Here is a 56336-nt window from a genome sequence, read left to right as displayed (position 1 = left end):
TCGGGCTGCGGCACGCCCGGGAGATGGTGGAGAAGGCGGCGGCCGAGCTGGGCGTGGGGCCGCTGCCGGACACGGCCGGAGGCGGGCCGGGGGCCGGGGAGCCGGTGTTGCCGGCGGGCGGGGCCGAGGCGCTGCGGGCGGCCGATGTGGAGGGACTGCGGTGAGTTCCTTCCTGACGTCGTCGTCACCGGTGTACTCCCCCACCTGCTCACAGGACGCGGCGGCCACTTCCGCGATGGGTGAGTCCCCCGGTCACCGCGCCGCGGTGGCCGGGGTCCTGGCGCGCTCTCGTGAGCTGGTGCGGCCCGCGCTGGTGGAGGCGGTGGGGCGGCTGCATCCCTGGACCGGTGAGATGGCGGCGTACGCGCTGGGCTGGAGCGACACGTCCGGGACGCCCGATCCGGGCGGCTCCGAGGGCAAGGGAGTGCGGCAGGCGCTCGCCGTGCTGGGGGCCGAGGCGGTGGGGGCGGACGGCGGCGTCGCTGTCGCGGGTGCGGTGGCCGTGGAACTGGTGCACACGTTCTCCCTGCTGCACGACGACATCATGGACGGCGACGCCCTGCGGCGGCAGCGTCCGGCGGTGTGGAAGGCCTACGGGACGGGTCCGGCCGTCCTGGCCGGGGACGCGCTCCACGCCCTGGCCGTGCAGAGTCTGGCCGAGGCTCCGAGCCCCTGGTCGGCGGCCGCGGTCCGGCACCTGTGCGGGACGCTGAACGCGCTGGTGCGCGGGCAGGCGGAGGACCTGCGGTTCGAAGAGCGCCCGTGGAGCGGACCCGGAGCGGTGGGGCCGGAGCAGTACCGGTCGATGGCGGAGCACAAGACGGGGGCTTTGCTGGGCTGTGCGATCGCGCTCGGTGCGGTGCTCGGCGGGGCTCCCGCCGGAACGGTGTCGGTACTGGAGCGGGCCGGGCGTCATCTGGGCGTCGCCTTCCAGGCGGTGGACGACCTGCTCGGTATCTGGGGTGACACAGCGGTGACCGGCAAGCCCGTCCACGGCGACCTGCGGCAGCGCAAGAAGACCTACCCGGTGCTCGCCGCGCTGGCCGGGGGCGGGCCGGCCGCGCGGGAGCTGGCGGTGCTGCTGGAGTCCCCCGGGCAGCTGGACGGCGCGGCGGCGGCACGTGCCGCCGCGCTCGTGGAGGAGGCGGGCGGGCGGGCCGCGACCCGTGGGGAGGCCCGCCGGCATCTGGACACCGCCCGTCGCGGTCTGCGGGAGGCGTCGCTCACGCCAGGAGCGGCCGGGGATCTGGACGCGTTGTTCACGTACCTGCTGGACCGCAGCTGGTAGCGCGCCGGCAGTACGTGCGCCGGGGGTGTGCCGCGCGTCCACGGTGACAGGCCCGTCGCCGAAGCGACCAGCTGGGCATGGGCGGTGGTGACCGGCTCTCCCCCGGCGTCCGGTGCCGGCGGTGTGTGCGGCCCGGTCGGCCCGCGATCAGACGCGCGGGCCGAGGAACAGGCCACCGCTTGCGTCGATGACCTGTCCGGTGATCCAGCGCGCGGCGTCCGAGGCGAGGAACGCGACGACGTCGGCGACGTCGTCGGGCCCGCCCAGGCGATCGAGCGCCGTCGTTCCGGCGATGAGTTCGGCCAGGCCCGGCGCTTCGAAGGACGGTCCGTTGGCCGGCGTCCGGGTGGCGCCGGGCGCGACCGCGTTCACCGTGATTCCCCGGACCCCGAGCTCGTTGGCCAAGGTCATGCTCATCGTCTCGACCGCGCCCTTCGTCATGGCGAAGGACGTCTGGGTGGGGTTGGCCATCCGGGTCGCCACGGACGAGATCGTGACGATGCGGCCACCGTCGCGGAGCAGGGGCAGCGCACGCTGGATGATGAAGTACGGCGCCCGTACGTTCACCGCGAAGAGGTGGTCGAACTCCTCCCGCGTCGTGACTCCGATCGGACCGGCGGGCGCGGCCGCCGCGTTGTTGACGAGCACGTCGAGTGGCTGTCCGGCCAGAGCGGCCTCCACTCCCGCGAAGAGCGTGTCGACGTCGCCGTCCACCCCCAGCTCCGCCCCGACGGCGAGCGCGGTTCCGCCGGTACGTCCGATCTCTTCGACCGTCGCCGCCGCACCGCGCTCGTCCGTGCCGAAGTGCACGATGACCGCCGCCCCCTGCGCCGCCAACCGGACGGCGATGGCCCGCCCTATGCCGCGCGATGCCCCGGTCACAAGAGCCGTCCTGCCGGTCGGACCAGTCATCCCGCTCCCCCCTTGAATTGTCAGCGACTACCAATCTGGTAGTCACTATCACTCCGGTAGGGTCTACCACATGCCCAACCAGCACTCAACGCTGCGAGCACAGCGGCGAGCCGAGACGCAGCGCACGATCCAGGCGTACGCGGTGCGGCTGTTCACCGAGCGGGGATACGACGCCACGACCGTGACCGACGTCGCCGAAGCCGCAGGCGTGTCGCCCATGACCGTGTACCGGCACTTCCCCACGAAGGAAGACCTCGTCCTCATCGACCAGCGCGCTCAGCTCGTCACCGAGCGGATCGTCGCGTCGTCCGCCACACAGCCCCTGGTCCGTCGCATCGGCGGCGCGCTCATCGACTCGGCCGCGGCGTTGACCAGCGGGGGCTCCAGAGACGACCTGACGGCGAGTAAGCAGTTCCTGCTCGCCCGGGTCCGGCTCATGATCTCCACGCCGGCCTTGCGAGCCAGGCATCTGGACAACAACTACGCCCTCCAGCAGGCGATCGTCGACGCCCTCGGGGGCGATGCGACCGGTGCCGACGCGGCGTTCCACGCCCACGCGGCGGCCGGCGCCTGCCTGGCCGCCCTGCACACGGCGTTGGTGCGCTGGGCCGAGGACGAGGGACGGACCGAGCTGCCCGACGTGGTCACGAAGGCGCTTGCCGCCGCCTTCGGCGATGACATCGTCGGCACCGGCCGGGTGTCAGAGGCGTCCGCGGATCGTCCCTGACCCGCGAAGCCGCCGATCGCGCCACACCGGTCGCGCCCGCCGCGGACGGCGTGACCGCCTCCCCGGCGCCCCCATGCCCGACCCATGGGGTGCTCGGTCACATCGGGGGTGTCGAGCCAGTGATCGTGGCGAGGGCGTGGCGGAGGGTGGAATCGCTCGGTGGGCGGTCGCGCCAGCGGGCGCCGATGTGGCCGTCGGGCCGGATGAGCAGTGCGCCGCGCGGGAGGAGGCCGCAGATGCCGGCGTGCTCGTCGGTGAGCGGCTCGATGCGCAGCGGCCATGGAGCGGTGGTTTGCCGCTCCCACCGGGCGGGGTCCGGGGTGAGCAGGGTGAACCATTCGCCGAAGGCGTCGAGCGTGGAGCGGTCGTGTGCGAGCCAGAGGTGTGGCATGCGGTGGCCCGGCTGGGCGGTGGGAACGTAGTCCGTGCCCGCGTCGGGCGGCTCGGGCGGGGTGATGCCGTCGGTGAGGACGGCGTCGGAGTGGTAGCTGACGCCGAGCACCAGACCGAGTTGGGCGAAGTACCGCTCCGACCAGGGCAGTTCGATCCGGTCTCCCGCCGCTTCGCCGGTTCGGCGGCGCTGCTCACGGCGTCGGTTTTGCACCTGAAGCGCGAGTTGGGTGTTGGCCACCGCCTGGCGGAGAGTCAGATCGGCAACGGGGTGTCGTTCCGTCTCGTAGGTCTTCAGCATGCCGGGTCCGGCCCACCCCTGGAGAACGCCCGCCAGTTTCCAGCACAGGTTGTGCACATCGGCGATGCCGGCGTTCATGCCCATGCCGCCGAAGACGGGGATCGCGTGCGCGGCATCGCCGGCCAGCAGGATCCGGCCGTGGCGGAAGCGCTCGGCGACGAACGCGTTCATCACCCAGTGCTGAACCCTCAGCACCTCGGCCTGGACACCGGCCGTGGGACCGAGGGCGTGAGAGACGAGGTCGGACCAGTCGACGCGCGCGGCGTCTTCGGGGGTGGGAGCGAACCAGGCCCAGCCTCCTTCGGGGTAGAGCGGGGCGAAGGAGCCATGCATGGTGAAGTAGACCCCGGCGGGCTGCCGGGCGCACCAGCTGTTGAGGTCGGCGTCGAACACGACGGTGGTGAAGCGGGCCATCTCGCCGGGGCCCGCGGTGTCGATTCCCAGCCGTTGCCGGACGGTGGAGTTCGCACCGTCGGCAGCGAGTACGTAACGGGCACGGACGCGGGTCTCCCCACCGCGCCGGTGGTCGACGAGCAAGGCCACGACACACTCGGGTTCTTCGGCCAGGTCGATGAGCTCGACCCCGAACAGCACCTGCGCGTCCGCCGCGGCGAGCAGGGTGGGTTCCAACCGGTCCTGCGAGGTGACCACGCCGATCACAGGGCTCTCGGGGATCGGCGCGTCGACCCCCACCATCGCCGCGGTGGCGAAGTCGCCGTCGTGCAGGGTGTCGCGGAATCGGATGCGACCGAACTCCGGTGCGAACGCACGGGCAGTGATCCCGGCAGCGAGACCGAGCTGGCGGTAGATCTCCATGGAGCGCGCGTTGACCAGCCGGGACCGGGGAAACGGCGACAGCTCGCGGTGCTTCTCGACGAGCAGTGTCCGCACTCCCCAGCGTTCCAGCAGCGCTCGTGCGGTGAGCCCGACCGGCCCACCGCCGACGACCAATACGTCCACCTCGGCGTTTGCTGCGGGCATGTCGGTCATGCGCTCAATCTTCCCCGCCCGGTGGCCGGCCGCAACGTCTGCGCGGGCCTTTCCCAAGCCTGACGTCTTCCGGGGCGCGCCACGCCCGGCGGCTTGCGGCGAGGCCTGTCCGGCCGCTGCCCACATGGCGGCGCAGCTCGATTGTCAGTGCGACCGGGCACGATGGCATCCATGACAACGACTCCGGTCCTTGCCGATGCTGTCGCGTACGCGCAGGCGGTCGAGGATGCCAAGAAGGCGGCTGCCGCGTACTACACGGGCGGCGACAGCGACCTCGACGACGCCGCGTACGACGAGCTGATACACGCGATCACGCACTGGGAGGCGGAGCACCCCGACGGCGTACTGCGGGATTCACCGACAGGGAAGGTCGCCGCCGGAGCCGTCGACGGGGACGTCCCGCACACCACGCCGATGCTGTCGCTGGACAACGTCTTCTCCGCGGAGCAGTTCACCGCCTGGGCGGCCTCCCTCGAACGGCGGATCGGGCGGCCCGTCGCCCGGTGGAGCGTGGAACCGAAGCTCGACGGCCTCGCGATCGCCGCCCGCTACGAGGACGGACGCCTGACCCGGCTGATCACCCGGGGAGACGGGACCGCCGGGGAGGACGTCTCGCACGCCATCGGCACCATCCTCGGCCTGCCCGGCCGGCTCACGGAGCCGGTCGGCCTGGAGCTGCGCGGTGAGGTGCTGATGACCACCGAGCAGTTCGAGGCCGCGAACGCCACCCGTGTCCGGCACGGCGGAGAGCCGTTCGCGAATCCGCGCAACGCCGCGGCCGGCACCCTGCGGGCGAAGGAGCGCGCCTACACGCTGGAGATGACCTTCTTCGCCTACGGCCTGCTGCCGCTCCCGCACACCGGCACGGCGCTCGCCGAGCGGCTGGAGCACTCCCCCCATGGCGAGCTGATCGCGTACGCGACCACGCTGGGCGTGCACACCGCTGCCGCGACCGCGGTCTGCGGCCTGACGGTGACCACCGCCGAGGAGGTCCTCGCCCGTGTCGAGGAGATCGCCGCCCTGCGCGCCGAGCTGCCGTTCGGGATCGACGGGATCGTGATCAAGGCCGACCTGGCGGCCGATCAGCAGGATGCCGGTTCGGGTTCGCGGGCGCCCCGGTGGGCGATCGCGTACAAGCTGCCGGCGGTCGAGAAGATCACCCGGCTGCTGGACGTGGAGTGGGCGGTGGGCCGCACCGGGATCATCGCACCGCGCGCGGTGCTGGAACCGGTCGAGATCGACGGCTCCACCGTCACCTACGCCACCCTCCACAACCCGGCCGACATCACCCGTCGCGACCTGCGCATCGGCGACCACGTCATGGTCTACAAGGCGGGCGACATCATCCCGCGCATCGAGGCCCCCGTCGCCCACCTGCGCGCCGGCACCGAACTGCCCGTCCGCTTCCCCGAGGCCTGTCCGCAGTGCGGCTCCGGGATCGACACCAGCGAGCAGCGGTGGCGGTGCGAACGGGGCCGCAACTGCCACCTCGTGGCCTCCCTGTCCTACGCGGCCGGCCGGGACCAGTTGGACATCGAGGGCCTCGGCGCCACCCGTGTCGTACAGCTGGCCGACGCCGGCCTCGTCACCGACATCGCCGACCTGTTCGGCCTCACCCGCGACCAGCTGCTGCGACTGGACCGCATGGGTGCGACCAGCACCGACAACCTGCTGGCCGCGATCGAGCAGGCCAAGGCCCGCCCGCTGAACCGGGTGCTCTGCGCACTCGGTATCCGCGGCACCGGCCGCTCCATGTCCCGCCGCATCGCCCGCCACTTCGGCACCATGGACGCGATCCGGTCGGCCGATGCCGAAGCGATGCAGCAGGTGGAGGGCATCGGCGTCGAGAAGGCCCCCGTGATCGTCACCGAACTCGCCGAGGTCGGACCCGTCATCGACAAGCTCATCGCCGCCGGGGTGAACATGACCGAAACCGGCGCCGCCCCCGCCCCCTACGCTGCCGGTGCGAGCGCGGCCCCGGCCGAGCCGGACGCTCCCGCGGGGCCGCTGGCCGGGATGACCGTGGTGGTCACCGGCGCGATGACCGGCCCGCTCGAGAACCTCACCCGCAACCAGATGAACGAGCTCATCGAACGCGCGGGCGGCAAGTCGTCCTCCAGCGTCTCGAAGCGGACCAGCCTGGTCGTCGCGGGAGAGGGCGCCGGGTCCAAGCGCGCCAAGGCCGAACAGCTCGCTCTCGACATCGTCACCCCGGACGCCTTCGCCACGCAGGTCGCCGACTTCCTCCCCGGCCTCACAGAGAACGGCGGCATGGCGTGAGCCGGTCGTGGAGATCGCCTCATGGCGTGTTCCGGGTGAGCCCGCCGTCGGGGCTGTACGCGGTGAACACGGGTGCGCCGTCTTCCGGGGCCGGGTCGCCGCCGGTGATCCACAGGCGAGGCGGCTCCCCGGCCGGATGCCAGACCGCGGAGTAGCCGTCCGGGCCGGTGACGGACACGTCCGACTGCACGGCCCAAGCGTCCTCGCCCGACTTCCAGAGCTGGAAGGCGGCCGGGCTGCCGAAGCCGGGGGGAACGGGGATCACGTAGGTGTCGCGGGCGCCCGATTCGAAATCGTTGTGGCCGCTCGTGTCCAGAACGGTCCACGAGGAGGTACGGCCCGCCTCGTCGGTCAGCCGTGCCTGAACGTCGCTGTCCGTGCCGGTCCCTGCGACATCGGCCGTCACCACGGTGACCTGATAGCCGACCGGGCCGGTCGGCTGCGGCGCGGGCACACTCGGGGTCGGCGATGCGGAGCCGGGAGGCGGAGCCGCTGCGGCGGATTCCGCGGGGCCGGGAGGCGGATCCCCGGCGGTGGGTTCGGCCGACCCCGCCGTCATGGCTCCGACCGCGAGGCCGCCCGCCGTACAGGCCGCCAGTACGGCTCCCGCCCACACGCCCCGGGGCACTCGCCCGCGCCGGAGCCCGGCGGGCCCGCCGGAGGGGTACGGCGACTGCACGGTTCCGTCGATCCTGGGCAACGGCCGTGTCGAGGTCAGGTCCCGGCCCGGATCGCGCGGCAGGACCTCCGTCGCGTCCGGATCCCACACCGGGTTCCGCTCCCCGTTTGCCGGGCCGCCCCAGTTCACCGCCGCCGCTCCCCTCTGTTCGCTTGCAGAGCTCTGTTCGCTTGCAGAGCGCGGGGAACGTTAGGCCATCGCCGCCCGTCGTGATCTTGACGACCACGGCGTGGACACCGGTCCGCGCACGCCCGCACGCGGCCGGTGCCCCACCGGACGCCGGGAACAGCTCAGTGGTTCCAGGGACCCGTCACGGCGAACGTCGTCCCCGGCGTGTAGCAGTTGACGTACATCGTCCGGAGGTCGGGGGCGAAGGTGACGCCCGCGAACTCGCCCCACTCCGGCTTGTCCGGCGTGCCGATGTTCTTGCGGCCCCGGGCCATGGCGTACACCTCGCCCCTCCGGGTGAGGCCGTAGACGTGCTGGGCACCGTCGCCGTCCTCGCAGACCATCAGGCCGCCGCTGGGCGCGAGGCAGATGTTGTCGGGGGACTCACCGGGGAGCTGGATGTCGGTGTCGGGGCCGAAGACCACGACCAGGGCGAGCCGGCGCCGCTTCGGGTCGTACTTCCATACCTGGCCGTAGTGGTCGGCCGTCGAGCCGTCGCCGCGGCGGGCGAAGCTGGAGACGAAGTAGACGCAGGAGCCGCCCCAGTAGCAGCCCTCCAGCTTCTGCGCATGGGTGATGCCCCCGGGGCCGAAGTCCTGGAAGCGGATCGGGGTCCGGCGCGCGAGCGGGTCGGGCACGTCCACCCAGGTGACGCGGTCGAAGGTGGTGCCGGGCTGCTGGACGGAGGAGAGGTCGGGCACGCCGGGGACACGTAGCGCCTGAAGACGGCCGCCCGCGCGCAGCGAGCCGCGGCCGCCCATCGGCTTGTCGGGGAGGAAGCGGTAGAAGAGGCCGAACGGCTTGTCGAAGGCGTCCTCGGTCTCGTAGACCGTGCCGGTACCGGGATCCACGGCGACGGCCTCGTGCTGGAAGCGGCCCATCGCCGTCAGCGGCACGGCTCCGGTGCGCCGCGGGTCGTACGGATCGACCTCGAAGATGAACCCATGGTCCTTGGTGTAGTTCCCCTCCCCGGCGAGGCCCTCGGTCTCCTCGCAGGTCAGCCAGGTGTTCCAAGGGGTGGGGCCGCCCGCGCAGTTGGTGGAGGTGCCGGCGATGGCGACCCGCTCGGAGCGCACGTTGTTGTTCCCGTCCAGTTCGAGCGTCGTACAGCCGCCCTCGCCGCCGGGGTCGTAGGTCAGGTCGGGGACGCGGGGCACGGCCGAGCGGGAGTTCGTACGGTTCTCGTGGTTACGGACGAGGAAGGTGCCGCCGCGGCGGCCGGGGAACGCCTCCATGCCGTCGAAGTTGCTGGGAACCTTGCCCTCGCCGGAGAGCAGCGGGTCGCCCTCGCGGGAGAGGACCCGGTAGCGGAATCCCCGGGGGAGGTCGAGCAGGCCGTCGGGGTCGGGGACCAGCGGTCCGTACCCGCTCCTGCCCATGCTCCGGGCGGTCGCGGTCCCTGCGAAGATCTCCGAGAGGCTTCCGGCAAAGGCGATGGACGCCCCCAACGCGCCCGTTCTGGCCAGGATCTGACGTCGTGTCGCGGACATGAGCAACTCCCTGCTGGCGGACAGGTGATGTGATCCGGTCGTGTGTACCACGCGCTCCCGCCGCCGGGAACCAGGCGGACCAGCGTTCCCTCGGATGCCCGTGGGGCCGGAGGGGCTCAGCGGCCCTCGTCCGCCCCCGTCCGCGCGCTAGTGTGCGCAGGTGAGCAGCCTTCATGTCGTCATAGGATTCGGGCCCGCCGGGGCCGCCACCGCTCGGCTGCTGGCCGAGAAGGGACACTCGGTACGGGTCGTCACGAGGTCGGGCCGGAGCCCTGAGCCCGGCATCGAGCACGTCGCGCTGGACGCGGCGGACAGCGAGCGGCTGACCGAGGCGGTGCGGGGCGCCGCCGCGATCTACAGCTGCGCCGCACCGCCCTACCATCGATGGGCGAGTGAATGGCCGCCGCTGGCCTCGTCCCTCTGCGCGGCGGCCGAGGCGACCGGGGCCGTCCTGGTCATGCTGGGAAACCTGTACGGCTACGGTCCGGTGGACGGTCCCATGACCGAGCAGCTGCCGCTCGCGGCGACCGGCTCCAAGGGGCGGGTGCGTGCGGCCGTTTGGGAGCAGGCGCGGGAACGGCATGAGCAGGGGCGTATCAGGGCGGTCGAGTTGCGGGCCTCGGACTTCTTCGGACCCGGTGTGACCGATGGCGGGCATCTGGCCGCTCGGGTCGTCCCACGGCTGCTGCGCGGCAAGCCGGTCTCCACGCTCGGGGATCCGGACGCCCCGCACAGCTGGAGCTATCTCCCTGATGTGGCCAGGGCCCTGGCCGAGGTCGCGGGCGAGGAGCGGGCCTGGGGACGGGCCTGGCACGTCCCGACGGAGCCCGCGCTGTCCACCCGGGAGATGGTCGACCGGCTCGCCGCCCGGTCGGGAACGGGTCCGGTCGCGGTACGCAGGCTTTCGCCGGCCGTGCTGGGTGTCGCATCGGTGTTCTCCCCGCTGATCCGCGAACTGAAGGAGATCCGCTATCAGTTCGACCGTCCGTTCATAGCCGACTCAGGTGCCTACGAAGCCGAGTTCGCGGTGCGGGCCACCCCCGTCGATGAGCAGGTCAAGGCGACGCTGGAATGGTGGCGTGAACGGCCGGCGACCAGGGGATGACATCCGCGGCGGCGAAGGATCCGGTCCCGAATCGCGTCCGTGACGCACTCTCACCCGGGGAAACCAACGGGACAGGCCGAGCCGGTACGACTTCTCACTGACGTGGGTGATCATGGCGTCTGCTCGTGGATCAAGCGTGGAAAGCTGCGGGAGCACCTACCGCTCACCGCACTTTGGGGACGCCCGCATGCGCCTGTACGCCGCTGCCCTCCTGACTGCCTTCGCCTTCAACGCCGTCGCACCGGCCACTGCGACGGCCGAGCCCGCCCGTACCCTGCCCGTGATCTCATCGGCCCTGCCGGGGCACGTCTGCTTCTGGCCCGAGCCGGAGGAGATGGGTCCGGGCGGCGGCTGGTGCTACAACGGTACGGGCTATTCCGAGGCCGCACCCCATGTGAAGCGGCACGCGAAGTCGTTCAGCAACCAGAGCCAGGACACCTTCTACGCCATCCACTTTCCCCGTGAAGGCGGCTGCCTGTACCGGACGATCTACGGCGGCGACTACGCGCCGCACTGGGAGTGGTGGGAGAAGCTGGACGGGGTCCAGCGCACCCGCCCCTCCGACTGCTCACCCGGCTGAGGCCCGCCCGCCGTGCCCACGGCTCCCATCCCGCGCCGCCCGCAGCGGCCCGGGCGGGCGGCGCTCGGACCGCTGATCTTCGCGAGCCTGCTGCTGGCCGGGTGCGCCGCCCCCGCCCAGCGGATCGAACTCAGCCCCGAGCAGACGGTCAAAGCCGCCCAGCGGCTGCTCACCGACCGCTGCCTGATCCGACAAGGCCTCACCCCGCCCCGGCCCGGCTCCCCCACCCCGCGGCCCGACGACGCCCGCCGGGTCGCCGACGCACTCTTCGGTACCGGCCCGGCCGAACTCTCCCTCACCCTGCCCAGCGGCCATGTCATCCGCCAGCACACAGACGGCTGCCTGGCCGCCGCCCAACGGCAGCTCTACGGCGACCAGCAGCGCTGGTTCCGGGCCTCGACCACCGTCGGCAACCTGCACTCCGCGGCGCCCGCGGCCCAGCACGCCGACTACCGGCGGCTGCACGCCCTGGCCCTGGACCGCTCCCGAACCCTGCTCACGCACACCGCATCCACCCCTCAACGGAAGAGCACCCACCCATGAAGCACCTCCTCGCTCTCGTCTCCGCCGTCCTGGTCACCGCCGGCGCCGCCCTCGCCGTACCGGCCACCGCGAACGCCGCGCCCTGCCCCAGTGGATCGTTCTGCGTCTGGCGCGACGTCAACTTCACCGACCCCGAGGGCAAGGTGTTCGCCTCGTCCGGGGACGACGAATGGTGGGAGAGCTGGGTCGCCGACGCGGACTCGTCGTGGGCCAACCACGGCATCTCGGGGCCGGGCATCAAGGACCACGTGATCGTCTACGAGGAAGCCATCCAGTGGCCGTCCACCGGCGGCGACCGGACGATCTGCCTGGCCCCGGGCCAGGAGGTCGGCCACAACGCCAACGCCAACGACCGCGGCGACGCGCATGTGTGGGCGATGCAGTGCTGACCGGCCACCGGCGCGCACGCACGTCGGGTCCGACGGCGGCCCCTTAGGCCACGGGCTCCTTCGCTGTCCGGGCCGTGCGGTTCCGCGCGGCCCGGACGGCATGCGGCCCGAGCATGAAGGCCGTTCATTCCATGGGCCGGCTGGTGACGTAGACGGTACGGAGGACGATGGCGGCGGAGAGCACCAGGATGTTGCAGCCCATCAGTCCGTACAGCCCGAGGTTCTCGCTCACGCGCGGTCCGCCGTCCATCCCCAGGAGTTGCAGGCCCGCGAATCCGAGGAAGATCCCGACGAGGGCGTGCACCACCCGCCCGACGAGCTCGCCGACGACCCGCCGGTCGCGGGGATCGGCGAGGAGCCGCACATTCACCCCGAGCCGTCCCTCCTCGAGCGCACCGCCGAGGCGGTCGAGGCGGCGCGGCAGCCGTCGCAGGACAGGCAGCAGCGCGATCAGCTCGTCGCGGGCCGTGTCCCTGGCACTCTGCGGTCCCAGCCGGTCGGTGAGCCGGGCCGAGGCGTACGTACGGGACGCCTCCAGCATGTTGAAGCCCGGGGAGAGGCGGACCAGCGTGCCCTCCAGGGTGGCCAGGGCCCGGAAGACGGCGGCGATCTCCGGCGGAACCGCCAGCCGGAAGCCGGCGACCAGCCGGAACAGGTCGCTGAACATCTCCGCGTCGGGCGCGGACCCGTGCCCCAGATGGCGGGCGCTGAACTGCCCGAGCGCGCGCAGCAGCCGCTGTTCGTCGACATCCTCGGGACGGTCGGTGATCTCCAGGAGGGCCTCGCGCAGGGCGAGCGGATCGCCGCGGTCGACGGCGAGGAAGAGTCCGCCCATCGCCTCGCGGAGCCCGGCGTCGATCCGGCCGACGGATCCGAAGTCGAGCAGGGCGGCCGTGCCGTCGGGCTGGAGCAGGATGTTGCCGGGGTGTGGATCGGCGTGGAAGACGCCGTCCAGCATGATCTGGTTGAGCAGCGTGGTGAGCAGGGTCTCGGCCAGCTCGGTGCCGTGGCGCTCGTCGTCGGGGACCGCCTTGCCGAGCGAGATGCCCTCGACCCGGCTCATGACGAGGACGCGCTCGGTGCTGAACTGCCCGTGCAGGACGGGAACGGCGACGCTGGAGTCGCCGCGCGCCTCGGCGGCCCGGCGTACCGCGGTCATGTTGCGGGCCTCGACGCGGAAGTCCAGCTCCTCGCGCAGCGCGACGGCGAAGCCCCGCGCCAGCTCGTTCAGCCCGAGACCGCGCCCCCAGGCGGTGCGGTCGCTCAGGGCGGCGGCCAGGCGGCCGACGATGTCCAGGTCGCGTTCCACGAGTTCCGGTATTCCGGGCCGCTGCACCTTGACGATGACCTCGGTGCCGTCATGCAGGACAGCCGCGTGCACCTGCGCGATGGAGGCCGCGGCCAGGGGGACCCGCTCGAACGTGGCGAACAGGTCCCGCACGGGTGCTCCCAGGCTCTCCTGGAGCTGTGTCTCGACCTCGCTCCAGGGTGCGGGCGGCACTTGGTCCTGCAGCAGGCTGAGCTCCTCGACGTACACCTCGGGCAGCAGGTCCCGCCGGGTCGACATCAGCTGTCCCAGTTTCACGAAGGTGGTCCCGCCGGCCTGCAAGGCCTGTCGCAGCTCCCGCGCCGGCAACTCGTGACGCACCCCCGACGGCCGCCGCCGCCCTCGCAGATACGGCCCGAGCCCGTGCCGGGTGGCGATGCGCACCACCCCGGAGTACCGCCGCGCCCGCGCGATCCGTCCCCGCACCGACTGCGCCCACCCGAGCGGCCGTACGGCCCCCACGGGCACCACGATGTCCAGCGCGACGAGCACGACCATCGAGGCGAGCATCCCCACCCCGACCATCAGGGACAGCAGCGGCGCGAGCTCCCCCGACTCCTCCAGCCGGGGTCCGAACAGCCCTCCGGACACGGCGAGTCCGCACATCCCGGCAATCCCGACCCGCACCACCCCTGCCCGCACCCCGAGCAACCGCCGCCCCACCATCGCGGGCGCCACCACCACGAGCAAGAAGACGAGCGTCCCGATCAACGCACCGGTGATCCACATGGCGCCATTCAACAGCACGCGTGTGCGATGAGCCGCGCCAGGCCTCTACGTCAAGTCGCGGAGCGCGTACGGGAGTTGCCGGGTCCGCCCAGGCGGGCGGCCAGGCGTTCCTTGGCCGCGGGCCACTCCTGGGCAAGGATCGAGAAGTACACCGTGTCGCGCCAGGTACCGTCCGGCCGTCGGCGATGACGGCGCAGGACCCCTTCGCGGCGCGCACCGAGACGCTCGATGGCCGTCTGCGAGCGGTGATTGAGATGATCGGTCTTCAACTGCACGCGTCCCATGCCCAGGTCTTCGAAGGCATGGGTGAGGAGAAGCAGTTTCGACTCCGTGTTGACCATGGTGCGCCAGTACGCGCGCCCGTACCACGTCCAGCCGATCTCCAGCCGTTCGTCGGCCACGTCGATGTCCATGTACGTGGTCCAGCCGACGGCCTGGCCGCTCGCCCGGTGGATGACCGCGAAGGGAACGTACTCATGACGCCCGGCGGCCTCCAGCAGCGTGGCGAGCTTGGCGCCGAGCTCCTCCTGAGTGCGTGGCGCCGGGCCGCCCTGCCACCTCCACACCTCCTCGTCGTGACCTCCCGCCGCGAACAAGTCGTCGAGATGCTCAACCGCCAACGGCTCCAGGCGTACATAACTGCCGGTGAGTGTGACGGGCGATGGACATGAGGTTGGCATGACAGGGAGGGTAACGGGACACCGCACTGCGTGGCGCGTCGCCGTCTCACGAAGGGCTCGCCCGTCCACAGCGGGCGATGAAAAGCGGGCGACAAAAGACGAAGGCAAGGAGCCCCGCTCCTTGCCACTCTCAACTTATAGCGCACCGGGGGGCTTGCGGCAAGGCCCCGGTCGTGCCGCAGAATCACGGTCCGAGGCCAGAACCTGCGAAATGGGAGATTCACTAAGTGCGTGTGCTTTTGCCGGTCTACGAATCGTGCCGTGACGTCGTCCCGGTGGTGGGACTCGCGCCGCGGTCGCGGGCACTCGGCGCGGCGGTGCGGGTCTGCGGACTGCCGCACTTCGCGGGCTCGACCACAGATCGGAGCTGCTGACATGAACCCCCTGACCACCAGCGCGTTCGACCTTCCCGACCACCTCTCCCCCAAGGCCGACCCGACGCTGATCGATGGCGACGAGCAGCACTTCGCGGCCATCGCGGAGAGCCTTGAGCAGGCGATCGCCGAACTGTCCGACCGCCTTGACGCCGAGCGCATGGCGCCCGGCGGGATCGGCCGGGGAGCGATGGACCGCGACATCGAGATCCACCGGCTGACCGGCCGCCTGCGCACGCTGCGTCGCTTCGGTGTGGACCTGTGCCTGGGACACATCGTCAGCGCGGACGACCCCGAGCCCGTGTACATCGGACGCCTCGGCCTCACCGACAGTACGGGCCGCCGGCTGCTGCTCGACTGGCGCTCCCCCGCGGCCGAGCCGTTCTTCGCGGCGACCCACGCCAACCCGATGGGTCTGACGAGCCGCCGCAGGTACCGCTGGACCCGCGGCCGGATCAGCGACTACTGGGACGAGGTGTTCACCGCCGACGGGCTCGAAGGGCACGCCGCGCTCGACGACCAGTCCGCCTTCATCGCCAGCCTGGGCAGCAACCGGTCGGCCCGGATGCGCGACGTACTCGGCACCATCCAGGCCGACCAGGACGCCATCATCCGGGCGGGTTCGCGTGGCGCTCTCGTCGTCGACGGCGGCCCGGGTACGGGAAAGACCGTCGTCGCTCTGCACCGCACGGCCCACCTCCTGTACTCCGACCCCCGGCTCGGTCACCGTCGGGGCGGTGTGCTGTTCGTCGGTCCGCACCGGCCCTACCTGGACTACGTCGCCGATGTCCTGCCCAGCCTCGGTGAGGAGGGCGTGCAGACCTGCACCGTGCGGGACCTCGTCGCCGAGGGAGCCGGCGCAGCGGTCGAATCCGACCCGGACGTGGCCCGTCTGAAGGCGTCCGCGGACATGGTGAAGGCGATCGAGCCGGCCGTCGGTATCTACGAGGAGCCGCCCACCAAGGGGATGACGGTCCAGACCCACTGGTCGGACATCTGGCTGAGCGCCGACGACTGGGCCGCGGCGTTCGAAGCCCCGGAAGCGGGTACTCCGCACAACGAGGCGCGCGACCAGATCTGGGAGGAGCTGGTCACGATCCTGCTGGACAAGCACGACGGCGAAGACGTCCCGCCCGAGCTGTTCCGCAAGTCGCTGGCGCAGAACCGGGAACTGGTCACGACCCTCAACCGCGCGTGGCCGATGCTCGAAGCGACCGACCTCGTCGGAGACCTGTGGGAGGTGCCCGCCTACCTGCGCAAGTGCGCTCCCTGGCTCGGCGCCGACGACGTTCGCAAGCTGCAGCGCGAGGACGCCCGGGCCTGGACGGTGTCCGACCTGCCCCTCCTGGACGCGGCCCGGCGGCGGCTCGGCGACCCGGAGACGTCCCGGCGCAAGCGTCGGCACAAGGCCGCTGTCGCCGCCGAGCGCGCGCGCATGGCCAACGTCATCGACAGCATGATCGAGGCCGACGCCGATGGCGAAGGCGCCGTGACGATGCTGCGCGGAAAGGACCTGCAGGACAGCCTGATCGACGAGACCGCGCTGCCCGGCACCGACCGGGACCTGCTCGCCGGCCCGTTCGCGCACATCGTCGTGGACGAGGCCCAGGAACTGACCGACGCGGAGTGGCAGATGCTGCTGCAGCGCTGCCCGTCCCGCAGCTTCACCATCGTCGGGGACCGTGCGCAGGCCGGGCACGGGTTCACGGAGTCGTGGCGGGAACGACTGGAGCGGGTCGGCCTCAACCGGGTCGACCTGGCTTCGCTGACCGTCAACTACCGCACACCGGAAGAGGTGATGGCCGAAGCCGAACCGGTCATCCGGGCCGCGCTCCCGGACGCCAATGTGCCGACCTCCATCCGCAGCAGCGGCATTCCCGTCGCCCACGGATCCGTCGCGGAGCTGGACTCGGTCCTCGGCACCTGGCTCTCCGCGCACGCCGACGGGATCGCCTGCGTCATCGGCGATCCCACGTTCCGGGCGACGTCCCGCGTCCGGTCGCTGACCCCGGAGCTCTCGAAGGGTCTCGAGTTCGACCTGGTCGTCCTCGTCGACCCGGAGAAGTTCGGCACGGGCGTCGAAGGGGCGGTCGACCGCTACGTCGCGATGACCCGGGCGACCCGGCAACTCGTCATCCTCACGAGCTCCTGACCTCGTCCGGGACCCTCGTGATCGCCGCCCGACGATCACGAGGGCGCCCGTCGGGCGGGAGTCCCGGCGCCGCACCTCGCGGGCTCGCACTGAGCTTGCGGGACGGGATGCCGCCCGCGCCCGGTCAGGGGGCGGCTGCGAGACGCGTGCGGAGGGTGCCGGCGAAGTCCTCGGCGCGCTCCAGCTGGGCGCGCAGGTCCGCGATCTTCCGCGAGGCGGCCTGTTCGTAGCGCCGCACGCGCTCGAGCAGCGCTTCCCGTTCCTCCGTGCCGCCCGATTCCTCGGCGTCGAGGCGGTCGGTGGCCTCCAGCAGATCGCGCATCTCGTCCAGGGTGAAGCCGAGCGGCTTCATGCGGCGGATGACCATCAGACGGGCGACGTCGGTCTCGGTGTAGAGCCGGAAGCCGCCCTGGGAGCGGGCGGAGGGCGTGACGAGGCCGGTGTCCTCGTAGTGGCGGATGGTGCGCAGGGACAGCTCGGTCCGCGCGGCGACCTCGCCGATCTGCATGTGCTTGCCGTCCACGGCCGTGCCCCTCCGACCTGCTCGCTCCTGTCGGCAGCGGCCCGGACGACCTCCGCCGATCTCTACCCTAACGTTAAGGTAGGGTTGTTGACGGCGAGGGCGGCGAACCGCTGCCTCGCCTTTGCTGTCTTCCGCGCACCCCGGCCTGCCGAACAGGGTGTGCCCGAGCACGACTGGTTCCCGTTCCCTTGTCCTCCGCTGCTCCCGCCGCGTCCCGGGTCGCTCGCCTGCGCGGCCTGAAGCCCGACTGGCTGTCCGATCCGAAGGTCTGGCGCACCGAAATCCTGGCCGGCCTGGTCGTCGGCCTGGCCCTGGTCCCCGAAGCGATCTCGTTCTCGATCATCGCCGGGGTCGACCCCGCGCTCGGCCTGTTCGCCTCGTTCACCATGGCCGTGACCATCGCGATCGTCGGCGGCCGCCGCGCGATGATCTCCGCCGCGACGGGCGCGGTCGCCCTGGTCATCGCGCCGCTCAACCGTGAGCACGGGCTCGGCCATCTGATCGCCGCCGTCATTCTCGGTGGCGTCTTCCAGGTGCTCCTCGGCGCGCTCGGGGTGGCGAAGCTGATCCGGTTCATCCCGCGCTCGGTGATGGTCGGCTTCGTCAACTCCCTCTCCATCCTGGTCTTCATGGCCCAGATCCCCGAGATGACCGACGTCCCCTGGGCCGTCTACCCGCTCATCGCGGCCGGGCTGGCGCTGATGGTGTTCTTCCCGAAGATCACCACCGTGGTCCCGGCCCCGCTGGTGTCCATCGTGATCCTCACCGTGATCACCGTGGGCGCGGGCATCGCCGTGCCCACCGTCGGCGACAGGGGCGCCCTGCCCTCCGCCCTGCCCATGCCGGGCCTGCCCGACGTGCCGTTCACGCTGGACACCCTGACGACGATCGCCCCGTACGCGTTCGCGATGGCGCTGGTCGGCCTGATGGAGTCACTGATGACCGCCAAGCTGGTCGACGACATCACCGACACCCGCTCCGACAAGACCCGCGAGTCCATCGGCCAGGGCATCGCCAACATCGTGACCGGCTTCTTCGGCGGTATCGGCGGCTGCGCCATGATCGGCCAGACCATGATCAACGTGAAGGTCTCCGGCGCCCGCACCCGCCTCTCGACCTTCCTCGCCGGCGTGTTCCTGATGGTGCTGTGCATCGTCTTCGGCCCGGTCGTCTCCGACATCCCCATGGCCGCCCTGGTCGCCGTCATGATCATGGTGTGCTTCGCGACCTTCGACTGGCACTCCATAGCCCCGAGGACCCTCAAGCGGCTGCCCACCGGGGAGATCGCCGTCATGGTGATCACCGTCGCCTGCGTCGTGGTCAGCCACAATCTCGCCGTCGGCGTCGTCGTCGGCTCGGTCACCGCCATGGTGATCTTCGCCAAGCGCGTCGCCCACCGCGCCGAAGTCACCGCCGTCACCGATCCCGACGGTGCCACGGTCGTCTACCGGGTCACCGGCGAGCTGTTCTTCGCCTCCTCCAACGACCTCGCCGGCCGGTTCGGCTACGCCACCGACCCCGACAAGGTCATCATCGACCTGTCCGCGGCACACATCTGGGACGCCTCCTCCGTCGCAGCACTGGACGCGATCGAGACCAAGTACGCCCAGCGCGGCAAGACCGTGGAGATCACCGGCCTGAACCGCGCGAGCGCGGACTTCCACGGCAGGCTCACCGGCGAACTCACCAGCCACTGATCGGGACGTCAGCGCAGCGTCGGGGGCTCCAGGCCGGCCGCGCTGTCCTGGCCGCCGGTGCCCGCGGGGTCGTAGGCACAGGGCATCGGCCGAGCGGCGTCCGCCGGTTCGCTTCGTGGTCGATGAGGTCGTCGTGGTCGATCATGGCGGCGACGTCACGGCCGGGCGGCGCGCTCCGGATGCGCGCAGCGCACCGGACGCCTGCGCGCACCTACTCAGCCGTGCTCGGGCGCCATCAATTCAGTTGCCCAGGGGCCATGGTGCGGGGATAGGTTCCTGATCATGGACGAGATGGACTTACTCCAGCACTCCGGCGGCCCTGTCACGCGTAGCCGGATCAGCCATGACCTCGCCGCGCTCGGCCTCGGCGACGGCGACGTGGTCATGTTCCACACCCGCATGTCCGCCATCGGCTACGTGGCCGGCGGACCGCAGACCCTCATCGGCGCTCTCCACGACGTGGTCGGAACGCAGGGAACCCTCATGGTGACCTGCGGCTGGAACGACGCGCCGCCCTATGACTTTGTCACCTGGCCACAGGCCTGGCAGGACGCCCTGCGCGCGGAACACCCCGCGTACGACCCCGCCCTCAGCGAGGCGGACCACAACAACGGCCGCCTGCCAGAAGCACTGCGCCGCCGGCCCGGAGCCGTCCGCAGCCGTCACCCGGATGCCAGCTTCGCGGCCCTGGGCGCGGCAGCGGCCGAGCTGATGGCCGACCACCCCTGGGACGACCCCCATGGCGCCGACAGCCCCCTCGCGCGGCTGGTCGCCCGCAACGGCCGGGTCCTTCTGCTCGGTGCTCCCCTGGACACCATGACACTGCTGCACCACGCCGAGGCACTGGCCAAGGCCCCCGGCAAGCGGTTCGTGGACTACGAACAGCCCGTCCTCGTGCGGGGAGAGCGAGTCTGGCGTCGCTTCCACGACATCGACTCGGAGGACGGAGCCTTCGACTACTCAGCCGTGGTGCCCGAGGGGCAGGAGCCGTTCGAAGCCATCGCCCAGGACATGCTCGCCGCGGGAATCGGCCGCAAGGGCACAGTCGGCGCTGCCGAGAGCCACGTGTTCGAGGCCGCGGACGTCATCGACTTCGCCACCACCTGGATCGAGGACAAACTGAGCAGATAGCAGGCAGGGGGCAGGGATTCGCGTGTCTTCGCACGGTGTCGGGGTCAGTGGACGGAGAACCCGCCATCGACGAAGATCGCCTGCCCGGTGACGTAGCCGGAGGCGCGGCCGGCCAGGAACACCGCCGCTCCGGCGAAGTCCTCGGCCAGGCCGTTGCGCCCGACCAGCGTGCGCGCGGCCAGGGCCGCCACCTTCTCCGGGTCGGACGACAACCGCTCGTTGAGCGGGGTCATGACGAAGCCGGGCACCAGCGTGTTGCAGGTGACGCCGTGCGGCGACCAGGCCTCGGCCTGCGAGCGGGCCAGCGCCTCCAACGCCCCCTTGGAGACCCCGTAGGCGCCGCTCTGGACGAACGCCCGGTGCGCCTGCTGGGAGGAGATGTGGATGATCCGCCCGAATCCCCGCTCGGCCATACCGGGCCCGAACCGCCGGCCCAGCAAGTAGGGCGCCTCCAGGTTCACCGCCATCGTGGCGTCCCACACCTCGTCGCCCAGCTCACCCATCGGCGGCCGCAGGTTGATCCCGGCGCTGTTCACGAGAATGTCGGGCTCGCCGAACACCTCGGCCGCCTCCTCCGCCGCCGCGCGCACCCCGTCGCGGGTGCCCAGGTCGGCGCTCACCCAGGCCGCCCGGCAGCCGTCCGCCGCCAGCTCGTCGACCGTGGCAGCCAGTTCCGACTCCTTGCGGGCCACGATCACCACGCTCGCCCCCGCTCGCGCGAGAGCCCCGGCGATGGCCCGGCCGATGCCGGAACTGCCGCCCGTCACCACGGCGACCCGGCCGTCCAGCGAGAACAGTTCGGAGAGGTAGCTGTTCGAGATCATGCCCGCACCCTAGAGGGCGCGTCCACGGCGAGGCCCGCTGGGGCCGTGAGCCGGACGCGACTGCGGCTCCGGCTCCGGCGTAGGACATCTATCGAGTCGGATACATCGAGCCGGATGCATCCGGCCGCGTGGGCGGGGCGAGAGCCGTACCGCTCCTGCCGTCACTTCCGCGGTGTGATCCCCAAGGACCTGACCAGCTGGGCGAGTTCCTCGCGGAAGAGCTTGTCCGGGCTGAGCGCCTGGGTCCGAAGATGGCCGTAGATCTCCAGTGACACCAGGCCGTGGAGGTGGCTCCAGATGCGCAGGGCGAGGGCGACGGCGGCCGGGGGAAGGTCGGGGAAGGCGGGGCGCACCTTGTCGAGGAGTCCGGTGTCGAAGTCGGTCCATGCGAAGTCGCTGTCCGCGTAGCGGTGTTGGGCGTGCGGCCAGGCAGCGGCCGCCAGTGCGGTGATGCCGGTGCAGACGCGGCGGGCGGCGTCCGGGGCGGCGCCGCCCTCGGGGGGCCGGTAGCCGGGAACGGGATCGCCGTAGATGAGGCGGAATCCCTCGGGGTTGGCCAGGGCCCAGTTCCGGAAGGCGCGGGCCCATGCCTGGATCCGGGCGCCGGGGTCCTGGGCGGGCGCGCCGTCCCAGGCGGCGTCCACGGTGTCGGCCAGCGAGGTGTACACGTGGTTGATCAGAGTGGTGACCAGGTCGTCGCGCGTGGCGAAGTAGCCGTAGATGGCGTTGGCGGTCATGCCCATCTCACGGGCGATGGCCCGAAGAGTGATCGCGTCGGGCCCGCCCGAGGCCATCAACTCCAGCGCGACCTGCTTGATTTCGGCGGTCGTCTCGGCCCGTAGTCGCTCGCGGCGTCCCCTGATCGTTCCCACAGTGGCTGACTCTACAGCGTCACCTGAGTGAGCGACGTGCAGTTACTTCACGGCGTATAGTTTTCTTACGTCGTGAAGATGTTGCGGCGTACACAGCTATTGGGGAGAGCCATGCGCATCGGAGTCATCGGCGCCACGGGCGGCATCGGCAGTCGGGTCGTCACCGAAGCCCTCGGGCGGGGGCACCACGTCACGGCCTTCAGCCGCGACGCCACACAGATCGACGATCACCGCGAGAACGTCACCTGGAAGAGCGTCGACGTCCTCGACTCCGGGAGCGTCGCCGCCGCCCTACCCGGCCTTGACGTGCTGATCAGCGGATTCCAGCCCGGGAACGGCACCAGGGACATCGTCGACACGGTGGCACGGTCGATCGCCGACCCCACCGTCTACGCCACCGCCGCGCGAGCACTGCTGAAAGCGCTGGAGAGCCATCCCCGCACCCGGCTCATCGTCATCGGCGGCGCCGGCAGCCTGGAGCTCGAGCCCGGACTCGTGCTGGCCGACTCCGGCGAACTCCTGCACGCGAAGCTCGAAGCCCTCGGCCTGCCGAGGGAGTACGCCGCCGCCGTCCGCGGCCATCGGGATGCCTTGAACGTCCTGCGCACGTCGAACCGGCTGTGGACGTACTTCAGCCCGGCGGAGGACATCGCCCCCGGCGAGCGCACGGGCCGGTTCCGGACAGGGGGCGATCAGCCGGTCCTCGACGCGGACGGGCGCAGCCGCATCTCCATGGAGGACGCCGCCGTCGCGCTCGTCGACGAGGCGGAGCTCCCCCGCTTCGTCCAGCGCCGCTTCACCATCGGCTACTGAATCGGCCACCGAGACCGTCGGCGCGGGCGGGGCCCGACGGGGCGGGAATGCCATCGCGGGACCGGGCCGGGATGCCCGGCTCGCAGGTGACGGTTACCGTGAGTGCATGGACGACCCCGGAATGGTGGCGGCCATGCGGGCTGCCGACCCCAGCGGGCTGGCAGCGGCGTACGACACGTACGCCGGTCGCATCTTCGGCTATTGCCGTTCCGTCCTGCGCAGTCCCGACGCGGCCGCCGACGCGTTGCAGGACACCTTCGTCCTCGCCCATGAGCGCATCGGCCAGCTGCGGGATCCCCGGCGGCTGCGTCCGTGGCTCTACGCGATCGCGCGCAACGAATGCCTGCACCAGCTGCGCAGCGCGCGGCGCACCACCGCGCTCGACGAGGCCGCGGAGGTGGGCGACGAGAGTGTCGATCTCGACGCGGAATTGCGGAGCGAAGAGCTGCGTTCGCTGGTCTGGTCCGCCTACGGCGGGCTCAATCCGCCTGAACGTGAGGTGCTGGAACTCGCCCTGCGTCAGGAACTGGAGGGAGCGGACCTGGCGGCCGCGCTCGGGGTGTCGCTCAACCACGCGCACGCCCTGCTGTCCCGGGCCCGGCAGCAGTTGGAGACCTCGGTGGCGGCCGTGGTCGTCGCGCGGCGGGGACGCGGGGACTGCACCGAGCTGGCCGGGATGCTCGACGGCTGGGACGGCACGATGACGGTGCTCCTGCGCAAACGGATCACCCGGCACATCGGCGCATGCGAGATCTGCGGTGAACGCAAACGCCGCGAGGTCCGCGCCTCGGCGCTGCTGACGCTGCTGCCGTTCCCCGTCCTGCCGTCGTCCCTGCGGGAGCGGGTGCTCGATTCCGCCTTCGAGCCAGGACGGGAGGGACACCGGCGGGAGGTGAGCGACCGGGCGGCGGGCTTCGATGCGGAGGGCTTCCCCCGGCCCCGTGACCGGTGGTCACGAGGGTTGAGCTCGTCCCCGCGCACGGCGGCCTTCGTGGGCGCGGGGACGGCGGCCGTGCTAGTCGGCGTCGCAGTGTTGTGGGTGAACGCGGCCGAGGAGCCGACGGACCGCGAGCGCCCTGCCCCCAAGGCATCGCTGACCCCGGGGGCCACCGTGCCGGCGGGCGTGACGCTGCGTCCGGGAGACGTCGTCGGCGACAGGACCCTCGGCCCGGGCGAGACGCTTCAGCCTGGTGCCACCATCCCGCGCATCGGCCCGCGGCCACCTGGCGTGTCACCGCCGGTGCGGGATACGGCCCCGCAGTTGCCCGACCGCCCGACGGCGCCCCCGGAGCCGCCGGCGGTTCCGGATCAGCCGGAGCGGACCGATCGACCGGTGCGGCCGGGTCTGACGAATCGGCCGGTATCACCCGAGCAGCCGAAGCCGAACGAACCGCAGCCGCCGAAGCCCGATCTCCCGCCGGTACCACCGACGCCGCCGGCGCCGGATGAACCGCCGAACCCGCCGCCAGTGGACCATCCGCCGGTGCCTGATGAACCGCCGGTGCCTGATGAACCGCCGGTGCCTGATGAACCGCCGAACCCGCCGCCAGTGGACCATCCGCCGGTGCCTGATCTCCCGCCGGTGCCGAAGCCCGACAAGCCCCCGATCCCACCCCGCACCCGCGTACCCGTGCCCCAGAACCCGCCCGACCGGCCCGTCAAGCCTCCGTTCAGGCCGGATCTGACGGTCACGCCCCTGCCTCCTGACGAGCCGGTCATCGAGTAGCCGGAAATCGTGCTGCGAAATCTGCTGGTACCCGGGCCCCTCGTGGCTCCTGCAGGTGAACGCGGATGCCAGATGCCGCCGAAACAAGGGAGTCACCATGCATGACGACGTACAGCCGGTCGCGATCACGTCCCCCCGCCGCCCGGCACTCTCTCTGCGGGAACAGCAGATCCTGAGGCACATCGCCCGGGGACACACGTACGGTGCGACGGCGCGACGTATCGGAATATCGGTCCACACCGTCGACTCCTACCTGCGTCGAGTCCGTGCCAAGTTCGGGATCCACAGCCACGCCGAACTCATCCGGCTGGCCGTGGCCCTGGAACCGTGAGACGTGGTCGCCTCCCCGGAACGGGGGACGCGACGGCAGGGGCCGGGCCCCGCACCACCTGGTGGTGCGGGGCCCGGCCCTTGCCCGCGGTCAGTGATCCGGGGTGATGCCCAGGCCCACGCTGACCCGGCGGCCTTTCTCGCCGTCCCGGACCTCGGTCCATACGGCGAGGAACTCCACGATCCCCGTACCGCGACCGTGCTCGTCGGGCGCCATGGCCGACCGGGGATCGATGTGCCGGACAGCCTCACCCGAATCCGCCACCGCGATGTGCAGCTCGTCCGGGCCGAGGGCCAGCAGCACGGTCATGTCCGCGTGGCCGTGCTGGACCGCGTTCGCGGCCAGCTCGTCGACGATGAGCTCGGCGGAGTCCCGCGTGTCCTCCGCGAGGCCCCAGCGGCGGAGCAGATCGCCGGTGAAGTGGCGGGCGGCGGGAACGGACTCGTCGTGTGCGGGCAGCGTGAGAATGGCCTGGCATGCCGCGCGCCGGGAGTGGTCCGGCACCGGCGCGGTGCGGGACCGGGACTGGGTGGTGTCGGCGAGGCGCATGGCTGCCTCCTTCGGAAGGAGCGGCGGCCGGACGGGGGATGTGCACCCGTACCGGGTCTGACACTCCTGTGAGCCGGGGCGCCCTCCCGGACCAACACCTTTCCGAGGACTTCGGGCGGGAATTTCCCCCGCGCGTACGGCACCGGCGTCGTCCGGCACCGTCGAGTCGATCGGTGCCGGACGACGCCGGAAACGGGCCGGGCCCGGTCGGGCCTGGTCAGGCCGGTGTCACACCTTGGACAGCGGGGTGTACGTGGACGAGGGGTACCCCATGCGCTTCTCGAACTCGCGCAGCGCCTTGAGTGCCTCACAGGTGCCCTGTGCCGCCTTGCTCAGCTTCCCCACGAAGCAGACTCCCTGGGTGGCGTAATCCAGTACCTGAGCCTCGAAGGGGTACGTGTACCAGCGGAGGTTCACTCCCACCGGCCGCCAGTTGTTGACCATGTAGTCCTTCACCACCGTGTTGTAGAGCATCGCGTTGCTCACCTGCGAGGAACCACCGATCTTCGCCCCCGCGGAGTCACCGCGCACCTTCCACTGGCAGTTCGGCTTCTTGGACCAGCCGAGGTTGATCCCGTATTTGCGCTTCTTGTACTCCACGTACTCCTTGGTCTTCGTGTTGTAGAGGGCGAGTGCCTCGTCATGGTGGATGGGGCTGGACTCCGTCACCGCATCGCACTTCACGAACTTCCACTCGGTCTTGGGGGCAGCGCTCCACTTCAGCGCGATCCCCCAGCGGCGTGGGCCGTGGTGGAGGTGGTCCTTCTCGCGCTGGTTGTAGAGAGCGAACGGCACGTTCGTGTCTGCGGGGCCGTCGAACTTCAGCGACCACTGTTGCGGGGGCACGTTCTGGACCAGTGCCCGGGGCGCGTGGGCCTGTGCCACGGGCGGCGCCTGGAGCTGGGATATGGCCGTCGCGGCCATGAGGGCCACCAGCCCGGTCGCCACGGTACGACGCGTCATCGTTCCGTTCATGATCATTTCTCCTTGCTCGTTGCCTGATGGTGCGCGGCGACGGGCCGGTCATTCCGGCCGGACCGCCGCGCCACGGCAACCATCCGCGAAACAGACACAAGGGAGAAAGGCACGCAAAGGCGTGTCTTGACACGCCTCAGACGGAGCGCTTACGGCGGCGCAGCGCGCGCAACTGCCGCGGCGAGATGGACGCCCGGTGCCCACCGCTGGTGATCATCGCGTTCACCGGCGTCAGCGGATCCGCCGCCATCGCCTTGGCCAGCAGTACGCCGACGACCAGCGGGAGCAGGGCGACGGCCAGGGCCGCGCCGGCGGCGGTGACGTGCTGGATGCGGGGGTGCCGCCGTGCGTCGGAGATCATGACTCCTATTCGAACAGCGACGACCCGGCGGGGAATCGGACGACGTACTCAGCTCGTTCGTCCTCACATACTCATCTCGGCACATGCCCAAGTCCGCACATGCCCAAGTCCGCACATGCTCAACTCGGCACATGCTCAACTCCGCACATGCTCAACTCGGCGGCCGGTCAGCACCGCGACGTCGTACCGCTCCACGACCGGGACAGGACTCCCGAGTGGTTCGGCCGCGGCGTCGGCCTGCAAGCGGCGCAGGCCCGCCTCGAACTCCGCCTGCGTGAGGTGGGTGAACTTCGACTGGGGGCGTGACAGCATCCGCGCGTGGTACGCGCGCAGGCTGCTGGTGACCGGCTGGGCGAAGGACGTGACCTCCCGTACGGCGAAGCCCGCGGCGGCGAAGTCGGCGAGCACCTGCCGGCGGGACGGGAAGCGCTCCATGTCCACCTCCAGGAGCCGGGGCCAGTAGTCGTAGACGCGCGCGTCCAGCCGCTCCCGGAAGGTGGTCCGGATGACCACCGCGCCGCCCGGTCGCAGGATCCGGGCCAGTTCGTCCGCCGCCCGGCCCCGGTCGGGGAGGTGGTGGATCACGCGCGAGAGCAGGGCGAGGTCGAACACGCCGGGGCGCGTGGGTACGGCGTCCGCGGCGCCCGCGATGTAGTGCACCCGCGGACCGGCGTTGAAGCGCCGCGCATCGGCGAGCATGGCCAGGGAGGGGTCGACGCCGGCCACGACCGACGCGGGCAGCCAGCGGGCCATCGCGGCGCAGAACATGCCGGTTCCCGCGCCGATCTCCACGATCGCGGGCGCCGGGTGGGCGGTGAAGGACCCGATGAGCCGGGTCCAGGCACGCAGTGAGGCGGCGGGCATCTCGTTGCCGCTCTGGTAGGCGCAGGCCAGCCGTTCGTCGTCGTAGACGTTGCCCATCCGGCCGATCATGTTCCACCGGCCGGACCCGGGCAAGAGAGCCTGCCGGGAACAGTTGGCCGAATGCAGGTGTTGCCGGTTGCGGGGAGGGGACTGGTCCCTGCTTTTGCATCCGGAGCGTCATGTCTGTCATACGCGCTGTTCCCGTCGCGCTCGTCGGGGCGCTCGCCGTCGCACTCGTCGGCTGCTCGCCGGACGGGCGCGGCCCCGCATCGACGACGCGGGCGTCGTCCGTGCTGCTCCCGCCCGAGCCGAAGGCGTCCCCGCGGCCCGCTCCGGGGACGACGGCGACCAGGGCGAGCACGCAGGGCCGTGGCGCCTCGGTGAGCATTCCGTCGATCGGGCTCGAGGGCCTGCGTGTGGTCCCGTACGAGGGGACGACCGACGACTGGCCGGGGACGCGGATCCAGGACCGGGGTGTGGCCGCCAGTCCGTACGGGGCCGGTGGCGGGGTCGGGCCCGGCGAGGTCGGCAACTATCTGGTCACCGCGCACCGGCTGTCCGCGGGCGGGCCGCTGCGGATGCTGCCGTCCGTCGAGAAGGGTGATCCGGTGCTCGTCACGGCGGGCGGCTCGGTCTACGAGTACGTGATCACCGGGACCAGGAAGACCTCCTTCCGGTCCGAGCGGTCGCTCGCCGAGCAGCGGGCCGCGGTTCCCGGCCGCCCAGGTGAGCGCCCCACGAAGGCGATGATCACGATCTCGACCTGCGCGACGCCGGAGGACAACGCGGACGGGAACTTCTGGTGTGACGAGAAGAGCAACCCCGAGCACCGGATCGACAAGATCGGCGTGCTGCGGGCGGTCCGCCGATAGCGTCCCGCCCACGGTCCGCCCCCTGCGCTACTCCCCGTACTCGCGGTCGTCCACGGGCGCGTCGGGCAGTTCGCGCTCGAGGGACTCCCGGTAGGCGACGCAGCCGCGCATGAAGCGGGGCCACGGCGGCACGGCCACCTGCGGGTCCATGGGTTCCGGCAGCCGGCCCCACAGCTGAGGGTGGTGCCAGCACAGGGCGTGGCCGGAGCTGTCGCGATGCGTACGGATCGCCGCGCGCAGGCGCTTCACTTCGGCCAGGAGTTCGTCGGCCCCGAGTCCGTCGAGATCCGCGTCCAGGTCCATGGGGTCCATGGGCGCACGATAGGCGGCCCGGTCCGTGCCATGGCTCCGCTCCCGCGCGCACGCGCCGGGCGGGGTCACCCGGACGGCGCCGGACGGCGGGCCCAGCAGCTGTCTTTCGGATCTTGCCGGGCTGATCCAAGACAGGCCCTAGCCGCCGAACAGCGACGTTCCCATCCAGATCACCACGAGCCAGCCGCCCACGACGACCAGGGCCATGAGGAGCACGGCCGCCACCGCCGCCGGTGGCAGGGGCTCCGGGGCCGCGGGGGTCTCGGGCTCGACCGGACAGCACTTCGAGCAATGCGGGTCGCTCATGCGGCAGAGCATGCCCACCCCCGTCGGCCGCTCGGAACATACGAACCGGACAATCTCGCCATGCCGGCCGTGGACCGCTCACGCGTGCGGCGAACTCCGCGACGGCGCGGGGCCGGTGGCATACGATCATCGCCGGCGGTCACCGCCCGGAGGCCGCCGCCGTACCTGCGCCCATGGAGGTCAACCATGTCCAGGACTGCCGACGGCCCCCGCGGCCGGCACATGCGTCACCTCGCCTCAGCCGGTGCCGCCGTGGCCGGGCTGATGCTCGCCGTCGGCTGTTCCTCGGGCGGCGAGGGGCCCGGGGAGGCGGCGGGCGGGGTGCCCGTGGTCGAGAAGGGGAAGCTGACCACCTGCACGCACCTGCCCTATCCGCCGTTCCAGTTCGAGAAGGACGGGAAGTACGTCGGCTTCGACGTGGCGCTCGTCGACCTGGTGGCGAAGGACCTCGGGGTCCAGCAGGAGATCATCGACACCCCGTTCGAGAACTTCAAGACGGGCGCGTTCCTCAACTCCGGACGGTGCGATCTCGCCGCCGCGGGCATGACGATCACCGACGAGCGCAAGAAGAACGTGGACTTCTCCGTCCCGTACTTCGACGCCACCCAGGCGCTGCTCGCGACGAAGAAGAGCGGGCTGACGTCACTGGCCGACGTCAAGGCCAAGAAGGCGAAGCTCGGCGCGCAGGCGGAGACGACCGGCGAGAGCTACGCGAAGTCGCAGGGCTTCGACCCGGTCGCGTTCGAGAGCTCGGACGCCGTGCTGAACGGGCTGCGCACCGGGCAGGTCGACGCCGTCGTCATCGACTATCCCGTCGTTCAGGGGTGGCTGAAGGACAAGGCCAACGCGGACGCCTTCGCACTCGGACAGAACATCGAGACGGGTGAGCAGTACGGCTTCTCGGTGAAGAAGGGCAACACGAAGCTGCTGGCCGCGATCGACAAGGCGATCAAGGACGCCAAGGCGGACGGCACGTACGACAAGCTGTACGAGCAGTGGATCGGTCCGCTGCCCCAGGGACGGTCGTGACCTCTCGGCTCACCCGGCGCCAGCGGCGCCGGGTGTCGCAGGGCGTCCAGTACGCGGTGTTCGTCGCCGTCGTCGTCCTGATCGCCGTCATGGCCGACTGGGACCGGCTGCAGAACCAGTTCGCGCAGAAGGACCTCGCGAGCCGGCTGTTCCCGGACATCATCACCATCGCGCTGCGCAACACGGTGGTGTACACGCTCTCCGGCTTCGTGTTCGGTCTGGTGCTGGGGCTGGTCATCGCCCTGATGAGACTGTCGTCGGTCGCGCCGTACCGGTGGGTGGCGAGCGTCTACATCGAGCTGTTCCGAGGGCTGCCCGCGCTGCTGATCTTCATCTTCGTGGGTGTGGCGGTACCGCTGGCGTTCCCGGGGACGGAGATCCCCGGCGGTACGTACGGGAAGGTCGCCCTCGCTCTGGGGCTGGTCGCCGCCGCGTACATGGCGGAGACGATCAGGGCCGGGATCCAGGCCGTGCCCAAGGGGCAGATGGAGGCGGCGCGCTCGCTGGGGTTCTCGCACGCCCGCGCGATGGTGTCGGTGATCATTCCGCAGGCGTTCCGGATCGTCATCCCGCCGCTCACGAACGAGCTGGTGCTGCTGTTCAAGGACTCTTCGCTGGTGCTCTTCCTCGGTGTCACGCTGGACGAGCGGGAGCTGACGAAGTTCGGCCGGGATCTGGCGAGCCAGACCGCCAATTCGACGCCGATCCTCGTGGCCGGGCTGTGCTATCTGCTGGTGACGGTGCCGCTCAGTCTCGTCGTGCGCCGGCTGGAAGCCCGTACGGAAAAGGCCAGGTGAGGACCGGATGGCAGAGAACGAGATCGAGATCCGCGGGCTGCACAAGTCGTTCGGGGACAACGAGGTGCTGCGCGGCATCGACCTGGACGTGGCCAGGGGCGAGGTGGTGTGCGTCATCGGGCCGTCCGGTTCCGGCAAGTCGACGCTGCTGCGCTGTGTGAATCTGCTGGAGGAACCGACGGCCGGGCAGGTCTTCGTCGGCGGCACGGAGGTCACCGATCTCGATGTGGACATCGACGCCGTGCGGCGGCGGATCGGCATGGTCTTCCAGCAGTTCAACCTGTTTCCGCATGTGACCGTCGCCGACAACCTGACGCTGCCGCAGCGGCGGGTGCTGAAGCGGGACAAGGCGCGGGCGGCCGCCGTGGCCCGGGAGAACCTCGAGCGGGTCGGCCTGGCCGAGAAGGCCGACGCGTATCCGGCGCAGTTGTCGGGCGGGCAGCAGCAGCGGGTGGCCATCGCCCGTGCGCTGGTGATGGACCCTGAGGTCATGCTCTTCGACGAGCCGACGTCCGCGCTGGACCCCGAACTCGTCGGGGAGGTGCTGGCGGTGATGCGGGTGCTGGCGGGGGAAGGCATGACGATGATGGTCGTCACGCACGAGATGAGCTTCGCCCGGGAGGTCGCCGACCGGGTGGTGTTCATGGACGGCGGCGTGATCGTGGAACAGGGACCGGCCGAGCGGGTGGTGGGCGACCCGCGGCACGAGCGGACGCGGAACTTCCTCACCCGCATCCTCGACCCGGCGGCCGCGCGGGAGCCGGGGCCGGTGGGCGACGGGGGCGATGGCGTGCGCGACGACGTACGCAAGGAGAGCCCCTGACAGGAGGTCCCCAGGGGAGCGCGGGCACCGTTCGGGCGGACACGCGGCGTGATCGGGCAGCGCCGTGTCCACCGGGGAGTGGGTATCCGGGCCGCCACCTGCACGGACAGGGCCGTGGAAACGGGCATGAACGGGCACCGCGACAGCTGCGAAGAGCCTGGTCCGCCGCCTGCGCTGCTTGTAGAAACGACGCATGGGCCCGAACGGGCGCAGCGGAGCCGAAGCAAGGAAGTGTGTGCCGTGGACACCGAGGAGCGTCGCCGAAGCATTCTCGAGGCCGCCCGCAAGGACGGGGCCGTCGAGGTCAACGGTCTGGCCGAGGCGTTCCGGGTAGCCAAGGAGACGATCCGGCGGGATCTGCACACGCTCGAGGAGCACGGCCTCGTGCGGCGTACGCACGGCGGCGCGTATCCGGTGGAGAGCGCCGGGTTCGAGACGACGCTGGCGTTCCGTACCACCCGCCACGTGCCGCAGAAGTCGCGCATCGCGGCGGCGGCCGCGGAGCTCCTCGGGGACGCGGAGACCGTGTTCATCGACGAGGGGTTCGCCCCGCAGCTGATCGCCGAGGCACTGCCGCGCGACCGGCCGCTGACGGTGGTGACCGCGTCGCTGGCGGTCGCGTCGGGCCTGGCCGGTGCGGGGCAGACCGGGGTGCTGCTGCTCGGTGGCCGGGTGCGTGGCGGCACCATGGCGACGGTGGACCACTGGGCCACGCGGATGCTCGCGGGCTTCGTCATCGACCTGGCGTTCGTGGGCGCGAACGGCATCTCCCGGGAGCACGGGCTGACGACGCCCGACCCGGCCGTGTGCGAGGTGAAGGCGCAGGCCGTGCGCAGTTCACGCAGGCGGGTGTTCGCCGGGGTCCACACCAAGTTCGGGGCCGTCAGTTTCTGCAAGTTCGCCGATGTCGACGACTTCGAGGCGATCGTCACCGACACGGGCCTGCCCGCGGCGGAGGCCCAGCGGTACTCGCTGCTCGGGCCACAGGTCATCCGCGTCTGACGGCACCGCCCGTCGAATTCCTCCCGCACCGCCGGCCCTCCCCTACGGGGCGGTGTCCGGCATGCCCCACAGCTCACCCAGGACGAGCAAGGAGAGAGTCATGTCCGCTACCCGACGACCACACGGGCCACGCGCCCGCCTCCACGCCCTCACCGCGGTCACGGCCGCGGCGGCGCTCCTCGCGGGCTGCGCCGGCGCCGGTGGCACCGCCACCGGCGACGGAGGCGGCGACACCGTCAACGTACTCATGGTGAACAACCCGCCGATGGTGCAGCTGCAGAAGCTGACCGCCGCGAACTTCACCAAGGAGACCGGCATCAAGGTGAACTTCACGGTGCTCCCGGAGAACGACGTCCGCGACAAGATCAGCCAGGACTTCTCCAACCAGGCGGGGCAGTACGACATCGCCACCATCAGCAACTACGAGGTGCCGTTCTACGCGAAGAACGGCTGGCTGCATCCCCTGGACGAGTACGCCGCGAAGGACAAGGCCTTCGACCAGGGCGACATCCTCAAGCCGCTCTCGGATTCGCTCACGGCCGCGGACGGCAAGCTCTACGCCGAGCCGTTCTACGGTGAGTCGTCGTTCCTCATGTACCGCAAGGACGTGTTCGCCGCGAAGGGCCTGAAGATGCCCGCGAAGCCCTCCTGGCAGCAGGTCGCGGACCTCGCGGCGAAGGCGGACGGTGCCGAGAAGGGCATGAAGGGCATCTGCCTGCGCGGGCTGCCGGGATGGGGCGAGGTGATGGCGCCGCTGACGACGGTCGTCAACACCATGGGCGGCACCTGGTTCACCAAGGACTGGAAGGCGCGGCTGAACTCCCCCGAGTTCACCAGGGCCACCGAGTTCTACGTCAAGCTCGTGCGCGAGCACGGCGAGGCCGGTGCCGCACAGGCCGGGTACGCCGAGTGCCTCAACAACATGACGCAGGGCAAGACGGCCATGTGGTACGACGCCACGGCGGGCGCCGGCTCGCTGGAGGCCAAGGACTCCCCCGTCAAGGGGAAGATCGGGTACGTGCCCGCGCCGGTGGAGAAGACGGAGAGCTCGGGCTGGCTCTACACCTGGGCCTGGGGCATGCAGAAGGCCTCCAAGAAGACCGACAGCGCCTGGAAGTTCATCTCCTGGGCCTCCGGCAAGGAGTACGAGGAGCTGGTCGGCAAGGAGGTCGGCTGGGCCGATGTGCCGGCCGGGAAGCGGACCTCGACGTACGCCAACCCCGAGTACGTGAAGTCCGCTTCGGCGTTCGCCGATGTGACCAGGCAGGCGATCGCCGCCGCCGATCCGGAGAACCCGGGGGTCCAGCCGCGCCCGGCCGCGGGCATCCAGTTCGTCGGCATCCCGGAGTTCACCGATCTGGGCACGAAGGTCTCGCAGGAGATCAGCGCGGCGATCGCGGGCCGCAAGTCGGTGCCCGAGGCGCTGGCGGCCTCGCAGAAGCTCGCCGAGAAGGTCGCCGAGGAGTACCGGTGAGTACGTCCGTCACGACGGCTCCCCGTCCGTCCACCCGCATCGCCGTACACGCACGACCACGCCGGCGTGGTGGCCCGCGTGCCTGGGCCACCCGCGCGCCGCTGCTGCCCGCGCTGGTCTTCCTGATCGTGGTGACCCAGCTGCCGTTCGTGGCGACGCTGGTGATCTCGCTGTTCGACTGGAACTCGCTGGACCCGCAGGCCCGCCGCTTCGCGGGACTGTCCAACTACGCCTCCGTGGCCACCGATTCCGCGATGCGCGAGTCGGTGCTGACGACCGTGCTGCTCACCGCGACCGTCGTGCTCGTCGCGGTGGTGCTCGGGCTGGTGCTGGCGCTGCTGCTGGACCGCACGTTTCCCGGCCGGGGTGTGGTGCGTACGCTGCTGATCACACCGTTCCTGCTGGTGCCGGTCTCGGCCGCGCTGCTGTGGAAGCACGCGCTCTACAACCCGGAGTACGGGCTGTTCAACGGGGCCTGGGCGTGGTTCGCGGGGCTCTTCGGCGACACGGAGCCCGCGCAGCCCGACTGGGTCTCGGACATGCCGCTCGTCGCGGTCGAGGCCTCGCTGGTGTGGCAGTGGACACCGTTCATGATGCTGATCCTGCTCGCGGGGCTGCAGAGCCGGCCGGCCGAGATGATCGAGGCCGCCCGGCTGGACGGCGCGAGCGCCTGGCAGATCTTCCGGTATCTGACGCTGCCGCATCTGCGGCGGTACCTCGAACTCGGCGTGCTGCTCGGCTCGATCTACATCGTGCAGAACTTCGACGCGGTGTTCACGATCACCTCCGGGGGGCTGGGCACCGCCAATCTCCCGTACACGATCTACCAGACCTTCTATCAGGCCCATGAGTACGGACTCGCCTCCGCGGCGGGCGTGGTCGTCGTGATCGGCACGATGGTGCTGGCGACGTTCGCGCTGCGGGTGGTCTCGTCCCTCTTCCGTGAAGAGGTGAAGCGCTGATGGCGCACGTCAACACCGCCACTCGGGGCCGTCGGCGCTCCAACGCCGCCCTGGGGCTGCTGGCCTGGATCGCGGGCATCGGATTCTGTCTGCCGGCCGGCTGGATGCTGCTCACGTCCTTCCACGCGGAGGCGGACGCGGCGACGAACCCGCCCTCGCTGGCGGCCGCGCTCACGCTCGACAGCTACCGCGAGTTCTTCGGCGAGGGCGGCGGCCCGCAGCCCTGGCCGCCGCTGATCAACTCCGCGACGGCGTCGGTCGTCTCGACGCTGCTGGTCCTGGTGCTGGCGCTGCCGGCGGCGTACGCGCTGTCGATCCGGCCGGTGCGCAAGTGGACGGACGTGATGTTCTTCTTCCTGTCCACGAAGATGCTGCCGGTCGTCGCCGGTCTGCTGCCCATCTATCTGTTCGCCAAGAACACCGGCCTGCTGGACAACATCTGGCTGCTCGTCCTGCTGTACACGTCGATGAACCTGCCGATCGCGGTGTGGATGATGCAGTCGTTCCTCGCCGACGTACCGGTCTCGATCATCGAGGCGGCGCAGGTGGACGGTGCGCGGCTGCCGACGGTGCTCGCGCGGGTGGTCGCGCCGGTCGCCGGGCCGGGGATCGCCGCCACCGCGCTGATCTGTTTCATCTTCAGCTGGAACGAGCTGTTGTTCGCGCGGGTGCTGAGCGGGGTCGTCGCCCAGACGGCGCCGGTGTTCCTGAGCGGGGTCGTCACCAGCCAGGGGCTGTTCCTGGCCCAGTTGTGTGCGGCGTCCGTCGTTGTGTCCCTGCCGGTGCTGGTCGCCGGTTACGCCGCCCAGGACAAGCTGGTCCAGGGCCTTTCCCTGGGAGCCGTGAAGTGAGGGCAGCGATCGTCGAAGCCCCCGGCAAGGTGTCCGTCGTGTCCGTGCCCGACCCGGCGCCGGGGCCGCGTGAGGTGGTCGTCGAGGTGGCGGCGTGCGGGCTGTGCGGGACCGATCTGCACATTCTGCAGGGGGAGTTCGCGCCCACGCTGCCGATCGTGCCGGGTCATGAGTTCGCCGGGGTGGTGGTGGCCGCCGGGGCGGACGTCAGCGAGGTCGCGGTCGGGGACCGGGTCGCCGTCGACCCGTCCCTGCCCTGCCACGAGTGCCGCTACTGCCGTGTCGGCCGCGGGAACCTCTGCGACCGGTTCGGGGCGATCGGGGTCACGACGGCGGGCGGCGCCGCCGAGTTCGCGGTGGCTCCCGTCGCCAACTGCGTCAGGCTGCCGGAGCACATCGAGGTGGGCGACGCGGCGCTGATCGAGCCGCTGTCGTGCGCGGTGCGCGGCTACGACGTGCTGCGCGGCACGCTCGGCGCCCAGGTGCTGATCTACGGCTCCGGGACGATGGGGCTGATGATGCTGGAGCTCGCCAAGCGCACGGGGGCCGTCGGGGTCGACGTCCTGGACATCAATCCGGACCGGCTCGCCACGGCGGAGCTGCTGGGGTGCTCCGGGGCCGCCGCGTCGGCCGAGGAACTCGACCGGGCGCCGCGCGGCTGGGACGTGGTGATCGACGCGACGGGGAACGCCGCGGCGATCCAGGACGGGCTGGGGCGGGTCGCCAAGGGCGGGACGTTCCTCCAGTTCGGGGTCAGCGACTACGCGGCGCGAGCGGTGATCGAGCCGTACCGGATCTACAACCAGGAGATCACCATCACCGGGTCGATGGCGGTGCTGCACAGCTACGAGCGGGCCGCCGCGCTCTTCGCCTCGGGGGTGCTCGACCCGGGGGTGTTCATCAGCGACCGGCTGCCACTGGAGCAGTATCCGCAGGCGATCGACCGGTTCCGGGCGGGCCTCGGCCGGAAGATCGTGGTGGAGCCGTGACGGGCGGGCCTGGCACCGTCCTCGTACTGGGCGAGGCCCTGGTCGATCTCGTACCGGTGGTGGGCCCTGAGGGGGCACCGGGCATGTGGCGTGCGCAGCCCGGCGGGGCTCCGGCGAACGTCGCCGTCGGGCTGGCGCGGCTGGGGACTCCGACGGTGTTCGCGGGCGGGCTCGGTGACGACGGCTTCGCGCGGATCGTCGAGGAGTGGCTGGGCTCGGCGGGCGTCGGTACGGGGCTGTGCGCGCGCTCCTCGGCACCGACGGCGCTGGCGGTCGCCGACCCGGGGCCGGACGGGAACAGCTACCACTTCCATCTGCGGGACACCGCCACGTTCCGGCTGCCGGACCTGACGGCACAGGACCTGTCCGGTTTCGGCGCGGTCTACGTGGGCGGGCTGGCCGCGGTCGTCGAACCGGCGGCGGGCGCGGTGGCGGCCGCGGCGCGGGCGGCGGCGGGGCACGGGCTGCTGGTCGTGGACCCCAACGTGCGCGGGGACGACGCCGCCGTGCTGCGGCGGCTGTGCGCCGCCGCGCATGTCGTCAAGGCCAGCGACGAGGACCTCGCGCGGCTGTGGCCCGGCACGGAGCCGGAGAAGTCGGCGCGGGCGCTGGCGGACGAGGGGCGGCTGGTGGTGCTGACGCGCGGGGCGCTCGGGGCTGCGGCGTTCCTGCCGTCGGGCGGATCGGTGTCCGTGCGGGCGGTGCCGGTGGAGGTGGTCAACACCATTGGCGCGGGGGACTCGTTCATGGCCGGGGTGCTCGCATGGCTGGGCACCGCGGGGCTGTTGCGGCGCGGTGGGCCGGAAGGGCTGGGCGCGCAGGGGGCGTCCAGGATGCTGGCGTACGCCGCCGGGGTGGCGGCGACGGTGTGCGCGCGGGGCGACGGGGCGGTGCCGGCGCGGGGGCCGCGGGGCTTCTCGATCGCCTGGGAGGCCGGAGGTGGGGCTACGGTGGGATCATGACGGATCACGACGCGGAAGCGTTACTCACACCGACCGAGTGGGTCGCGAACCAGGCACGTCTGTACGAGAGGTCGGGTGGCACCCGGGGCACGACGCTGCACGGCGCCCCGTGTCTGCTGCTCGACTACCGGGGCCGGCGCTCGGGCACCTGGCGTCGCACGGTCCTCATCTACGGCCGGGACGGCGGCGACCATCTGATCGTCGCGTCCAACGGTGGTGCCGACCGGCACCCGCTCTGGTACGTGAACCTGGTCGCGGAGCCCGAAGTGGTGCTGCGGGTGGGCACGGAGCGCTTCCGGGCGCGCGCCGAGACACTGCCGTCGGCCGAGAAGGCACGGGTGTGGCCACATCTGGTGGGGGTGTTCGCCCCGTTCGCCACGTATCAGGAGCGCACGGAGCGCGACATCCCGGTGGTCCGGCTCTCCCGCCTGCCCGGCACCCCCTGAGCCCTGTCCGCCCTGTCCGCCCTGATCGGCCGGACAGGGCCTGTGCGCACGCTGCCGGTGCATGAGTCGCGGGAATATCTCCCGGGCACCGTGGCGCTCAGAGCGTCCGACTGATGTGCGGTGTACGAGACGGTGAGCGAGCCCGCCGGGCGGGTGCGAGGGTGCGCGTCGGGGTATGGGTGGGGAAAGGCATGGAGCCCGCGCTTTCGGGGGTGGCTGACGTGACATCATGCTCCGGAGCAGGGGGCCTGCGCCGGCCGGCGGAGGGCCTCACCACCCGCCACAGGGCCGTTGGCATATGCCAGAAGCACCACCGTATCGAGTGTTGCCAAATCCCTTACGTGCACTCGCTCCCTGTGCAACAGTCGTAACCGGTCCCCCTCTTCAGACCTGGCCGCGCCGCAGCCTGCATCGGAGTTCGACATGCCGTCCCATCTGTTCGCGGACCGTCCCGCCCCACAGCCGCCCCGGCGCGGCACCGTGGACGAGTTGATCTCGCAGACCCGTCGGCTGCGTGGAGATGTGGACGCGGTGCGGCGCGACGCGGTGGTGGACGAGGACGACCCCCAGGTGCGCTGGCAGCGGGCACTGTGTGATCTGGCGGTCCATCAACTCGACGATCTGGGCACGCATTTGGGTCAGCTCCGGGAGGGCTTGCCGACGCTCCCCGACACCGCCTCCGGGGCCGAGGCGCCCGGGGCCACGGACGGCGAGGAGCCGGGTCCCTACGACGAGGTGGCGCCGCGTACCGGCTCACTGCTCAGCCGGGTCGGCAGCGGCGAGTGGAATCTGCTCAACGACGAGGTCAGCTGGTCGGACGAGCTGTTCCAGATCTTCGGCCGACCCGTGCAGAGCGGTCCGATGTCGCTGGACGAGCTGCCCTCGATGGTGTTCGCCGAGGACCAGAGCCTGCTGACCGCGATGGTGACGGACTGCCTGATCGACGGGAAGCCGATCGACGGCGAATTCCGCATCGTCCGCACCGACGGCCGCGTCCGGACGCTCCACATGATGGGCGAGCCCGTCCTCGACTCCGACGGCTGCACCGCCTCGATGTGGGCGGTTTTACGAGATGTCAGCGAGCTGCGCCGGACACAGCGCACGGTCCGCGAGACCCGCGACACGCTCGCCCGGCAGCAGCACATCGACCGGGCCGAGCGCCGGATCGCGGTGGAGCTGCAGGAGTCGGTCCTGCCGCCGTGGCGGGGATCGCTCACGCTCCCCCAGGACGGGCCGGCGGCCCTGGATCTGGCGGGCCACTATCTGCCGGCCGCGACCAGCGCGCTGATCGGCGGGGACTGGTACGACGCGCTCGAACTGCCCGGCGGAGGCACCCTGTTGAGCGTCGGTGACCTGACCGGACACGGGGTGACCGCCACATCGACGATGGCGATGCTCCTGGGTGCGCTGCGCGGCCTGGCGGTGGCGGGAATCAGCCCGGGGCCGCTGATGGGGCACCTCAATCAGCTGCTGGAGTCCTCGGCGCAGCCCGCGCTCGGCAGTGCGGTGTGCTGTCACTACGATGCGGCGGCCCGGACGCTGTCCTGGGCGCAGGCGGGGCACCCCGCCCCGCTGCTGTTCCGCGACGGGGTGGGGCACGCGCTGACACCGCCGGACGGCGTGCTGCTCGGGGCCACGCCCGGGGCGGCGTACGAACAGGCGGAGACGTTGCTGCTCCCCGGCGATCTGCTGGTGCTGCACACGGACGGGCTGACCCGGGGGGCCGATGCTCGTGACGGGTCCGGGGTGGGCCGACTGCTCGCTCTCGCCCCTCGATTCGCCGCCTCCCGCAGTGCTCAGGACTGCTTGCGGTCGATCGTCGAGGAGTTCGGCGAGAGCGAGCGTGAGGACGATGCCTGCGTGATGGTCGCCAAGCTCGGCTAGACGCACTGCTCGGCGGGTGGTCGGCGCGCCGACGCCGCCGCCCGCAGGTCCGGCCCCACCGGGATCCTCGGGACCCTCGGTTGGATCCGAGATCCGGGGCCGGTGTCCGGAGTTGGATCAGCCTGTCAGATCTCCGCGCTCCTGTGGCGCTTCGACGGGTCGGTGGGCAGGGCGAGTTGGATCTCCTCGCGCAGGTCCTGGATCCGCGCGTATCCCGCGTACTCGCCGGTGAGCCGGTACATCTCACGCAGCCGGTCCCAGGTGCGGTGCGACGAGGTCTCCCCCATCGACACCAGTGCCAGCCTGGCGTACCGGTCCGCCTGTTCCGGGTCGTCGGCGATGAAGCAGGCCGACGCCAGGGAGATGTAGTCGAAGATCTTCGACCTCTGGCGGCCGCCCTCGCGCAGCTGCAGCGCCATCTTGGCGTGGCGCTGAGCGGTGCTCGCGGCGGCCGGCTCGTGTTCGGCGAGGGTGCGGTAGGCGAGGGCCTGCATGCCGTGCAGGTCCGCCTCGTCGAACATCTGCATCCAGCTGGGCGGCGGTACGTCGCCCTTGTCGGAGACGAACAGTTCCTCCGCCTCGCCGAGGGTACGGCGCATGGCCTGGCCCCGGCCCATGGAGGCCTGCGCCCAGGCCTCGATGGTGCGCAGCATCGCGTGCGTACGCGGCAGGGTCTGTTCGCCCGAGCCGGACTTGGCGAGCTTCATCAGGTCGAGGGCGTCGTCCGGCCGGCCGAGGTGCACCATCTGGCGGGCGGCCCGGGAGAGCGCTTCGCCGGCGCGTGGGCGGTCGCCGCCCTCGCGGGCCGCGTGGGCGGCGATGACGAAGTACTTCTGTGCGGTGGGTTCGAGGCCGACGTCGTGGGACATCCAGCCGGCGAGGACGGCGAGGTTGGCGGCGACGCCCCACAGGCGCCGCTGGAGGTGGTCGGGGTGGCGGTAGGCGAGCATGCCGCCCACTTCGTTGAGCTGGCCCACGACGGCCTTGCGCTGGAGCCCGCCGCCGCGGGCCGCGTCCCAGGCGCGGAACACTTCGACCGAACGCTCCAGTGCCTCGATCTCCTGCGACCCGATGGGGGCGGCCTCGTAGCGGTCGAACCCGGCGGGGTCGGCGTGCAGGGGGTCGTCGATGCGCTGGGATCCGGAAAGGGGATGGGTGTTGGCGTGAGCGGGGTCGGTGTGCAGCCAGTCGTGCATGGCGCTGCTGAGTGCGGAGCCTGCGGCGAGCGCGGCGCCCGCGCCCACCAAGCCGCGTCGGTTGAGCATGAGGTCCATTCCCGTGAATTCGGTGAGGACCGCCGCCGTACGTTCGGGCGCCCATGGCAGGCCGTCGGGGCTGGTTTCCTTGCCCTTGACGTCTCGCCGTCTCCCGGCGCGCCCGTGCCGTACGAACCCGAGGTCCTCGATGGTCACGACACGGCCGAGTCGCTCGGTGAACAGAGCTGCCAGCACTTTGGGCACCGGTTCGCGCGGGGTTTCCCCCATGTCGATCCAGCGCCGTACGCGCGAGGTGTCGGTCGCCAGCTGCGGATGGCCCATGGCCGCCGCCTGCCGGTTCACAAGCCTCGCGAGCTCGCCCTTTGACCAGCCGGCGAGGCCGAACAGGTCTGCCAGGCGGGTGTTGGGTTCTCCGGTCACGTCAAGCCCCCAGGTTCTCGGCTGAGTTGACAGTAACCCCCTGTCATAGGGCTGGCGACTATTCGCCAGGGTTCGCCAGGGTCCGCCAGATGGTGTGCCACCCGCGGCCGGGTGTCAGGTAGGAACGCGCCACCCCGCCCCGGCAGCCCGACCGCATTCCCCAGGGTGCCGAAGGCTCTCGGGGCGGGGCAGCGTACGTGACTTGTCGGCACACGAAGGGATCTGTCTCGCCCATGTACACAGCATCGTCCTCCGTGTCCGCCCCGTCCCGGCTGCAGCGTCCCCTGCAGGCCGGCGGCGGGCCGTTTCTCGACCCCTCCCACGCGGGCCGCAACACTCGGCGGTGGCCGGGTACGGCCGGTCAACCGCTGAGCGGGAGGATCGACTTGTCCGGTCCCCAGGGTGCACAGCTGCGCATGGCGATCGCGTCGGTGCACCGCATCTGTCCGGAGTTCAACCCGGTCCAGGTGCTGCGCCGGAGCGGACGCTCCGTACTGCTCGTCGGCACGACGGGGCGCACGACGGCGGTGGCCAAGTGCTTACTGGATCACTCCCCCGTGTGGGCCGAGCGGTTCCGTCACGAAATAGCTGCATACCGCGCGTTCGTCCGGCACCGCCCTCCGGTGCGGGTGCCGCGTCTGATCGCCGCGGATCCGGACAACTGCACGCTGGTGATCGAGCGGATGCCGGGCCGCCCGGCGGCCCTCGCGCGGCACCCGAACGAGGCTCCGCCGCGGGCCGACGTGAGAGCCGTGCTCGGCGCTATCACCCGGCTCAACTCGTGGCGGCCGCCGGCGGGTTTGTTCGACGCGCCGCTGGACTACGCGTCGCGCATCGCCCGGTATCACGAGCTGGGGCTGTTCACCGACCGTGACCGGGACGATCTGCAGATGCTGCTGCACGGCCTCGCGCAGGCCAGTGGCCGGCAGGGCGTGGGCCAGTTCTCGCACGGCGACGCGCTGTTGTCGAACATGCTGATCGCGCCGACGGGTCCGGTGCTGGTGGACTGGGAGCACGCGGGCTGGTATCTGCCCGGGTACGACCTGGCCACGCTCTGGGCCGTCATGGGCGACGCGCCCATGGCGCGGCGTCAGATCAGTTCGCTGGCACAGCAGTCCGGTCCGGCCGCGCGGGACGCGTTCCTGGTCAACCTCATGCTGGTGCTGACCCGGGAGATCCGTACGTACGAGACGGCGGTCCAGCGGACGATGCGGGAGGCGGCACCGGTCGGGTCCGTACAGCAGCAGCACGGTGCCGTCTCGTCCGGGGAGGAGCAGCGGCTGCTCTTGCGGAGGCTGCACGACGACTGCGCGCTGGCACGCCGGGCGGTGCGCGCCGCGGTCGGCACGCGCTGACCGAGCAACGGGGCGGGTGAGCCGAGTTCGCCGCCCACCGGCGAGTGAGCCGAAGGGGCGCGCCGCTGTCGAAAGGGAGTGGGGGCACCTCCCAGCGGTAGCTGGGGGAGCGCGGAGGTCCTGAGGAACGAAGGACCGAGCACGGTCGACTGTCGACAGCGGCTCAAGCGCCCCGGAGGCGAACCGAGCCACAAATAGAGGGGGAGGCGCGCTGCGTGTCCAGTGCCGACACACTGGACACGCAGCGCTTTGTTGTGTGCGATGCAGGATGCGGTGAATCGGTGAAACGCGCGTGTCGACGGTTGATTGACGGGGCGTCCGGTAACCGATACACCCTTGTGGCGTTTCCCGGGTACCACCGTCTCTGGAGGCTGCTTTGCACACATTCGCCCGTCTACGCGCGGCGGCATCCGCCGCGCTGTTGCTGCCGCTCGTCTCGGCCGGTCCGTCGGCCACCGCGGAACGTCCCTCGTCCGGAGCACTCCAGGACGCGTTCGCCGCCGCTGCCGCCGAGTACCGGGTGCCGCCGAGTGTGCTGCTCGGTGTCGCGTATCTGCAGTCGCGCTGGGACGGGCACGGCGGGGCGCCTAGCGTCACCGGCGGGTACGGCCCGATGCATCTGACCGACGCCAGGACGGCGCTGGCCGAGGCGCCGCACCATTCGCACGGCACGGAGGACGCGCGCGGCGACACGACGCGGGCGGCGCGGGGCGGACGCGAGGTGAAGCTGCCCGACCCGGCCGCGCTGCCGGAGAGGCTGCGGACGCTGGAGCGGGCCGCGGCGCTCAGCGGGATCTCCGAGGAGCGGCTTCGGACGAGTGCGGCGGCGAACATCCGGGGTGGCGCGGCGCTGCTCGCCGACGCTCAGCGGCAGCTCGGTCAGGGGCCGAGCGCGGATCCGGCCGACTGGTACGGGGCGGTGGCCCGGTTCTCCGGCGCCGATGACACGGCGACCGCGACGACGTACGCGAACGATGTGTACGACGTCATCCGCACCGGTCAGCGGCGTACGACCGACAGCGGCCAGCGGGTCGTGCTGCCGGCCGACGAGGATGTGAAGCCGCGGCGGGCGGGCACCGTCGGGCGCGGGCTGCGTGCCGTCGACGCGGGACAGACGGAGTGTCCGGCGACGGTGGCGTGCGAGTGGATCCCGGCACCGTACAAGGAGTTCGGCGACAAGGACTACGGCAACCACGACAAGGCGGACCGGCCCCACAGCCAGAAGGTGCGCTACATCGTCATCCATGACACCGAGGCGACGTGGGACACGACGCTCCAGCTGGTGCAGAACCCGGAGTACGTGTCGTGGCAGTACTCGCTGCGCTCGTCGGACGGGCACGTCGCGCAGCATCTGCGGCTGAAGGACGTCGGCTGGCAGGCCGGGAACTGGTACGTCAACGCCGCGTCGGTGGGCCTGGAGCACGAGGGATTCCTCGTCAACCCGGACGCCTGGTACACGGAGGCGATGTACCGGGCGTCGGCCCGGCTGGTGAAGTACCTGGCCAAGCGGTACGACATTCCGCTCGACCGGCACCACATCATCGGCCACGACAACGTGCCCGGTACGGTGCCCACGGCCATCAAGGGCATGCACACCGACCCCGGGCCGTACTGGGACTGGGCGCACTACTTCACCCTGCTCGGAAAGCCGTTCGTCCCGTCCGCCGGGCCGAACGCGGCTGTGGTGACGATCCGTCCGGACTACGGGCGGCACCAGCCGGCCTACACGAGCTGCGCGAAGCCCGGGGACGCCTGCGCCCCGCACGGTTCGGGTGCGGTGCGGCTGCACACCGCGCCGCAGGAGAGCGCTCCGCTGGTCCGTGACATCGGTCTGCGGCCGGATGGCGGGGAGTCCACGAACGGGGTCAACGACACGGGTGCCCGGGTGTCGACGGGCCAGCGTTACGCGGTCGCGGAGCGGCGGGGCGACTGGACGGCGATCTGGTACCTCGGCCAGAAGGCCTGGTTCCACAATCCTCGCGGGCAGCGGACGGCGGTGAACACGCAGGGCAAGGTCCTCACGCCGCGGGACGGGCTCGCGGAGGTCGCGGTGTACGGGCGGGCCTATCCGGAGGCGTCGGCGTACCCGGAGGGTGTGCCGGTGCAGGCCGTGACGCCGCTGCCGTACAAGCTGCTCGCGGGGCAGCGTTACGTGCACGGGGGCATGGTGCCGGGTGAGTACTACTTCTCCCCCACGTTCGACACCAAGGGGCACAAGGTGGTGCGCGGCAAGGAGATGTACTACGAGATCCAGTTCGGGCACCGGGTCGCCTTCGTGAAGGCGGCGGATGTGCGGGTGGTCGGGAAGTAGCCGGTGCGCGAGGTTCATCCGGACGGGTGATCACCGCGGTCGCGTGGGCCGAATGGGCGAAGGGTAGGCCTGACCATTAGCGACCGGTCCGCGCGGCTCGCGCGCGGACGCTCACCGAGAGGCCGGGCATCACGCATGGCACAGCCCTTCGAACTGCCGGATTTTTATGTTCCTTATCCGGCCCGTCTCAACCCTCATGTCGATGCGGCGCGCACACACACCAAGGAGTGGGCGCGCCGCATGAACATGCTGGAGGGGTCGGGGATCTGGGAGGAGAAGGATCTCGACGCACACGATTACGCCCTGCTGTGCGCGTACACCCACCCCGACTGTTCGGCCGAGGCTCTTTCGCTGGTGACCGACTGGTACGTGTGGGTGTTCTTCTTCGACGACCATTTCCTCGACATCTTCAAGCGCACCGGCGACCGGGCGGGCGGCAAGGCCTATCTGGACCGGCTTCCGGCGTTCATGCCGATGGATCTCTCGCAGGGCATGCCGGAGCCGACGAACCAGGTCGAGGCGGGTCTTGCCGATCTGTGGGCGCGGACGGTGCCGAGCATGTCGGCGGACTGGCGGGCGCGGTTCGCCGAGTCGACCGAGCATCTGCTGAACGAGTCGATGTGGGAGCTCGACAACATCAACGAGGGGCGGATCTCCAACCCCGTCGAGTACATCGAGATGCGCCGCAAGGTCGGTGGCGCGCCGTGGTCCGCGGGCCTCGTCGAGTACGCGGCGGACGCGGAGGTTCCCGCGTCGGTGGCTCATTCGCGGCCGCTGTGCGTGCTGCGGGACACCTTCGCGGACTCCGTCCATCTGCGGAACGATCTGTTCTCGTACGAGCGCGAGGTCGGCGACGAGGGCGAGCTGAGCAATGGTGTGCTGGTTCTGGAGACCTTTCTCGGCTGTACGACCCAGGAGGCTGCCGAGGCCGTCAATGATCTGCTGACGTCGCGGCTCAACCAGTTCGAGAACACGGCGCTGACCGAGGTCCCCGCGCTCTGCGCGGAGAAGGGGCTGAGTCCGCAGGAGTGCGCGGCGGTCGCCGCGTACACGAAGGGGCTCCAGGACTGGCAGTCCGGCGGCCATGAGTGGCACATGCGGTCGAGCCGCTACATGAACAAGGGTGTGACGACCGGGCCGTCCCTGTCCCTGTTCGACGGGGTGCTCGGGACATCGGCGCTCGACATCAAGACGCTGTTCGGCCGCCCGGCCGCCGCCCGGCTGCGCAGTCTCACGCATGTTCCGTTCCAGAAGGTCGGGCCTTCGCTGCTGCCCGACTTCGACATGCCGTTCCCGCTGGCGCTGAGTCCGCACCACGAGGACGCCCGGCGGAAGTCGGTGGAGTGGGCGGGCCGGATGGGGCTGCTCGACGACATCTGGGACGAGCCGATGCTCGTCGGTTTCGACTTCGCGCTCTGCTCGGCGGGCCTGGACCCGGACGCAACCCCCGAGGAGCTGGAGCTGAGCGCCGAGTGGCTGACCTGGGGGACGTACGGGGACGACTATTACCCGATCGTGTTCGGGCGGCCGCGCAATCTCGTGGGGGCGAAGGAGGCGACCGGGCGGCTGAAGGCCTGTATGCCGGTCGACGATCCGGCCGCCGGCGCGGCGGTCGCGGTGAGCCCGATGGAGCGGGCGCTCGCCGATCTGTGGGGGCGGACCGCCGGGCCGATGGGCCCCGAGGCGCGGGCGTCCTTGCGCGAGGCGCTCGACATCATGCTCGACAGCTGGCTGTGGGAGCTGCACAACCAGGCACAGCACCGGATTCCGGACCCCGTCGACTACCTGGAGATGCGGCGCCACACCTTCGGCTCCGAGCTCACCATGCTGCTGTGCCGGCTGCGGCACAAGGGGGATCTGCCGGCGGAGATCTACCGCAGTGGCACGGTGCGCAGCCTGGAGAGCTCGCTGATGGACTACGGGATGCTCATCAACGACCTCTTCTCGTACCAGAAGGAGATCGAGGTCGAGGGCGAGCTGCACAACATCAACCTGGTCGTGCAGAACTTCTTCGGCTGCGACTATCCGACGTCCGTCAGGATCGTCGACGATCTGATGCGCTCGCGGCTGCGCCAGTACCAGCATGTGAGGGAGCACGAACTTCCCCTGCTGTACGAGGACTTCGGCCTGGACCAGAAGGGCCGGGCGGCTCTTGAGGCCTATCTGCGGGAGCTGGAGGACTGGGTCGCCGGAATCCTGCACTGGCACCGGAGCGTGCGTCGCTACGGGGAGCAGGATGTGCACCACGGTGCGGGTACGGCATCGGCGCGCCGCGACGTGCCCCAGGTGGCGGACGGGTCGGCGGGCCCGGCGGGGCTGGGCGGGCCGACCGGGATCGGTACGTCGGCGGCCCGGATCATCTCGCAGCTCGCGGCGGGAGCGACGGGCGCCGGGGCCGGCGCAGGGGCAGGGGCTGTGCGGCTGTGACGGCTGCTGAACGACAGCCCGTGAGCGTGGGGGCCCGCCGTGTGGACGACACGGTGGGCCCGGCGGCTGTCAGCCCTGCTGGAAGAGCTCCGCGGGGAGCGGCTTGAGCAGCGCGTAGAGATCGTCGGTGATCGGGCGGTCCCAGCTGGCGATCGTCACGAGGACGTTGTCGCTGCGGTCGAACTGCACGCAGGAGATCCGGCTTTCGGAGATCTTGACCCGCCGCACGATCAGCAGATTGTCGCCCTGCATCACCGGGACGTCCTCGGTGCCGGTGACCGTGACCTCCTCGTCGTTCTCCAGCGCGACGAGGAGCTGGGCGACCTCGAAGGGGACCTGGCCCTCGCCGAGCTCCCTGGCGGGCGAGCCCTCGGGGAGATTGCCGATGATCATCGCGGGCCCGCGGCCGCCGAACAGGTCGTAGCGCAGGAACACACCCTGGCAGCTGCCGTCGGGCGCGGGCAGCAGTCCCGCACCGAGATTGCCGGGCCAGTCCCCCGGGTCCATGGCCAGGACATCGAAGTCCGGGCCGGCGGGAGTGGCGGCGCTGCGGCGGCGGAGGAAGGACATGCCGCAATGGTACGTGGACCGGGGCGCCCTCCGGCGACCCGGGTACGGCCGTCCGCGCCGTCACACCGGGTGGCCGGGCGGGGTCCGTGCGTGCCTCCGTACGCACCCCTGTCGCGACGTCCGTCCGTGCCGTCGAAGCCCGCCCGGCGCCGGTCAGGTGAGGTCGAACTCCCCTTCGCGTGCGTTGAGTACGAAGGCCCGCCACTCGGCCGGGGTGAAGATCAGCGACGGGCTCTCGGGCCGGCCCCCGTTGCGCATCGCGATGAAACCCTCGACGAAGGCGATCTGGACGTCACCCGCCCCCTGGGTGCCCGACTGCCAGTCGGCCTGGCTGAGGTCGAGTTCCGGCTTGTCCCAGCCCGCGAACGGCTGATGGGTGGTGGTGATGATGCTCTCGGCCACGTCCGTGCTCCTCCCGGTTCGTCGTCCGCGCTCAGACTATCGATCGCCGCCGGTCGGGGACAGGCCGCGAAAAGGCTGCCCGGGGCGGCGGGATCAGTTCGCCGGGGGCTCCGCGCCGACCAGCCACATGGCGAAGAACTGCGCGCCGCCACCGTAGGCGTGGCCGAGCGCCTTGCGGGCGCCGTCCACCTGGTGCTCGCCCGCCGCCCCGCGCACCTGGAGCGCCGCCTCGGCGAAGCGGATCATGCCTGAGGCACCGATGGGGTTGGTGGACAGGACCCCGCCCGACGGGTTCACGGGAAGATCGCCGTCCAGCTCGGTCACCCCGGACTCGGTGAGCTTCCAGCCCTCGCCCTCCGCGGCGAAGCCCAGGTTCTCCAGCCACATCGGCTCGTACCAGGAGAACGGGACGTACATCTCCACGGCGTCGATCTCGCGACGCGGGTCGGCGATGCCGGCCTGCCGGTACACGTCGGCCGCGCAGTCCTTGCCCGCCTGCGGTGAGACGAAGTCCTTCCCGGCGAAGAGCGTGGGCTCGCTGCGCATCGCGCCGCCGTGCACCCAGGCGGGCGGCCGGGGCGCGCGGGCCGCCCCCGCCCGGTCGGTGAGGATCATCGCGCACGCGCCGTCGGAGGACGGGCAGGTCTCCGAGTAGCGGATCGGGTCCCACAGCATCGGGGACGCCTGCACCTTCTCCAGGGTGATGTCGTGCTCGTGGAGGTGTGCGTACGGGTTCTTCAGCGCGTTGCGGCGGTCCTTGTACGCGACGAGGGAGCCGACCGCGTCCGGGGCGCCGCTGCGGCGCATGTACGCCCGGACGTGCGGAGCGAAGAAACCACCGGCGCCGGCGAGCAGCGGCTGCTGGAACGGGATGGGCAGGGACAGGCCCCACATGGCGTTCGATTCGGACTGCTTTTCGAAGGCGAGGGTGAGCACGGTGTGGTGGACGCGCGCCGCGATCAGGTTCGACGCGACGAGGGCGGTGGAGCCGCCGACCGAGCCGGCGGTGTGGACGCGGAGCATCGGCTTGCCGACGGCGCCGAGCGCGTCGGCGAGGTAGAGCTCGGGCATCATGACGCCCTCGAAGAAGTCGGGCGCCTTGCCGATGACGACGGCGTCGATGTCCGCCCAGGTCAGGTGGGCGTCGTCCAGCGCGCGGCGGGCGGCCTCGCGGACGAGGCCGGCGATGGAGACGTCGCGCCGGGCGGCGACGTGCTTGGTCTGGCCGATGCCGATGACGGCCACGGGCTCCTTGCTCATGACTCCCCCTCCAGTACGGCGACCAGGTTCTGCTGCAGGCACGGACCGGACGTGGCGTGGGCGAGGGCCCGGTCGGACGCACCGCGGTGGATACGGGCGGCGGCCTCGCCCAGCCGGATGAGGCCCGTGGCCATGACCGGGTTGGCGGCGAGCGCTCCGCCGGACGGGTTGACTCTCACCCTCTCGTCGAGCTTGAGGGCTTTGCGGAGCACGACCTCCTGGGAGGTGAAGGGGGCGTGCAGCTCGGCCGTGTCCACGGGCCGTTCGAACGCTCCGGCGCGCTCGGCGGCGAGGCGGGTGGAGGGCGAGTCGGTGAGGTCGCGTACGCCGAGGCCGTGCGCTTCGATCCGGTGGTCCATGCCGCGGATCCAGGCGGGCCGTTCGCACAGTTCCCGCGCCTTGTCCCCGGCCGCCAGGATGACGGCGGCGGCGCCGTCGCCGACGGGCGGGCAGTCGCCGGTGCGCAGGGGCCGTACGACGTAGTCGCCGTGTTCCCGGCGGCGGCCGCGCAGCTGGGCGTGCGGGTTGGCGGCCGCGGCGGTGCGGCTGCGGGCGGCGATGCCGGCGAGTTCCTGTTCGCTCGTGTGGTCCGCGTCGATGAGCGCCTGGGCCTGGAGCGCGGCGAGGGCGACGGAGTCGGGCCACAGGGGTGCGAGGTAGTACGGATCGAGCTGGCGGGTCAGGACGTCGCGTACGGAACCGGGTGAGGACTTGCCGTACGCGTAGACGAGCGCGGTGTCGGCCTCGCCGGTCAGCAGCTTCACCCAGGCCTCGTAGAGCGCCCAGGCGCCGTCCATCTCGACATGGGACTCGGAGATGGGCGGCCAGGCGCCGACGCCGTCGAGGGCCATGGTGAAGGAGAAGGCGCGCCCGGCGAGGTAGTCGGACGAGCCGGAGCAGGTGAAGCCGATGTCGCCGGTGCGCAGTCCGGTCCGGTCGAGGACCTCGTGCAGCACGGGCATCAGCATCTCGACCTCGGAGAGCTCGTCGGTGCTGCGCCGGTGCTCGGTCTGGGCGAAGGCCACGACGGCGATGTCTCGGTCTGGCATGACTACAGCAGCTCCTTGTAGGTGTCGTAGTCGGCGTCCGGCTCGCCGGTGGGGCGGTAGTGGTCGGGGTGACGGCCGCCTTCGGTCCACACCGGCTCGACGCGCATGCCCATGCGCACCTGGTCGTAGGGGATGCCGCCGATGCGGCCGTGCAGGGCGAGGTCCGCGCCGTCGAGGGCGATGTGCGCGTAGACGTAGGGGACTTCGATGTCGAGGTTCTTCGCCTTGATGTTGACGACGCAGTACGTCGTGACCGTGCCGCGCGGGCCGACCTCCACCTGCTCGGACGTGGCGACGCCGCAGGTGGGGCAGGCGCCGCGGGGCGGGACGTACACCTTGCGGCAGGACGGGCAGCGTTCACCGGTCGTGCGGCGTCCGGCGAGGGCACCCAGATAGCGGGACTGGGCGCGGCCGGGGGTGTAGGTGTAGTCGAGCCGGGCGGGGGCGACGATGCGGGTGACGGGGTCGTCGAACTCCCCGTCGTGGGCCTGGGCGCGGTCCGTCCGCTCGCTGTCGTACGGCTCGAAGCAGGCGATGTCGGTGATGGCCCCGGTCCGCTCGGCCGCCCAGCGGACGCGCACGCGCATGCCCGTGTGGACGGCGTCGGGGCCGGGGACGTCGAGGGCGTGGAGGAGGGCGGTGTCGGCGCCGTCGAGTTTCACCAGCACCCAGGCGAAGGGGCCGGTCAGGGGCTGGCCGCGGCGGGGCTGCTGGTTCCAGGCCCAGGTGGTGACGGTGCCGGTGGGGGCGACCTCGACCAGGTCGCGTATCTCGTCGGCGGTCTCGGGGTCGTACTCGACGGGCGGGACGAGCACCCGGCCGTCGGAGGTCTTCACGCCGAGGACGGTGCGCCGGCGCAGGCCGGTGAGGAAGGCGGACTGGACGGGGCCGAGGGAGCGGGTGAAGGGGAACTCGACGACGAGGGGTGCGCGCAGCACCTCCGGTGCGGGGGTGGGGGGCATGTGCGGCTCCTTCCGTGGGTCGGCGGCTTACGGGCGGGGGTGGCGGTGGGGTGCTGCGCGGGGCTTTCTCCCCGCCCCGCCGGTTCCCGCAGTGTCGATTCGCGGCTCCGCCGCGTGGGGGGCGCTCCGCCCCGGACCCCGCTCCTCGAACGCCGGAGGGGCTGATCATGGCGGGCGGCTCACGCCCGGCGGTACACCGGGTCGCGTTTCTCCGCGAAGGCGCGGGCGCCTTCCTTCGCGTCGGCCGTGTCGAAGACGGGCCAGCCGCGTTTCAGTTCGGCCGCGAGCCCTTCGGTCTCCGTCATCTCCGCCGTCTCGTACACGGACGCCTTGACCGCCTCCACCGCGAGCGGGCCGCATGCGTTGATCTGCTCCGCGATGGCGAGGGCCCTGTCCAGGGCGGTGCCGTCCGGGACGACGTGGCCGATGAGGCCGATGCGCTCGGCCTCGGGCGCGGTGTAGGGGCGGCCGGTGAGCAGCATTTCGAGGGCGTGGGTGCGGGGGATCTGGCGCTGGAGGCGTACGGTCGAGCCGCCGATCGGGAAGAGCCCGCGTTTGACCTCGAAGAGTCCGAAGGTGGCGCTCTCGCCGGCGACCCGGATGTCGGTGCCCTGGAGGATTTCGGTGCCGCCCGCCACACAGTGGCCCTCGACGGCGGCGATGACCGGTTTGCGGGGGCGGTGGTGGCGCAGCATCGCCTTCCAGTGCAGATCGGGGTCGGCCTTCAGCCGGTCCCGGTACTGCTCGCCCTCCATCCCCTTTCCGGCCAGGGCCTTGAGGTCCATCCCCGCGCAGAACGAGCCGCCCGCGCCGGTGAGCACGATGGAGCGGATGCCGTCGTCCGCGTCGGCCGCGAGCCAGCCGTCGTACAGGCCGACCAGCATCGGCAGCGACAGCGCGTTCTTCGCCTCGGGCCTGCTGAGAGTGAGCACCAGCGTGGCGCCTTCGCGCCGCACGGTGAGGTGTTCCGTTCCCGCCATGACCGTCCTCCCGTCCCGGTTGCCGTTCCCGTTCCCGTTCCCGTCTCAAGACCTAGAACAGGTTGCAGTAGCCCAGGAGCCAGTTCAATAGTTTTCTGACAGTCAGTCAGATTTCTTTCTCCGGCCCCCTTCCCAGTTGGGTGCGGCAGCGCTCTAATGACCGCAGCCGGGGTCAGGAGGAATGGTGGAGTACAACCTTGCCGACCTGTTCGAGTCGGTCGTGGACGTGGTCGCGGACCGCGAGGCACTGGTCTACGTGGACCATCCCGGTACGGGTGCGGAGCGCCGGCTCGGCTACGCCGCGCTGGATGCCGCCGCGAACCGGATCGCCCACCATCTGGCCGACGCCGGGCTGAAGCCCGGCGAGCACCTCGGGCTGCATCTGTACAACGGCATCGAGTATCTCCAGACCGTCCTCGGCTGCCTCAAGGCGCGCGTCGTGCCGGTGAACGTCAACTACCGCTATGTGGAGGAGGAGCTGGTCTACCTCTACCGGGACGCGGACCTCGCCGCCCTCGTCTTCGACGCCGAGTTCACGGAGCGGGTCGCGGCCGCCCTGCCGCAGACGGAGAAGCTGCGGCATCTGGTGCGGGTGGGGACCCCGCCGCCGGGCGCGCCCGCCCTGGACTGCACGTCCTTCACGGACGCCGAGGCGGCCGGATCTCCGGAACGCGGCTTCGGCCCCCGCTCGGCCGACGACCAGTTCATCATCTACACGGGCGGCACCACGGGCATGCCCAAGGGCGTGATGTGGCGGCAGGAGGACCTGTTCTTCGCGGGGCTCGGCGGCGGTGCGCCGACCGGTGAGCCGGTGAAGCGGCCCGAGGAGCTGGCCGAGCGGGTGGCGGCGGGCGGCGACGGCATCACGTTCTTCCCCACTCCCCCGCTGATGCACGGGACGTCCACCCTCACCGCGTTCATCGGCTTCAACTTCGGGCAGCGGGTGGTGGTGCACCGCAAGTACGTGCCCGAGGAGGTGCTCCGCACCATCGAGAAGGAGCGGGTCACCTCGGTCTCACTGGTCGGCGACGCGATGCTGCGGCCGCTGATCGACGCGCTGAGCGGGCCGCTGAAGGGCACGGACCTGTCGTCCCTGTTCAGCGTCTCGTCGTCGGGCGCGATCATGTCGCAGACCGTGCGTGAGCAGTTCACGGCGCTGGCGCCCGACGTGATGCTGCTGAACAACTTCGGCTCGTCGGAGTCCGGCTTCAACGGCACGGCGACCGACGACTCCGGCCAGGACAAGGGGTTCCGGCTGCGCGTCAACGCCCGTACGCAGGTGGTCGACCCGGCGACGTACGAACCGGTGACGGCCGGCGAGCCGGGGCGTATCGCCCAGCGCGGCCATGTGCCGCTCGGCTACTACAACGACCCGGTGAAGACCGCCGAGACGTTCTTCCAGCGGGGCGACGAGCGGTGGGTGCTGCTCGGCGACATGGCGACGGTCGACGAGGAAGGCGTCGTCACCGTGCTGGGCCGTGGCTCGCAGTGCATCAACACGGGCGGCGAGAAGGTCTATCCGGAGGAGGTCGAGCAGGCGCTCAAGGCCCATCCGGACGTGTACGACGCGCTGGTGGCGGGGGTGCCCGACGCGAAGTGGGGCAACCATGTGGCGGCGGTGGTGCAGCTGCGCGAGGGGGCGGACGCGCTGGACCTCCAGGCCGTGCAGGCGCACTGCCGTACCCGGCTGGCCGGTTACAAGATCCCCCGGCAGCTGGTGGTCGCCCCGGCGATCCAGCGCTCGCCGAGCGGTAAGGCGGACTACCGGTGGGCACGGGCGGTGGCGACGGCGGACGCGGAACCGAACGCGGAGGCGTAACAGCAGCGCGGCGGGCGGGCGGCCGGTGGCGGGCCTGCGCAGAACGCGCGGAACGCCCCGGGCGGCCCTCGCGTCATGTCCGCCGCTTCCGCCTCTTCCGCCGCTCTCGTTGAGCATGCCCGCGCGGCCGTACGTATTCCCCGGCAGGCAGCAGCCAGCCACCTCCGGAGGACCCCCATGGCCGACGCCGGCAGCAACGTCACCGAGCTCTTCCGCGCGTCCACGGCGCACAGCCCCTCGTACTCGGCACTGAACAGGGCGGCGGCGAGCGGCGAGCGGACGATCACCGACTTCTGCATCCCCTGCAACCCGTACTTCCCGACGCCCGAGATGTTCGCCGAGCTGGGCGGACGGCTGCGGGAGATCCTCACGTACTACCCGAGCGGCGCCGACACGATCACCGCCGAGCTGTGCTCGGTGCTGGGCCTCAATCCGCAGACCGTCGCCATGGGAAACGGCTCGACCGAGCTGATCACGTGGATCGACCACTTGCTGGTGCGGGAGTCGCTCGCCGTGCCGGTCCCGACGTTCGGCCGGTGGACCGACCAGCCGATGGAGACGGGCAAACGGGTCGACATGTTCCCGCTGCCGGAGTCGAACGGGTTCGCGCTCGATCCGGCGTCGTTCGTGGACTTCGTACGGGCTCGGGGTTCGCGTACGGCCGTGATCTGCAATCCGAACAATCCCGACGGCGGCCTGCTGCCCCGGCACGGTGTCCTCGCGCTGCTGGACCGGCTCCAGGACCTGGATCTGGTCGTCGTGGACGAGTCCTTCCTGGAGTTCGCCGACGCGGAGGCGGACTCGAGCGTCGTCGCGGACGCCGTCCTGCGCCCGAACACGATCGTGCTGCGCAGTCTCGGCAAGAACTTCGGGCTGCACGGGGTGCGCTTCGGGTACCTCGTCGCCAACCCCGGGCTGGCGGGGCGCCTTCGTGCCGCGCTGCCCAAGTGGAACCTCAACTCCTTCGCGGAGACGGTGGTGTTCATGCTGAAGGAGCTTCCCAATGCTGATGTCAAGCCGCTGCCGTGACCGGTGGTGTGGCTTGGTAGCACGCACCGTCACGGATCATCGCCCACAGGACGTTG

52 protein-coding genes and 1 pseudogene (1 of these 53 running past the window's edge) are annotated in these 56336 nt (G+C 71.1%); 31 read left to right on the top strand and 22 right to left on the bottom strand.

All coding sequences use genetic code 11. From position 1 onward, the window contains the following. Both ABT342_RS27510 and ABT342_RS27505 read left to right on the top strand, forming a co-directional pair. On the top strand, positions 1 to 164 hold the end of the coding sequence (locus ABT342_RS27510) for a tetratricopeptide repeat protein (RefSeq protein WP_351579367.1). It extends 988 nt beyond the left edge of the window; only the last 164 of its 1152 coding nucleotides appear in the window; the start codon falls outside the window, past its left edge; the stop codon is at positions 162 to 164. 71 nt (positions 165 to 235) lie between these two features. Then, positions 236 to 1288 carry a polyprenyl synthetase family protein gene (locus ABT342_RS27505; RefSeq protein ID WP_351579442.1) on the top strand — a complete coding sequence of 351 codons (1053 nt, stop codon included), beginning with the start codon at positions 236 to 238 and terminating at the stop codon, positions 1286 to 1288. Between the two features lie 147 nt (positions 1289 to 1435). Here ABT342_RS27505 and ABT342_RS27500 read toward each other — a convergent pair whose 3' ends face one another. After that, positions 1436 to 2200, bottom strand: a complete 765-nt coding sequence (locus ABT342_RS27500; protein ID WP_351579364.1) for an SDR family NAD(P)-dependent oxidoreductase — start codon at positions 2198 to 2200, stop codon at positions 1436 to 1438. A gap of 70 nt (positions 2201 to 2270) precedes the next feature. Between ABT342_RS27500 and ABT342_RS27495 the strand changes: the two genes are divergently transcribed. After that, positions 2271 to 2927: a TetR/AcrR family transcriptional regulator gene (locus ABT342_RS27495; RefSeq protein WP_351579361.1), complete on the top strand. Its 657-nt coding sequence runs from the start codon at positions 2271 to 2273 to the stop codon at positions 2925 to 2927. Between the two features lie 97 nt (positions 2928 to 3024). Here the strand turns inward: ABT342_RS27495 and ABT342_RS27490 are convergent, their stop codons facing one another. Next, positions 3025 to 4608: an FAD-dependent monooxygenase gene (locus ABT342_RS27490; protein ID WP_351579358.1), complete on the bottom strand. Its 1584-nt coding sequence runs from the start codon at positions 4606 to 4608 to the stop codon at positions 3025 to 3027. Positions 4609 to 4770: 162 nt separating this feature from the next. Here ABT342_RS27490 and ligA point away from each other — a divergent pair, with 162 nt between their 5' ends. Beyond that, the gene (gene ligA / locus ABT342_RS27485; RefSeq protein WP_502965628.1) at positions 4771 to 6888 is read left to right on the top strand and encodes an NAD-dependent DNA ligase LigA; all 2118 of its coding nucleotides are present in this window, start codon (positions 4771 to 4773) and stop codon (positions 6886 to 6888) included. Between the two features lie 19 nt (positions 6889 to 6907). Here the strand turns inward: ligA and ABT342_RS27480 are convergent, their stop codons facing one another. Continuing rightward, positions 6908 to 7657 carry a PLAT/LH2 domain-containing protein gene (locus ABT342_RS27480; RefSeq protein ID WP_351579352.1) on the bottom strand — a complete coding sequence of 250 codons (750 nt, stop codon included), beginning with the start codon at positions 7655 to 7657 and terminating at the stop codon, positions 6908 to 6910. A gap of 200 nt (positions 7658 to 7857) precedes the next feature. After that, a complete protein-coding gene (locus ABT342_RS27475) occupies positions 7858 to 9225 on the bottom strand; it encodes an alkaline phosphatase PhoX (RefSeq protein WP_351579349.1) in 1368 nt (455 codons plus the stop codon). A gap of 160 nt (positions 9226 to 9385) precedes the next feature. Here ABT342_RS27475 and ABT342_RS27470 point away from each other — a divergent pair, with 160 nt between their 5' ends. The 4 genes from ABT342_RS27470 (at position 9386) to ABT342_RS27455 (ending at position 11842) form a co-directional block, all read left to right on the top strand. Next, complete coding sequence (locus ABT342_RS27470; protein ID WP_351579346.1) at positions 9386 to 10330, top strand: NAD-dependent epimerase/dehydratase family protein; 945 nt, start codon at positions 9386 to 9388, stop codon at positions 10328 to 10330. A gap of 187 nt (positions 10331 to 10517) precedes the next feature. Continuing rightward, a complete protein-coding gene (locus ABT342_RS27465) occupies positions 10518 to 10910 on the top strand; it encodes a hypothetical protein (RefSeq protein ID WP_351579343.1) in 393 nt (130 codons plus the stop codon). A gap of 12 nt (positions 10911 to 10922) precedes the next feature. Then, entirely contained in the window at positions 10923 to 11453 is a 531-nt protein-coding gene (locus tag ABT342_RS27460) for a hypothetical protein (protein ID WP_351579340.1), read from the top strand. After that, positions 11450 to 11842 carry a peptidase inhibitor family I36 protein gene (locus ABT342_RS27455; RefSeq protein WP_351579338.1) on the top strand — a complete coding sequence of 131 codons (393 nt, stop codon included), beginning with the start codon at positions 11450 to 11452 and terminating at the stop codon, positions 11840 to 11842. Before ABT342_RS27460 ends, ABT342_RS27455 begins: the two co-directional genes overlap by 4 nt. Positions 11843 to 11966: 124 nt before the next feature. Here ABT342_RS27455 and ABT342_RS27450 read toward each other — a convergent pair whose 3' ends face one another. Both ABT342_RS27450 and ABT342_RS27445 read right to left on the bottom strand, forming a co-directional pair. Next, a complete protein-coding gene (locus tag ABT342_RS27450; protein WP_351579336.1) occupies positions 11967 to 13898 on the bottom strand; it encodes an ABC1 kinase family protein in 1932 nt (643 codons plus the stop codon). 50 nt (positions 13899 to 13948) lie between these two features. Next, positions 13949 to 14578 (bottom strand): GNAT family N-acetyltransferase, encoded by a 630-nt coding sequence (locus ABT342_RS27445; RefSeq protein ID WP_351579334.1) that lies wholly within the window; start codon positions 14576 to 14578, stop codon positions 13949 to 13951. 375 nt (positions 14579 to 14953) lie between these two features. Between ABT342_RS27445 and helR the strand changes: the two genes are divergently transcribed. Then, a complete protein-coding gene (gene helR / locus ABT342_RS27440) occupies positions 14954 to 17104 on the top strand; it encodes an RNA polymerase recycling motor ATPase HelR (RefSeq protein WP_351579331.1) in 2151 nt (716 codons plus the stop codon). A 124-nt stretch (positions 17105 to 17228) separates the two neighbouring features. Here the strand turns inward: helR and ABT342_RS27435 are convergent, their stop codons facing one another. Then, complete coding sequence (locus ABT342_RS27435) at positions 17229 to 17627, bottom strand: MerR family transcriptional regulator (RefSeq protein WP_351579328.1); 399 nt, start codon at positions 17625 to 17627, stop codon at positions 17229 to 17231. A gap of 188 nt (positions 17628 to 17815) precedes the next feature. Between ABT342_RS27435 and ABT342_RS27430 the strand changes: the two genes are divergently transcribed. Together ABT342_RS27430 and aac(3) are read left to right on the top strand one after the other, a co-directional pair. Next, positions 17816 to 19324 (top strand): SulP family inorganic anion transporter, encoded by a 1509-nt coding sequence (locus ABT342_RS27430; RefSeq protein WP_351579325.1) that lies wholly within the window; start codon positions 17816 to 17818, stop codon positions 19322 to 19324. A gap of 282 nt (positions 19325 to 19606) precedes the next feature. Beyond that, on the top strand, positions 19607 to 20455 hold the full coding sequence (gene aac(3), locus ABT342_RS27425) for an aminoglycoside 3-N-acetyltransferase (protein WP_351579322.1): 849 nt from the start codon (positions 19607 to 19609) through the stop codon (positions 20453 to 20455). Between the two features lie 44 nt (positions 20456 to 20499). Here the strand turns inward: aac(3) and ABT342_RS27420 are convergent, their stop codons facing one another. Continuing rightward, positions 20500 to 21279 carry an SDR family NAD(P)-dependent oxidoreductase gene (locus ABT342_RS27420; protein WP_351579319.1) on the bottom strand — a complete coding sequence of 260 codons (780 nt, stop codon included), beginning with the start codon at positions 21277 to 21279 and terminating at the stop codon, positions 20500 to 20502. A 161-nt stretch (positions 21280 to 21440) separates the two neighbouring features. Beyond that, positions 21441 to 22151, bottom strand: coding sequence for a TetR/AcrR family transcriptional regulator (locus tag ABT342_RS27415; protein WP_351579316.1), 711 nt, complete (start codon positions 22149 to 22151; stop codon positions 21441 to 21443). 111 nt (positions 22152 to 22262) lie between these two features. Between ABT342_RS27415 and ABT342_RS27410 the strand changes: the two genes are divergently transcribed. The 3 genes from ABT342_RS27410 to ABT342_RS27400 all read left to right on the top strand — a co-directional run bounded on the left by ABT342_RS27410 (position 22263) and on the right by ABT342_RS27400 (position 25021). Further along, positions 22263 to 22964 (top strand): NAD(P)-dependent oxidoreductase, encoded by a 702-nt coding sequence (locus tag ABT342_RS27410; RefSeq protein WP_351579314.1) that lies wholly within the window; start codon positions 22263 to 22265, stop codon positions 22962 to 22964. Between the two features lie 106 nt (positions 22965 to 23070). Further along, positions 23071 to 24690, top strand: coding sequence for an RNA polymerase sigma factor (locus ABT342_RS27405; protein WP_351579311.1), 1620 nt, complete (start codon positions 23071 to 23073; stop codon positions 24688 to 24690). Positions 24691 to 24787: 97 nt separating this feature from the next. Beyond that, complete coding sequence (locus ABT342_RS27400; RefSeq protein ID WP_351579308.1) at positions 24788 to 25021, top strand: response regulator transcription factor; 234 nt, start codon at positions 24788 to 24790, stop codon at positions 25019 to 25021. A gap of 90 nt (positions 25022 to 25111) precedes the next feature. On the opposite strand, the gene ABT342_RS27395 is transcribed toward ABT342_RS27400, so the two are convergent. From ABT342_RS27395 to ABT342_RS27380, 4 genes are all read right to left on the bottom strand, one after another. Then, a complete protein-coding gene (locus tag ABT342_RS27395; protein WP_351579305.1) occupies positions 25112 to 25570 on the bottom strand; it encodes an ATP-binding protein in 459 nt (152 codons plus the stop codon). 228 nt (positions 25571 to 25798) lie between these two features. Then, positions 25799 to 26545 (bottom strand): hypothetical protein, encoded by a 747-nt coding sequence (locus ABT342_RS27390; protein ID WP_351579302.1) that lies wholly within the window; start codon positions 26543 to 26545, stop codon positions 25799 to 25801. A gap of 136 nt (positions 26546 to 26681) precedes the next feature. After that, on the bottom strand, positions 26682 to 26906 hold the full coding sequence (locus tag ABT342_RS27385) for a hypothetical protein (RefSeq protein WP_351579299.1): 225 nt from the start codon (positions 26904 to 26906) through the stop codon (positions 26682 to 26684). Positions 26907 to 27041: 135 nt separating this feature from the next. Beyond that, complete coding sequence (locus ABT342_RS27380; RefSeq protein WP_351579296.1) at positions 27042 to 27827, bottom strand: class I SAM-dependent methyltransferase; 786 nt, start codon at positions 27825 to 27827, stop codon at positions 27042 to 27044. Positions 27828 to 27949: 122 nt separating this feature from the next. Between ABT342_RS27380 and ABT342_RS27375 the strand changes: the two genes are divergently transcribed. Further along, positions 27950 to 28642, top strand: a complete 693-nt coding sequence (locus ABT342_RS27375) for a sortase domain-containing protein (protein WP_351579293.1) — start codon at positions 27950 to 27952, stop codon at positions 28640 to 28642. Between the two features lie 27 nt (positions 28643 to 28669). Here the strand turns inward: ABT342_RS27375 and ABT342_RS27370 are convergent, their stop codons facing one another. Together ABT342_RS27370 and ABT342_RS27365 are read right to left on the bottom strand one after the other, a co-directional pair. Next, complete coding sequence (locus ABT342_RS27370) at positions 28670 to 28954, bottom strand: hypothetical protein (protein WP_351579290.1); 285 nt, start codon at positions 28952 to 28954, stop codon at positions 28670 to 28672. Positions 28955 to 29092: 138 nt separating this feature from the next. Then, complete coding sequence (locus ABT342_RS27365; protein ID WP_351579287.1) at positions 29093 to 29260, bottom strand: hypothetical protein; 168 nt, start codon at positions 29258 to 29260, stop codon at positions 29093 to 29095. A gap of 186 nt (positions 29261 to 29446) precedes the next feature. On the opposite strand from ABT342_RS27365, the gene ABT342_RS27360 reads away from it, so the two are divergent. The 11 genes from ABT342_RS27360 (at position 29447) to ABT342_RS27310 (ending at position 40479) form a co-directional block, all read left to right on the top strand. Continuing rightward, complete coding sequence (locus ABT342_RS27360) at positions 29447 to 30289, top strand: ABC transporter substrate-binding protein (RefSeq protein WP_351579284.1); 843 nt, start codon at positions 29447 to 29449, stop codon at positions 30287 to 30289. Then, a complete protein-coding gene (locus ABT342_RS27355) occupies positions 30286 to 31086 on the top strand; it encodes an amino acid ABC transporter permease (RefSeq protein WP_351579281.1) in 801 nt (266 codons plus the stop codon). The genes ABT342_RS27360 and ABT342_RS27355 overlap by 4 nt, the downstream gene beginning before the upstream one ends. Before the next feature lie 7 nt (positions 31087 to 31093). Beyond that, the gene (locus ABT342_RS27350) at positions 31094 to 31909 is read left to right on the top strand and encodes an amino acid ABC transporter ATP-binding protein (RefSeq protein WP_351579278.1); all 816 of its coding nucleotides are present in this window, start codon (positions 31094 to 31096) and stop codon (positions 31907 to 31909) included. 240 nt (positions 31910 to 32149) lie between these two features. Next, positions 32150 to 32911 carry a DeoR/GlpR family DNA-binding transcription regulator gene (locus ABT342_RS27345; RefSeq protein ID WP_351579275.1) on the top strand — a complete coding sequence of 254 codons (762 nt, stop codon included), beginning with the start codon at positions 32150 to 32152 and terminating at the stop codon, positions 32909 to 32911. A 100-nt stretch (positions 32912 to 33011) separates the two neighbouring features. After that, entirely contained in the window at positions 33012 to 34385 is a 1374-nt protein-coding gene (locus tag ABT342_RS27340) for an ABC transporter substrate-binding protein (RefSeq protein WP_351579272.1), read from the top strand. Next, positions 34382 to 35347 (top strand): carbohydrate ABC transporter permease, encoded by a 966-nt coding sequence (locus tag ABT342_RS27335; protein WP_502965627.1) that lies wholly within the window; start codon positions 34382 to 34384, stop codon positions 35345 to 35347. Before ABT342_RS27340 ends, ABT342_RS27335 begins: the two co-directional genes overlap by 4 nt. Further along, a complete protein-coding gene (locus tag ABT342_RS27330; protein WP_351579270.1) occupies positions 35347 to 36198 on the top strand; it encodes a carbohydrate ABC transporter permease in 852 nt (283 codons plus the stop codon). The genes ABT342_RS27335 and ABT342_RS27330 overlap by 1 nt, the downstream gene beginning before the upstream one ends. Further along, the gene (locus tag ABT342_RS27325; RefSeq protein WP_351579267.1) at positions 36195 to 37187 is read left to right on the top strand and encodes a zinc-dependent alcohol dehydrogenase family protein; all 993 of its coding nucleotides are present in this window, start codon (positions 36195 to 36197) and stop codon (positions 37185 to 37187) included. The genes ABT342_RS27330 and ABT342_RS27325 overlap by 4 nt, the downstream gene beginning before the upstream one ends. After that, the gene (locus tag ABT342_RS27320) at positions 37184 to 38149 is read left to right on the top strand and encodes a PfkB family carbohydrate kinase (RefSeq protein WP_351579264.1); all 966 of its coding nucleotides are present in this window, start codon (positions 37184 to 37186) and stop codon (positions 38147 to 38149) included. The genes ABT342_RS27325 and ABT342_RS27320 overlap by 4 nt, the downstream gene beginning before the upstream one ends. After that, positions 38146 to 38595, top strand: coding sequence for a nitroreductase family deazaflavin-dependent oxidoreductase (locus ABT342_RS27315; protein WP_351579261.1), 450 nt, complete (start codon positions 38146 to 38148; stop codon positions 38593 to 38595). The genes ABT342_RS27320 and ABT342_RS27315 overlap by 4 nt, the downstream gene beginning before the upstream one ends. Before the next feature lie 423 nt (positions 38596 to 39018). Next, positions 39019 to 40479, top strand: coding sequence for a PP2C family protein-serine/threonine phosphatase (locus ABT342_RS27310; RefSeq protein WP_351579258.1), 1461 nt, complete (start codon positions 39019 to 39021; stop codon positions 40477 to 40479). Positions 40480 to 40604: 125 nt separating this feature from the next. Here the strand turns inward: ABT342_RS27310 and ABT342_RS27305 are convergent, their stop codons facing one another. Further along, complete coding sequence (locus tag ABT342_RS27305; RefSeq protein WP_351579256.1) at positions 40605 to 42116, bottom strand: DNA-binding protein NsdB; 1512 nt, start codon at positions 42114 to 42116, stop codon at positions 40605 to 40607. Between the two features lie 233 nt (positions 42117 to 42349). Here ABT342_RS27305 and ABT342_RS27300 point away from each other — a divergent pair, with 233 nt between their 5' ends. The 3 genes from ABT342_RS27300 (at position 42350) to ABT342_RS27290 (ending at position 48209) form a co-directional block, all read left to right on the top strand. Continuing rightward, positions 42350 to 43471, top strand: a complete 1122-nt coding sequence (locus tag ABT342_RS27300) for an aminoglycoside phosphotransferase family protein (protein ID WP_351579253.1) — start codon at positions 42350 to 42352, stop codon at positions 43469 to 43471. A 376-nt stretch (positions 43472 to 43847) separates the two neighbouring features. Then, complete coding sequence (locus ABT342_RS27295; RefSeq protein WP_351579250.1) at positions 43848 to 45782, top strand: N-acetylmuramoyl-L-alanine amidase; 1935 nt, start codon at positions 43848 to 43850, stop codon at positions 45780 to 45782. Positions 45783 to 45917: 135 nt separating this feature from the next. Then, positions 45918 to 48209: a terpene synthase family protein gene (locus ABT342_RS27290; RefSeq protein ID WP_351579246.1), complete on the top strand. Its 2292-nt coding sequence runs from the start codon at positions 45918 to 45920 to the stop codon at positions 48207 to 48209. Between the two features lie 69 nt (positions 48210 to 48278). Here ABT342_RS27290 and ABT342_RS27285 read toward each other — a convergent pair whose 3' ends face one another. The 6 genes from ABT342_RS27285 to ABT342_RS27260 form a co-directional block, all read right to left on the bottom strand. Further along, positions 48279 to 48779, bottom strand: coding sequence for a hypothetical protein (locus tag ABT342_RS27285; RefSeq protein ID WP_351579243.1), 501 nt, complete (start codon positions 48777 to 48779; stop codon positions 48279 to 48281). A 153-nt stretch (positions 48780 to 48932) separates the two neighbouring features. Continuing rightward, positions 48933 to 49181 (bottom strand): DUF397 domain-containing protein, encoded by a 249-nt coding sequence (locus ABT342_RS27280; protein WP_351579240.1) that lies wholly within the window; start codon positions 49179 to 49181, stop codon positions 48933 to 48935. A 93-nt stretch (positions 49182 to 49274) separates the two neighbouring features. Further along, positions 49275 to 50441 (bottom strand): thiolase family protein, encoded by a 1167-nt coding sequence (locus tag ABT342_RS27275; RefSeq protein ID WP_351579237.1) that lies wholly within the window; start codon positions 50439 to 50441, stop codon positions 49275 to 49277. Continuing rightward, positions 50438 to 51490 (bottom strand): thiolase family protein, encoded by a 1053-nt coding sequence (locus tag ABT342_RS27270; protein ID WP_351579234.1) that lies wholly within the window; start codon positions 51488 to 51490, stop codon positions 50438 to 50440. The genes ABT342_RS27275 and ABT342_RS27270 overlap by 4 nt, the downstream gene beginning before the upstream one ends. A 2-nt stretch (positions 51491 to 51492) precedes the next feature. Continuing rightward, positions 51493 to 52452 (bottom strand): Zn-ribbon domain-containing OB-fold protein, encoded by a 960-nt coding sequence (locus ABT342_RS27265; protein ID WP_351579231.1) that lies wholly within the window; start codon positions 52450 to 52452, stop codon positions 51493 to 51495. Positions 52453 to 52631: 179 nt separating this feature from the next. Then, positions 52632 to 53432 (bottom strand): crotonase/enoyl-CoA hydratase family protein, encoded by an 801-nt coding sequence (locus ABT342_RS27260; protein WP_351579227.1) that lies wholly within the window; start codon positions 53430 to 53432, stop codon positions 52632 to 52634. Positions 53433 to 53616: 184 nt separating this feature from the next. Between ABT342_RS27260 and ABT342_RS27255 the strand changes: the two genes are divergently transcribed. Together ABT342_RS27255 and ABT342_RS27250 are read left to right on the top strand one after the other, a co-directional pair. Next, positions 53617 to 55251, top strand: a complete 1635-nt coding sequence (locus ABT342_RS27255; protein WP_351579436.1) for an acyl-CoA synthetase — start codon at positions 53617 to 53619, stop codon at positions 55249 to 55251. A 177-nt stretch (positions 55252 to 55428) separates the two neighbouring features. Then, positions 55429 to 56247 (top strand): annotated as a pseudogene (locus tag ABT342_RS27250) (aminotransferase class I/II-fold pyridoxal phosphate-dependent enzyme); the annotation flags it as partial. Positions 56248 to 56336 lie beyond the last annotated feature (89 nt).

It is taken from the genome of Streptomyces sp. NPDC000410, from assembly GCF_040300305.1.
In the GTDB taxonomy this organism is placed as follows: domain Bacteria; phylum Actinomycetota; class Actinomycetes; order Streptomycetales; family Streptomycetaceae; genus Streptomyces.
This window is presented reverse-complemented; position numbering and strand designations above follow the sequence as displayed.

What these genes read in the sequence shown, in the direction of transcription:
- ABT342_RS27370 (WP_351579290.1), bottom strand. Translation starts at nt 28,954, where the DNA reads ATGGACCCCATGGACCTGGACGCGGATCTCGACGGACTCGGGGCCGAC.
- ABT342_RS27390 (WP_351579302.1), bottom strand. Translation starts at nt 26,545, where the DNA reads ATGAACGGAACGATGACGCGTCGTACCGTGGCGACCGGGCTGGTGGCC.
- ABT342_RS27310 (WP_351579258.1), top strand. Translation starts at nt 39,019, where the DNA reads ATGCCGTCCCATCTGTTCGCGGACCGTCCCGCCCCACAGCCGCCCCGG.
- ABT342_RS27285 (WP_351579243.1), bottom strand. Translation starts at nt 48,779, where the DNA reads ATGTCCTTCCTCCGCCGCCGCAGCGCCGCCACTCCCGCCGGCCCGGAC.
- ABT342_RS27400 (WP_351579308.1), top strand. Translation starts at nt 24,788, where the DNA reads ATGCATGACGACGTACAGCCGGTCGCGATCACGTCCCCCCGCCGCCCG.
- ABT342_RS27270 (WP_351579234.1), bottom strand. Translation starts at nt 51,490, where the DNA reads ATGCCAGACCGAGACATCGCCGTCGTGGCCTTCGCCCAGACCGAGCAC.
- ABT342_RS27455 (WP_351579338.1), top strand. Translation starts at nt 11,450, where the DNA reads ATGAAGCACCTCCTCGCTCTCGTCTCCGCCGTCCTGGTCACCGCCGGC.
- ABT342_RS27365 (WP_351579287.1), bottom strand. Translation starts at nt 29,260, where the DNA reads ATGAGCGACCCGCATTGCTCGAAGTGCTGTCCGGTCGAGCCCGAGACC.
- ABT342_RS27350 (WP_351579278.1), top strand. Translation starts at nt 31,094, where the DNA reads ATGGCAGAGAACGAGATCGAGATCCGCGGGCTGCACAAGTCGTTCGGG.
- ABT342_RS27380 (WP_351579296.1), bottom strand. Translation starts at nt 27,827, where the DNA reads ATGGGCAACGTCTACGACGACGAACGGCTGGCCTGCGCCTACCAGAGC.
- ABT342_RS27340 (WP_351579272.1), top strand. Translation starts at nt 33,012, where the DNA reads ATGTCCGCTACCCGACGACCACACGGGCCACGCGCCCGCCTCCACGCC.
- helR (WP_351579331.1), top strand. Translation starts at nt 14,954, where the DNA reads ATGAACCCCCTGACCACCAGCGCGTTCGACCTTCCCGACCACCTCTCC.
- ABT342_RS27330 (WP_351579270.1), top strand. Translation starts at nt 35,347, where the DNA reads ATGGCGCACGTCAACACCGCCACTCGGGGCCGTCGGCGCTCCAACGCC.
- ABT342_RS27300 (WP_351579253.1), top strand. Translation starts at nt 42,350, where the DNA reads ATGTACACAGCATCGTCCTCCGTGTCCGCCCCGTCCCGGCTGCAGCGT.
- ABT342_RS27360 (WP_351579284.1), top strand. Translation starts at nt 29,447, where the DNA reads ATGTCCAGGACTGCCGACGGCCCCCGCGGCCGGCACATGCGTCACCTC.
- ABT342_RS27505 (WP_351579442.1), top strand. Translation starts at nt 236, where the DNA reads ATGGGTGAGTCCCCCGGTCACCGCGCCGCGGTGGCCGGGGTCCTGGCG.
- ABT342_RS27490 (WP_351579358.1), bottom strand. Translation starts at nt 4,608, where the DNA reads ATGACCGACATGCCCGCAGCAAACGCCGAGGTGGACGTATTGGTCGTC.
- ABT342_RS27495 (WP_351579361.1), top strand. Translation starts at nt 2,271, where the DNA reads ATGCCCAACCAGCACTCAACGCTGCGAGCACAGCGGCGAGCCGAGACG.
- ABT342_RS27475 (WP_351579349.1), bottom strand. Translation starts at nt 9,225, where the DNA reads ATGTCCGCGACACGACGTCAGATCCTGGCCAGAACGGGCGCGTTGGGG.
- ABT342_RS27445 (WP_351579334.1), bottom strand. Translation starts at nt 14,578, where the DNA reads ATGCCAACCTCATGTCCATCGCCCGTCACACTCACCGGCAGTTATGTA.
- ABT342_RS27315 (WP_351579261.1), top strand. Translation starts at nt 38,146, where the DNA reads ATGACGGATCACGACGCGGAAGCGTTACTCACACCGACCGAGTGGGTC.
- ABT342_RS27290 (WP_351579246.1), top strand. Translation starts at nt 45,918, where the DNA reads ATGGCACAGCCCTTCGAACTGCCGGATTTTTATGTTCCTTATCCGGCC.
- ABT342_RS27410 (WP_351579314.1), top strand. Translation starts at nt 22,263, where the DNA reads ATGCGCATCGGAGTCATCGGCGCCACGGGCGGCATCGGCAGTCGGGTC.
- ABT342_RS27500 (WP_351579364.1), bottom strand. Translation starts at nt 2,200, where the DNA reads ATGACTGGTCCGACCGGCAGGACGGCTCTTGTGACCGGGGCATCGCGC.
- ABT342_RS27375 (WP_351579293.1), top strand. Translation starts at nt 27,950, where the DNA reads ATGTCTGTCATACGCGCTGTTCCCGTCGCGCTCGTCGGGGCGCTCGCC.
- ligA (WP_502965628.1), top strand. Translation starts at nt 4,771, where the DNA reads ATGGCATCCATGACAACGACTCCGGTCCTTGCCGATGCTGTCGCGTAC.
- ABT342_RS27420 (WP_351579319.1), bottom strand. Translation starts at nt 21,279, where the DNA reads ATGATCTCGAACAGCTACCTCTCCGAACTGTTCTCGCTGGACGGCCGG.
- ABT342_RS27265 (WP_351579231.1), bottom strand. Translation starts at nt 52,452, where the DNA reads ATGCCCCCCACCCCCGCACCGGAGGTGCTGCGCGCACCCCTCGTCGTC.
- ABT342_RS27465 (WP_351579343.1), top strand. Translation starts at nt 10,518, where the DNA reads ATGCGCCTGTACGCCGCTGCCCTCCTGACTGCCTTCGCCTTCAACGCC.
- ABT342_RS27275 (WP_351579237.1), bottom strand. Translation starts at nt 50,441, where the DNA reads ATGAGCAAGGAGCCCGTGGCCGTCATCGGCATCGGCCAGACCAAGCAC.
- ABT342_RS27260 (WP_351579227.1), bottom strand. Translation starts at nt 53,432, where the DNA reads ATGGCGGGAACGGAACACCTCACCGTGCGGCGCGAAGGCGCCACGCTG.
- ABT342_RS27405 (WP_351579311.1), top strand. Translation starts at nt 23,071, where the DNA reads ATGGACGACCCCGGAATGGTGGCGGCCATGCGGGCTGCCGACCCCAGC.
- ABT342_RS27385 (WP_351579299.1), bottom strand. Translation starts at nt 26,906, where the DNA reads ATGATCTCCGACGCACGGCGGCACCCCCGCATCCAGCACGTCACCGCC.
- ABT342_RS27395 (WP_351579305.1), bottom strand. Translation starts at nt 25,570, where the DNA reads ATGCGCCTCGCCGACACCACCCAGTCCCGGTCCCGCACCGCGCCGGTG.
- ABT342_RS27450 (WP_351579336.1), bottom strand. Translation starts at nt 13,898, where the DNA reads ATGTGGATCACCGGTGCGTTGATCGGGACGCTCGTCTTCTTGCTCGTG.